Source organism: Streptomyces sp. NPDC047022 (assembly GCF_040644155.1).
Taxonomy (GTDB): domain Bacteria; phylum Actinomycetota; class Actinomycetes; order Streptomycetales; family Streptomycetaceae; genus Streptomyces.
This window is the reverse complement of sequence record NZ_JBEYVV010000033.1, coordinates 1-55,691: the sequence shown is the minus strand read 5'-3', so window position 1 is coordinate 55,691 and position 55,691 is coordinate 1. Positions and strand designations below refer to the sequence as shown.

Sequence of the window (55,691 nt, the reverse complement as noted above, 5' to 3'; positions counted from 1 at the left end):
GCATGAACCCCTCGACCGCCTCGAAGGCGCGTCGCGCCACGGCCTCGACGGTGTCGCCGCTGGCGCCCGGCGCGAGCGAGCGCAGCAGGTCCGTGACCCGGTGGGAGTCTCGCAGGAAGAAGAAGACCAGCAGCAGGGCGAGTACGGCCATGGCGATGGTCTCACCGACGACGCTGACCCCGCTGATGACATTGGAGGCGGCGGTTCCGCCGAACTTGGTGAGCAGTTCCCTGGAGTGGGAGAGCACGTCGTCGAGCGAGGTCCCGGCCGCCCCGAAGTGCCGGGCGACGGACTGGGCCGCGTGCCTCAGCGAGGCGACGATCTGGTCGCCGGTGTCCATGAGGGCGGTGACCACGATGTACACCGCCCCGCCCACCACCGCCACGACGGCCACACAGGTGACCACGGCGGCCGGCGAGCGGGGGACGCCTACCTGGACGAGCTGCCGGTACAGCGGCCCCAGCAGCGCGGTGCCGAGCAGGGCGAGCAGCACGGGCACGACCGCCGTACGAAACTCCCCGCACAGGCTGATCACGACCCAGCCGACCCCGGAGACCAGCAGCGCGACGACGCACCAGGCGGCGAGCCGGCGTACTGATTCGGGGAGGAGCTGCACCTTCCCAGGCGAACACGCCGCAGACGGACTGTCCTGCGCGGACAGCCCGCCCGGGTTACGTGGCGTCAGGCCCGGTCGGGGCGGCCATTACGGGTGTCAGGGGTCAGGGGTTGTGCTCCGGGGTGGTGTCGTACTTGTGCACCCTGGTCCCGTCCAGCGCGTACACGTCCAGCACATAGCCGTGGGCGAGGTCGACGCCTTTCCCCGCGAGGAAGGACTCCAGCGTCCTGGCGAACGCGTCGAAGTCCGCGTAGCCGTCCCGCCTGCGGGTCCACACCGTCAGCTCCAGCACGCCCTTGCTGTTCTTCGCGTGCTTGATCCCGGACACATCGGGACGGCCGCCGGTGCGGCGGTACTCCGCCGCCAGGCTGCTGTCGGCGGAAGCCGGTGATGCGCTGATGGTCGGTGGGCCGCCCGGGTCCGAAGACAGCGCGCTGCATCCGGACAGGGCGATGGCGGCGGCCAGTACGAGTGCCGGACATGCTCGTTTCATCGCTGTCGCGTCGGCCATCAAAACCCCCCGTTTCCAGCCGTTCTGGCGCACCCCTTCGCAGCAGATTGGTCTAGTCCACTTGAAGGGGAGCGGGGCCCACCGTAGGCAGGCGGGAGCTCGAGGGGCAAGGCGCGCCTGGCGCGAATACGCTTCCGCGGGCGCACCGCAAGTCTGTCCGCCCGCTGTGGACTTGCCTCGACCCCTCGATTCCGGGACATGCCGGGCCCACGAGGGATTTGACCGAAACAGATCGGCCAGGAGTCCTTTTCCGGCCGAACGCCGACGGCGGGCCGTCCGGTAGGGACGGCCCGCCCGAGCGGCGCGGAGTCAGGAGCCCTGGGGGCCCTTCTCCGTCATTCCGTGCACCGCCGGGATCGTGCCGAGGCGCCCCTTCTGGAAGTCCTCGAAAGCCTGCTGGAGCTCCTCGCGGGTGTTCATCACGAACGGCCCGTAGTGCGCCATCGGCTCGCGGATCGGCTGTCCGCCCAGCAGCAGGACCTCGAGGTCCGGCGTGTGGGAGTCCTGCCGCTCGTCCGCGCGGACGGTGATCGAGGAACCCGCTCCGAACACGGCGGTCTGGCCGAGGTGGACCGGGCGCCGCTCCGCGCCCACGCTGCCGCGGCCGGCCAGCACATAGGCGAGGCCGTTGAAGTCCTCACGCCAGGGCAGAGTGACCTCCGCGCCCGGCGCCACGGTGGCGTGGATCAGGGTGATCGGGGTGTGGGTGACACCGGGACCCTGGTGGCCGTCGAGCTCACCCGCGATGACGCGCAGCAGCGCGCCGCCGTCGGCGGTCGTCAGCAGCTGGACCTGGCCGCCGCGGATGTCCTGGTAGCGCGGGGCCATCATCTTGTCCTTGGCGGGCAGGTTGACCCACAGCTGGATGCCGTGGAACAGGCCGCCGGACACGACGAGCGACTCCGGCGGCGCCTCGATGTGCAGGAGGCCCGAGCCGGCGGTCATCCACTGGGTGTCGCCGTTGGTGATGGTGCCGCCACCACCCTGGGAGTCCTGGTGGTCGAAGATCCCGTCGATGATGTAGGTCACGGTCTCGAAGCCGCGGTGGGGGTGCCAGGGCGTGCCCTTCGGCTCGCCCGGCGCGTACTCCACCTCTCCCATCTGGTCCATCATGATGAACGGGTCGAGGTGGCGGTAGTGGATCCCGGCGAACGCTCGGCGAACCGGGAAGCCCTCGCCTTCGAAGCCGCTGGGCGCGGTGGTCACCCCGAGGACAGGACGGGCCACCGCGTCGGCGGGGGCGATCACACGAGGCAGGGTCAGCGGGTTCTCGACAGTCACTGCGGGCATTTCGGTACCTCCTTATGGTCCCACTTTAGTTGACCGTTGAACTTTCTGCCACCCCGGAACGCGAAAGGCCCGGAGGGCATTCCCTCCGGGCCTCGGCAGTACGCGGGCGCTTCGCCGCCCCTCAGCCGTACATCCGCTCTCAGCCGTACATCCGCCGCATCGCGAACTCGACCATCTGCTCGACCGCCTTCGCGTCGAAGACCATCCGGTGCTCCCCCTCCATGTCGAGGACGAACCCGTACCCGGTCGGCAGCAGGTCGATCACCTCCGATCCGGTGATCACGAAGTACTTGGACTCCTTGCCCGCGTACCGGCGCAGCTCCTTGAGCGTGGTGAACATCGGGATCACCGGCTGCTGGGTGTTGTGCAGGGCGAGGAAACCGGGATTGTCGCCACGCGGGCAGTAGACCTTGGAGGTGGCGAAGATCTGCTGGAAGTCCTCGGCGGCCATCGAGCCGGTGGTGAACGCGCGGACCGCGTCCGCGAGCGACGGCGGCGACGGCTCGGGGTAGAGCGGGGCCTGCTGCCCGTACCCGCCGGGCATCTGCCCGCCCGGCATCGACCCGGGCATCTGCTGCTGCGGCGAGGCGTACTGCGCGCCCGCGTTCTGGTAGCCGTACATGCCCCAAAGAGTAGTAGGCCACATAAGAGCCACCAGGGGTTGATTCTTATTACCGACGGGTAGCATCATCGGAGCCGCTAGTCGTTACTAGTTGGTACGTGAACCAACGCGAGGAGTCAGTGCCTCGCCGATCCCGCTACGGAGCCGTCGCCATGGGGCACTACAAGTCGAATCTCCGCGACATCGAGTTCAACCTCTTCGAGGTGCTCGGCCGCGACAAGCTGTACGGCACCGGCCCGTTCGCGGAGATGGACACGGACACCGCGAAGAGCATCCTCGAGGAGCTGACCCGCCTCGCGGAGAACGAGCTGGCCGAGTCCTTCGCCGACGCCGACCGCAACCCTCCGGTCTTCGACCCCGAGACGAACACCGCGCCGGTCCCGGCGAGCTTCAGGAAGAGCTACAAGGCCTTCATGGACTCCGAGTACTGGCGCCTGGGCCTGCCCGAGGAGATCGGCGGCACCACCGCCCCGCCGTCCCTGATCTGGGCCTACGCGGAGCTGATCCTCGGTGCCAACCCGGCGATCTGGATGTACTCCTCCGGCCCGGCGTTCGCCCGCATCCTCTTCGAGGAGGGCACCGAGGAGCAGAGGAAGCTCGCCAAGATAGCCGTCGACAAGACCTGGGGCTCCACCATGGTGCTCACCGAGCCGGACGCCGGCTCGGACGTGGGCGCCGGCCGCACCAAGGCCGTGCAGCAGGAGGACGGCTCCTGGCACATCGAGGGCGTGAAGCGCTTCATCACCTCCGGTGAGCACGACATGGAGGAGAACATCCTCCACTACGTCCTCGCCCGCCCCGAGGGTGCCGGCGCCGGCACCAAGGGCCTGTCGCTCTTCCTCGTCCCGAAGTACCTCTTCGACTTCGAGACCGGCGAGCTGGGCGAGCGCAACGGCGTGTACGCCACGAACGTCGAGCACAAGATGGGCCTGAAGGCCTCCAACACGTGCGAGATGACCTTCGGCGACCGCCACCCCGCCAAGGGCTGGCTGATCGGCGACAAGCACGACGGCATCCGCCAGATGTTCCGCATCATCGAGTTCGCCCGCATGATGGTCGGCACGAAGGCGATCTCCACGCTGTCCACCGGCTACCTGAACGCGCTGGAGTACGCCAAGGAGCGCGTCCAGGGTCCGGACCTGGCCCAGTTCATGGACAAGACCGCGCCCAAGGTCACCATCACGCACCACCCGGACGTGCGCCGCTCGCTGATGCTGCAGAAGGCGTACGCGGAGGGCATGCGAGCCCTGGTCCTGCACACCGCGGCCGTCCAGGACACGATCGCGCTCAAGGAGGCGACCGGCGAGGACGCCTCCGCCGAGAACGCCCTCAACGACCTGCTCCTGCCGATCGTGAAGGGCTACGGCTCCGAGAAGGGCTACGAGCAGCTCGCCCAGTCGCTGCAGACGTTCGGTGGCTCCGGCTTCCTGCAGGAGTACCCGATCGAGCAGTACATCCGCGACGCCAAGATCGACACCCTCTACGAGGGCACCACCGCGATCCAGGGCCAGGACTACTTCTTCCGGAAGATCGTCCGCAACCAGGGCGCCGCGCTGAACTCGCTCGCCGAGGACATCAAGAAGTTCCTCGCGGTCGGCACCGGCGGCGAGGAGCTGGCCCCGGCCCGCGAGCAGCTCGCCAAGGCGGCCGTCGAGCTGGAGGCGATCGTCGGCCTGATGCTGACGGACCTCGCCGCCACCGAGCAGGACGTCAAGAACATCTACAAGGTGGGCCTGAACACCACCCGCCTGCTGCTGGCCTCCGGTGACGTGGTCGTCGGCTACCTGCTGCTCAAGGGCGCGGCCATCGCCGCGGAGAAGCTGGAGACCGCCTCCGCCAAGGACAAGGCGTTCTACCAGGGCAAGATCGCGGCGGCCCGGTTCTTCGCGGCCAACGTCCTGCCCGGCGTGACCCTGGCCCGCAAGCTGTCCGAGGGCGTGGACCTGGACCTCATGGAGCTCGACGAGGCCGCGTTCTAGGACGTCCCCTTCCGGGGGCGCCCCTGTCCGTGGGGGCACCTCCGTCAGCCCGTGGAGGCACACCGTCGCCTGCCCGCGACACCCGATACGGGCTGACCGGTCCCTGTCCGGCCGGTCAGCCCCCAAGCCTCCACAGCTTCCCTACGAGGGCCCGATTCCCATTACCGGGAGCGGGCCCTCGTCCGCCGTTAAGGTGAACACATGAGCATCAGCGCCCGCTTCGACCGCGGTCACACCGACGACCTCATGTCCTTCCTGGCGGCGAGCCCGTCGCCGTACCACGCGGCAGCGGGCGTAGCGGAGCGGTTGGAGAAGGCCGGTTTCCGGCGGGTCGAGGAGACGGCCGAGTGGGACGGCACGAGCGGCGGCAAGTACATGCTGCGCGGGGGCGCGATCATCGCCTGGTACATCCCCGAGGGCTGCGACCCGCACACCCCCTTCCGGATCGTGGGCGCGCACACCGACTCCCCGAACCTGCGGGTCAAGCCGCGGCCCGACAGCGGAGCGCACGGCTGGCGGCAGATCGCGGTCGAGATCTACGGCGGCCCGCTGCTCAACTCCTGGCTCGACCGCGACCTCGGCATCGCGGGCCGGCTGTCGCTGCGCGACGGCTCGACACGCCTGGTGAACGTCGACAGACCGCTGCTGCGCGTACCGCAACTGTCCATCCACCTGGACCGCTCGGTCACCACCGAGGGCCTGAAGCTGGACAAGCAGCGCCACCTCCAGCCCGTCTGGGGTCTGGACGACGATGTGCGCGGCGGTGAACTGATCTCCTTCCTGGAGGCGGAACTCGGGCTGGCCGCCGGTGAGGTGACGGGCTGGGACCTGATGACCCACTCCGTCGAGGCACCGGCCTACCTGGGCCGTGACAAGGAACTCGTGGCGGGCCCCCGCATGGACAACCTGATGTCCGTGCACGCCGCCACCGCGGCGCTGGCGTCCGCGGCGACCTCCGGGGACGCCCTCTCGTACATTCCGGTGCTCGCCGCCTTCGACCACGAGGAGAACGGCTCCCAGTCCGACACGGGTGCCGAAGGCCCGCTCCTCGGATCGGCTCTGGAGCGCTCCGTGTTCGCCCGGGGCGGCACGTACGAGGACCGGGCACGCGCCTTCGCAGGCTCGGTCTGCCTGTCCTCCGACACCGGGCACGCCGTCCACCCCAACTACGCGGAACGGCACGACCCGACGCACCACCCCCGCGCCAACGGCGGCCCGATCCTCAAGGTGAACGTCAACAACCGCTACGCCACGGACGGCTCGGGCCGCGCGATCTTCGCCGCCGCGTGCGAGAAGGCGGACGTCCCCTTCCAGTCGTTCGTCTCGAACAACGCGATGCCCTGCGGCACCACCATCGGCCCCATCACGGCGGCCCGCCACGGCATCAAGACGGTCGACATCGGCGCGGCGATCCTGTCGATGCACAGCGCCCGCGAGCTGTGCGGCGCGAACGACCCGTACCTGCTGGCCAACGCCCTGGTCGCGTTCCTGGAGGGCTGAGTCCCCACGGGCCGGCCGATCCCGCCCCGGCCGACAGGCACCTGACGGGCCGACCGACCGCGCGAGGACGGACCGGCATGCCCGCCGCCCTCCCGGGTACCCGGGTCCGGGACCGGAAGGACCGGTCCCACAGGGAGGGCAGGACTCATGGGCCTGGGTGGATGCATCATCCTCATAGCCGTGGGGGCCATCCTCGCGTTCGCGACCGACTGGCACATGAACGGCGTCAATCTGCACCTGGTCGGCGTGATCTTCATGGTCGTCGGGCTGATCGGGGTCGCCACCTTCAGCAGCATCGCCCGCCGCAGGCGGGTCGTGGTGCCGCCCACTCCCGTCGTCGAGGAGGAGCGGCACCATCACCGTGACGAGTACGGCGGCTACGGGATCTAGTGCCCAGCCGGTCTACTCCGCGTCCATGCCCGCCAGCACCAGCGGAAGGCGGGTCGCACCGCCCTGCGTGAGGCGGACCGGGACGCCCCAGTCCTGCTGGTGGACGTGGCACGCCGGGTACTCGTTGGCCGGATCGTCGTCACAGGACGCGGCCATCGCCGAGACGTGCAGGACACCTTCCGATATGGAGGGGTCCAGCTCCAGCTCGCGCGTGAGGTCCGTGTCCGCGCCCTCCCCCTTGAGCAGCAGCTCGGGCGGAGTCGAAGAGACCAGCAGGCGTGTCGAGGGCCCATAGCGCGTGTCCAGCTTCTGGCCGGCCGGAGCCTGGAAGATCACGTCCAGCCGGAGCCCTCCCGGCGCCACCTCGGTGGCCGCGCGCTGGGTGCGGTGGGCGACCGAGGCGACCTGGACCGCCTCCTCGGGCAGCCGCAGCCGGGTCAGCCTGTGACGGGCCGACTCGACCACCACGATGTCCTTGCCGACGAGCACCGCGTCCGACGGCTCCCGCAGATCGGTCGCGAGTGTGGTCACCTCACCCGTCGCCGGGTCGTAGCGCCGCAGAGCGTGGTTGTAGGTGTCGCTGACCGCCACCGAGCCGTCGGGCAGGGCGGTCACGCCCAGCGGGTGCTGAAGGAGCGCCTGGCCCGCCGCGCCGTCGCGGTGCCCGAAGTCGAACAGCCCCGTACCGACCGCGGTGTGCACCGCGCCGTCCAGGTCGACCCAGCGCAGGGCGCTCGTCTCGGAGTCCGCCAGCCACAGACGCTCCCCGTCGGCCGACACGGCGAGCCCCGACGGCTGCGCGAACCATGCCTCGGAGCCCGGTCCGTCCACCAGCCCCTCGTTGGTGGTACCCGCCGTCACCCCCACCGTGCCCGCCTGCGGATCGTAGGCCCACAGCTGGTGCACGCCCGCCATCGCGATCCAGACCCGACCGCCGAAGACGGCCACGTCCCACGGCGAGGACAGGTCCACCTCCCGCGCGGGACCCGAAGCCGGCGAGCCCTGCCACCACTGCTTGCCGGTGCCCGCGAGCGTGGTGACCTCGCCCGTCGCCAGGTCCAGGCGGCGCAGCGCGTGGTTCACGGTGTCGGCGATCACCACCGTGCCCTCGTCCAGCAGTGCCAGGCCCTGCGGCTCGCTGAAGGACGCCGTGTCCGCCGGGCCGTCCGCGAAGCCCCGCACACCGGAACCGATCCGCCGCACGACCGTCTCGCCATCCGCCGCCAGCTCCACCAGCTGGTGCCGGGTGGTGTCGCTGACCAGGAAGGTCCCCGACGGCAGCAGGAGCGCCTTGCCCGGGAAGCGCAGCGTCGTGGGCTCCGGCTCCGGCGCCACATAGGGACCGTCGCCGCGACGCAGCGTTCCCTTCGCCGAGTGCTCCTCCTCCAGCTCCTCGACAAGCCGCGCTATCGCGTGCGCGTGGCCCTCGCCCGCGTGCTGCGCGACCACATATCCCTCCGGGTCGATGACCACGAGGGTCGGCCAGGCGCGCACGGCGTACTGCTTCCAGGTGGCCAGCTCGGGGTCGTCGAGGACCGGGTGCTCCACCCCGTACCGCTCGACCGCGTCCACCACCGCCTGGTGCTCCGCCTCATGGACGAACTTCGGGGAGTGCACGCCGATGATCACCACGGTGTCGCGGTGCTTCTCCTCCAGCTCGCGCAGCTCGTCCAGCACATGCAGGCAGTTGACGCAGCAGAACGTCCAGAAGTCTACGACGACGCACTTACCTCGCAGGTCGGCGAGGGTCAGCTCTTTACCTCCGGTGTTCAGCCAGCCACCCTTGCCGATCAGCTCGGGGGCGCGGACTCGGGCACGTCGGCGGGGCGCGGGGGTGGGCGCCGGGGCGGCTTCGTTCATGGCTCAAGAGTGCCATCCACGGCGGGGAACCCATGGAGCCTGTGGATAACTCGGTCACGTTGGATGCCCGGACGGCCACCGGATGCGTTCAAGCCGTCGCGGAGAGATGCTCGGAGGCGTACAGGGGGGCGACTCCAAGGGAGCAGTTCCATGCCACGAGACATCGACGACGTCGACGACGAGATCCGCCGTCCGGACCGTTCACGCGCCCACGGTGAGATCTTCGACGACGAGTCGCACGATCCCGACGCGAGCGGGTCCGACTTGCCGGAACGCGACAGAGCAGGATCCCGAGTACGCCGCGAGCACGGTGCGAGGCGCTCGTCGTGGGACGAGAAGGAGGACTGGCACGAGGGCTACCGCTGACCGGCCCTCCGTACCCTCCGCGGCCCCCGTGCGGTCCGTGAGCGAGTCCCCCGCCCTCTGGGCGGGGGACTCGTCCGTGTCCCGCGCGCTGCCCGGCCCCGCGTCCGTTCAGGTCAGCGCGTGCCCCGTCGTGGCGTCCACATGAGCCGGGATCTCCTCATGGCGGTCACCGACCGACATGGTGCCGGTCGGCTCGAACATCAGGATCGACGCACCGGCCGGGGCGGACGGCTTGTGCTCCGTGCCGCGCGGGACCGTGAAGACCGATCCCGTGGGCAGCGTGACCGTCCGCTCGCCCTCGTCGTCGCGCAGCGCGATGCGCAGTTCGCCGTCCAGCACGAGGAAGAACTCGTCGGTGTGGTCGTGTGTGTGCCAAAGGTGCTCTCCCGCCACCTTCGCGATACGGACGTCGTAGTCGTTCACGGCCGTCACCACGCGCGGGCTCCACAGCTCGGAGAACGATGCGAGAGCCGCGGCGAGGGAGACGGGTTGCGCGGCGTCCGCCTGCTGCCGGGAGTCCGCGAGTTCCTCGGGCTCCATGGCTTCTTCGGATTCCGTGGGTTCTGTGGGTTCTGTGGGTTCCACGAGTTCTTTGGGTGCCATGCCGCCATCCTGCGAATGACCGCCCTGCCGCACGAGTGCTAGAAATCGCATATGCCGCAAGGATCCTCTCAAGCGCCGATCGCGCACGGGCCGTCCACGCACCCGCCGTCCGCGCACCGCGTGGTCCTCGTCGTGGACGAGAACTCCAATCCCTTCGAGATGAGCTGCGCCATCGAGGTCTTCGGGCTGCGGCGGCCCGAACTCGGACGGGATCTGTACGACTTCAGGCTGTGCGCCGCCGCGCCCAGGACCCGGATGAGGGACAGCTTCTTCACGCTCACCGACGTCGCCGGGCTCGACGCGGCCGAGGAGGCGGACACGCTGATCGTGCCGAACCGGCCCGACACCGACACCCCGCGCTCGGCGGACGTGCTGGAGGCCGTGCGCAGTGCGTACGCGCGGGGCGCACGGCTGATCGGTTTCTGCTCCGGTGCCTTCACCATCGCTGAGGCCGGACTTCTCGACGGGCGCCGCGCGGCCTGCCACTGGATGTGGACGGAGTCGTTCCGGAAGCGGTTCCCGCAGGTCAGACTGGAGCCGGACGTACTGTTCGTGGACGACGGCGACATCCTCACCGCCTCCGGCAGCGCCTCCGCGCTCGACCTCGGGCTGCACGTCGTGCGCCGTGACCATGGGGCCGAGATCGCGGCCGCCGTCTCCCGGCGGCTGGTCTTCGCGGCGCACCGCGACGGTGGCCAGCGGCAGTTCGTGGAACGGCCGCTGCCCAAGGTGGCGGACGAGTCGCTCGCCCCGCTGCTGGCCTGGGCCCAGGAGCACCTGAGCGAACCGCTCACCGTCGCCTGCCTCGCGGCGCAGGCCTCGGTGAGCCCGGCCACCCTGCACCGCCGCTTCCGTACCCAACTCGGCACCACCCCGCTGGCTTGGCTGACCGGGGAGCGGGTGACCCTGGCATGCCGGCTGATCGAGCGCGGGGAGGAGCGGCTGGACGTGGTCGCCGCGCGCAGCGGTCTCGGTACGGCCGCCAATCTGCGGGCACGGCTGCGGCGCGAGACCGGACTCAGTCCGTCGGCCTACCGGCGGCGTTTCGGACCGGTTCGGGGGGAACCTCTCGTCGTATGAGATTCCTCGTACGCGACAGGCTCCTCGGCTTCGGCGACGACTACTGGATCGAGGACCAGGACGGCAACAAGGTGTTCCTGGTCGACGGCAAGGCGATGCGCCTGCGGGACACCTTCGAGCTGAAGGACACACAAGGGCGGGTCCTGATCAACATCCACCAGAAGATGTTCGCCCTGCGCGACACGATGATCATCGAGCGCGACGGCGACACACTCGCCACGGTCAAGCGCAAGCGTCTGTCCCTGCTGCGCAACCACTACCGCGTCTCGCTGGTGGACGGCACGGAACTCGACGTCAGCGGCAAGATCCTCGACCGTGAGTTCGCCATCGACTTCGACGGCGAACTGCTCGCGCAGATCTCCCGGCGCTGGCTGCATATCCGTGAGACGTACGGCGTCGACATCGTGCGCGACGAGGCGGATCCGGCGCTGCTGATCGCTGTGGCGGTGTGCGTGATCCATCTGGCGGACAAGGAGCGGGAGGAGGACTGAGTGCCGGGAAGAGACGCACCGGCCGAGAACGGAAGACGGAAGTGCCGAGAGCGGAAGACGGAAGAGTGACGGCTGAGGACTGAGGACCGAGCGCGGCGGCCGTGGGAGCCCGGTGGTCCGTATGTGCCCCACGGCCGCGGCCGGACTGTCCCACGGGCCGGCCGGGCGCGCCCGGTCCTGCCGCCGCGCCCGGTACGGCCATCGCTCCTGCCCGGATCCTTACCTGGTCACGGCGAACGACAGAAGGATCGCCGCCGTCAGTTCCGGGTCGCCCTCCGCCTTGATGCGGTCGGCCACGACGTCCGCCGAGACACGGCCGCAGGCGAGGCGGACGTACGTCTCCCAGTCGAGCGAGAGCGACACCCTCGGGCCCAGCGAGGGCGTGCCGTCTATCGTGGCGCGGCCCTCGGCGTCGACCCGGACCGTCCGCAGGAAGTCGACCGGCCCGTGGACGTCGAAGACCACCGCCGAACCGGCGGGAGCCTTCGCCTCCTCGGCGACGACCTTCGGCAGCGCGGCCAGCAGTTCGTCCCGCACCACGTACGCGCCGGGCGAGTCCAGGTTGCCCGGACGGCCCAGCGCGGCGCGCAGGTCCTGCTCGTGCACCCACACGTCGAACGCGCGGTAGCGCATGGCCTCCTCGAGCGTCGGTTCGGTGCCCAGCGGGCCGCGCATCCTGGTGCCGGGGTCGCGCGTCTCGTTCCGCAGCTGCCGGTTGCGGCGGATGACCGTGTACTCCAGCTCGGACGTCATCTCCGGCGCCGTGTGGTGGCGGCGCACGTCGACCTGCATCTCCATGTAGCGCTGGTGTTCGTTGGTGACGTGATACAGGTCGCGCGGGAGGGTGTGGATGGGCCGAGGGTCGCCGAGCATCTCGCAGTCCATGCCGATGACATGGGAGACCACGTCGCGCACCGACCAGCCGGGGCACGGTGTCCGCCGGTTCCACTCTCCCTCCGCGAGCGGCTGGACCAGTTCGGATATCGCTTCGATGGAGTGGGTCCAGGCGTCGGCGTAGGGCTGGAGGGTGGGATGCAGACTCACGGAACGGGACCCCTCGGGCGGTCGGTGCACGGGCGGTTGTGACGGCGGTGACGGCGGTGCTGGCGGTGAAAGCGGTGTTGATCGGGCGGCGACTGTCGGCGGGTGCCTTGGAACTCCCCCAAGCTATCGGCTTCGCTCGAACAGGGGGATCCCCAAGTTACGCTGCTGCAGGGCACCCCGGCAGTGCTTTCGTGTGACGATCGTAGGCCGGTGAAGACGACTCGAATGCCAGGACGGTGGTACTGTGCGCGCCTCCCTCATCCAATTCCGGGTGGACGATGACGAATCGGTCGAATCACGCCGTCGGCGGGCCGCCTCGCTGGTGCGGGATCAAGCCGGAGTCGACCTGGTGGTCCTGCCCGAACTGTGGACGACCGGGGCGTTCGCCTACGAGCGGTTCGAGACCGATGCGGAACCGGTCGACGGGCCGACTTGTGAGGCCATGGCCAAGGCGGCGAGCGACGCGGGCGTGTGGCTGCACGCCGGGTCGATCCCCGAGCGGTCCGGGTCCGACGGCGGCTCCACGGACGACGGCCGTCTCTACAACACGTCTCTCATCTTCTCCCCCTCCGGTGAACTGGCGGGTGTCTACCGCAAGATCCACCGCTTCGGCTTCGACCAGGGCGAGGCCGTACTGATGGGCGCGGGCAGCGAGCTGGTGACCGTGCGTCTTCCGGAGACGACCGTCGGCGTGGCCACCTGCTACGACCTCCGCTTTCCCGAGATGTTCCGCTCACTCGTGGACGCGGGGGCCGAGACTCTCGTGATCCCGGCGGGCTGGCCGGAGCGCCGCCGGCCCCACTGGACGCTGCTGGCCCGGGCGCGGGCGGTCGAGAACCAGGCGTACGTCCTCGCGTGTGGAACGGCCGGGACGCACGCCGGAGTTCCGCAGGCGGGTCACTCGATCGTGGTGGATCCGTGGGGCGAGGTCCTCGCCGAGGCCGGCGCCGGCGAAGAGGTGCTCACGGTGGAGTTCGACCCGGCGAAGGTCGCGACGACCCGTGAGCAGTTCCCGGCGCTGAAGGACCGGGTCCTGGGCCTGGAGCCTCCGCGCCACTGACGGCCTCCGCCCCTGGCCCCACGCACTGTCCCTGTCCCTGACCCCTATCCCTGTCCCTGACCCCTGTCCCTGCCCACGGCCCACGCCCTACGCCGGCACGTGCACGGTCTCCACGCGGCTGGCCACCAGCCTCTCCCGCTCCCTGCGGGCCGCCTGCCCGCGCAGCCGCAGGATCTGGCTCAGCCCCAGCGCCTGGAGCACGAACACCGCGCAGAACGCGACCGAGTAGTCGTCGCCGGTCGCGTCCAGGAGCACGCCGATCGCCAGCAGTGTCGTCATGGAGGCGATGAAACCTCCCATGTTGGTGATGCCGGAGGCCGTCCCCTGACGCTCCGGCGGGTTCGCCGGGCGCGCGAAGTCGAAGCCGATCATCGAGGCCGGGCCGCAGGCTCCGAGCACCGTGCACAGCATGACCAGCAGCCACATCGGGGCATGGGCGCCCGGGTAGGCGACCGTGGCCGCCCACGCCGCCGCAGTCGCGCCGACCGTGCCGAGCGCGAGCGGCAGCCGGGCCGCGTGGTGCCGGGCGACGACCTGTCCGTAGACCAGGCCGACGACCATGTTCGACAGCACCACCAGGGTGAGCAGTTCGCCCGCCGTCACCCGTGTCAGGCCTTGCGCCTGGACCAGGAACGGAAGCCCCCACAACAGCAGGAACACCATCGCCGGGAACTGCGTCGTGAAGTGCACCCACATGCCAAGGCGCGTCCCCGGCTCCCGCCAGGAGGCCAGGATCTGCCGCCGCACATAGGCCGATCCATGGTGCGCGAGCGGCTCGGGCTCGTACCCCTCGGGGTGGTCCTTGAGGAAGAGGAGGAGCAGCACGAGGACCACGACTCCGGCGAGCGCGCTGCCGCCGAACGCCGCCGTCCAGCCCAGCCCGCGCAGCAGCCTGGCCAGCACGAGGGTCGAGACCAGGTTGCCGGCCATGCCCACCAGGCCGGCTAGTTGCGCGACCAGCGGCCCGCGCCGGGCCGGGAACCAGCGTGTGCCGAGCCGCAGGACGCTGATGAACGTCATCGCGTCACCGCAGCCGAGCAGCGCGCGTGAGGCGAGCGCCATGGCGTACGACGAGGAGAACGCGAACCCGACCTGGCCGACGGTGAACAGGACGACACCGATGGCCAGCACCTTCTTGGTGCCGAGCCGGTCCACCAGCAGGCCGACGGGTATCTGCATCCCCGCGTACACGAGCAGTTGGAGGATGGAGAAGGTGGACAGGGCCGAGGCACCCACGTGGAAGCGCTCCGCGGCGTCGAGCCCCGCCACGCCCAGGGATGTCCGGAAGATGACGGCGACGAAGTAGACCGACACGCCGATGCCCCACACGGCGACCGCACGACGACCGCCTGGCGGGTCCCCGGGCAGGGACACGGCGCGGTGGTTCAGGGAACCGGAGCTCATCGCACCTGTCCCCGCGCAAGGTTGGAGAACCAGCTGACATGCCGGTGGACGACGGCGACGGCCGCCTCGGCGTCTCCCGACCGCAGCGCCTGAAGGATCTCCTCGTGCTCCGTCAGCGTCTTGGCGATCCGGTCGGGGTGCGAGTGCATCACCGCGACCCCCATCCGCAGCTGACGGTCGCGGAGTTGGTCGTAGAGGCGGGAGAGGATGTCATTGCCGCCACTGCGTACGATCTCGGCGTGGAAGGTGCGGTCGGTGACCGCCGCTCCGGCCAGATCGCCGGCTGCTGCCTGCTCCCTCTGCCGCTGCAGCAGTTCCTCGAGACGGGCGATCAGCCCCGGCGGCGCGGGTACGGCCTTGCGGGCAGCGTGTTCCTCGACGAGCTGACGCGTCTCCACCACATCGGCGATCTCCTGCGCGGAGACGGGCAGGACAAGGGCTCCCTTCTTCGGGTAGAGCCTGATCAGCCCTTCGACCTCCAGCCGCAGCAGCGCCTCGCGCACCGGTGTCCGCGAGACGCCGACCGCGTCGGCCAGCTCGCCCTCGGTGAGCAGTGTCCCGCCCTCATAACGGCGTTCCAGGACGCCTCGTTTGACATGCGCGTACACACGGTCGGCGGCGGGCGGCTGCTTGGCGGACGGCTTATCGGGAGCGGAGACGAGGGCTGGACCGGGACCAGGAGCAGGGGCGAGAGCGGAGGTGGCGGAGGGCAGCGAGGACATGCGCACATCATAGATACAACACGTACGCATGACGGCCGGCGTCCACGATGCGGACCGCCCCGCCCGCACCGGAATTCCTCCTCAGCAACAGCACATCCTTTTGTGCTACTCACAAGTCTGACGAGGAGGCGGCAGTGTCACCACGCCGCTTTTCAGGGGCATTTGGATGCATTCCAGCGCATCAGAGACGCAATCGGAGCGTTCGATTTGATTACCGGCATTAAGGGCGCGCGAGTTCGCAGGGCCGTAGCAGCAGCGGTCACCACCGGCGCCGTACTCACCACCGGCGCCCTCACCGCAGCGCCCGCCCAGGCCGTCACGAAGCCCTCGATCACCGCCAAGGGCGGGTTCGTGATGAACAACAGCACGGGCAAGACCCTCTTCGACAAGAGCATGGACGGCAGGCTGTCCACCGGCTCCACCACCAAGATCATGACCGCCAAGGTCGTGCTGTCGCAGCCGAACCTGAACCTCGACTCCACGGTCGTGATCCAGAAGGCGTACAGCGACTACGTCGTCGCGAACAACGCTTCCCAGGCCCACCTGATCGTGGGCGACAAGGTCAGCGTCCGGCAGCTGCTGTACGGGCTGATGCTGCCCTCCGGCTGCGACGCCGCCTACGCGCTCGCGGACAAGTTCGGCTCCGGCACTTCACGCGACGCGCGTGTGAAGTCGTTCATCGGCAAGATGAACAGCGCCGCCACGAGCCTCGGTCTGAAGAACACGCATTTCGATTCCTTCGACGGCATCGGCAAGGGCAACAACTACTCGACGCCGCGCGACCTGACGAAAATCGCCAGCAGCGCGATGAAGAACTCCACCTTCCGCACGGTCGTGAACACGCGGTCCACGCAGCAGAAGGCCACCACGAAGAGCGGCGGCTACCGCTACTACACCTGGACGAACACCAACCCGCTGCTGGGCACCTACAGCGGCGCGATGGGCGTGAAGACGGGCTCGGGCCCGGAGGCCGGGTATTGCCTGGTCTTCGCCGCGACCCGTAACGGCAAGACGATCATCGGTGCGGTCCTGGCGTCCACCTCGCCCGACAACCGCCTGGCCGACGCGAAGAAGCTGCTGAACTACGGCTTCGCCGTCTGATCCGGCGCACACACCGCGCGTGGCCTGACGCACGGCACGAAGGGGCCGGCCGCTGGAAAGCGGCCGGCCCCTTTCGCCGTGTACGGGCTCCCTGTGGTCAGGCCCAGGTGATCAGCCGCTTCGGCTGCTCCAGGATGGCCGCCACGTCCGCGAGCACCTTCGAGCCGAGCTCGCCGTCGACCAGGCGGTGGTCGAAGCTGAGCGCCAGGGTGGTGACCTGGCGGGGCTTGACCTTGCCCTTGTGGACCCACGGCTGGAGCTTGATCGCACCGACCGCGAGGATCGCCGACTCGCCCGGGTTGAGGATCGGCGTGCCGGTGTCGACGCCGAACACACCCACGTTCGTGATGGTGACCGTGCCGCCCTGCATGGCCGCCGGGGACGTGCGGCCCTCGCGGGCCGTGGCCACCAGCTCGCCGAGCGCCTCCGCCAGCTGCGGCAGCGTCTTGTCGTGCGCGTCCTTGACGTTCGGCACGATAAGACCGCGCGGAGTGGCCGCCGCGATGCCCAGGTTCACATAGTGCTTGCGCACGATCTCCTGGTTCGCCTCGTCCCACGACGCGTTGATGTCGGGGTTCCGCTTGATCGCCACCAGCAGGGCCTTGGCGATCAGGAGCAGCGGATTGACGCGCACGCCCTGAAGGTCCTTGTCCTGCTTGAGCTCCTCGACGAGCTTCATGGTGCGGGTCACGTCGACCGTCACGAACTCGGTGACATGCGGCGCGGTGAACGCCGAGCCGACCATCGCCTGCGCGGTGGCCTTGCGGACACCCTTGACGGGGATACGCGTCTCCCGTACGCCGTCGTACGTCACCACCGGCGCCGGCGCCGGGGCGGCGGCCGGCGCCCCGGCGGCAGCGGGGGCCTCGGGTGCCACAGCGGGCGCCGTCGTGGTCGCCACCGCGGCGTGGACGTCCTCACGCGTGATGATCCCGTCCGGACCCGATGGGATCACCGTCGCCAGATCGACGCCCAGGTCCTTGGCGAGCTTGCGCACCGGCGGCTTCGCGAGCGGGCGGGGCTGCTTGCCGTGCCCGTTCAGCTCGCCCTGGAGCGCGGCGCCCGCCCGGAGGGTCTCCTCAGCGGCCACGGCCGTCGCGGCCGTCTTGCGGGGGCGGCGCCGGGTGGAGGACTCGGCGACGCCGTACCCGACGAGGACCGGCTTGCGGCCCTGCTGCTTGGGCTCCTCGGCAGGCGCCGGGGCCTGCGCGACAGGCGCAGATGTCTCCTCGGCGGGCTCCTGTGCCGTCTCGGCGGGGGCGCCACCGGCCACGTCGACCGCGATGATCGCGGTGCCGACGTCCACCGTGGTGCCCTCGGGGAAGCGGAGTTCGCGGACCACACCGTCGTACGGGATGGGCAGCTCGACGGCCGCCTTGGCCGTCTCCACCTCGCAGACGACCTGGCCGTCGGTGACCGTGTCGCCCACCTGCACGTACCACTTGAGGATCTCGGCCTCGGTGAGTCCCTCGCCCACGTCGGGCATCTTGAACTCACGCACGGACGCGTCAGTCATCGTCGTCACGACCTTCTCCTCAGTACGCCAGGGCGCGGTCGACGGCGTCGAGCACCCGGTCGAGGCCCGGCAGGTACTCCTCCTCCAGCCGCGCCGGCGGATACGGGGCGTGGTAGCCGCCGACCCTCAGCACGGGGGCCTCCAGGTGGTAGAAGCACCGCTCCGTGATGCGGGCGGCGATCTCCGCGCCCGAGCCGAAGAACACCGGCGCCTCGTGCACCACGACCAGGCGGCGGGTCTTCTCCACGGATGCCTGGATGGAGTCGAAGTCCACGGGGGAGACCGAACGCAGGTCCAGCACCTCGAGGGACTTGCCCTCCTCCTCGGCCGCGGCCGCGACCTCCTGGCACAGCTTCACCATCGGGCCGTAGGCCACGAGCGTCAGGTCCGTGCCCTCGCGCACCACGCGCGCCTTGTGCAGGGGGCCGGGGAACGCCTCTGCGTCGACCTCACCCTTGTCCCAGTAGCGCCGCTTCGGCTCGAAGAAGATCACCGGGTCGTCGCTCTGGATGGCCTGCTGCATCATCCAGTAGGCGTCCGACGCGTTCGACGGGGAGACGATCTTCAGACCGGCCACGTGCGCGAACAGCGCCTCGGGGGACTCGCTGTGGTGCTCGACCGCGCCGATGCCGCCGCCGTAGGGGATACGGATGACGACCGGCAGCTTGACCTTGCCCAGCGAGCGCGCGTGCATCTTCGCCAGCTGCGTGACGATCTGGTCGTACGCCGGGAACACGAAGCCGTCGAACTGGATCTCGACCACCGGGCGGTACCCGCGCAGCGCCAGGCCGATCGCCGTGCCGACGATGCCCGACTCGGCGAGCGGGGTGTCGATGACCCGCTCCTCACCGAAGTCCTTCTGCAGTCCGTCGGTGACACGGAAGACGCCGCCCAGCTTGCCGACGTCCTCGCCCATCACCAGGACCTTGGGGTCCGACTCCAGAGCCTTGCGCAGCGACTCGTTGATCGCCTTGGCCAGTGCCATCTTCTCGGCCATGTCACTGTCCCCCTTCCGCGTCCGCGAACGACGCCTGGTAGGCGGCGAACTGGGCGCGCTCCTCGTCGACGAGCGCGTGCCCGTCCGCGTACACGTTCTCGAAGATGGCGAAGTGGTCCGGGTCCGGCATGGCACGGACCGCTTCGCGTACTCGCCTGCCCAACGCCTCGGACTCGGCTTCGAGTTCCGCGAAGAATCCCTCGTCCGCGTGGTTCGAGGCTTCCAGGTACCGGCGAAGGCGCAGGATCGGGTCCTTCGCCTCCCAGGCCTGCCGCTCCTCGTCACCGCGGTAGCGGGTGGGGTCGTCGGAGGTGGTGTGCGCACCCATGCGGTACGTGAACGCCTCGACCAGGGTCGGGCCCTCGCCGTTGCGCGCCCGCTCCAGGGCCTGCTGGGTGACCGCGAGGCAGGCCAGCACGTCGTTGCCGTCGACCCGCACGCCCGGGAAGCCGAACCCCTGCGCACGCTGGTAGAGCGGCACGCGGGTCTGCTTCTCGGTGGGCTCGGAGATCGCCCACTGGTTGTTCTGGCAGAAGAACACGACTGGCGCGTTGTAGACCGCGGCGAACGTGAACGACTCCGCCACGTCGCCCTGGCTGGAGGCACCGTCACCGAAGTACGCGATCACGGCCGAGTCCGCGCCGTCCTTGGCGACGCCCATGGCGTAGCCCGTGGCGTGCAGCGTCTGCGAGCCGATCACGATCGTGTAGAGCTGGAAGTTGTTGCTGTTGGGGTCCCAGCCGCCGTTGTTCACACCGCGGAACATGCCGAGCAGATTCGTCGGGTCGACTCCGCGGCACCAGGCGACCCCGTGCTCACGGTAGGTCGGGAAGACGTAGTCGTCGTCGCGCAGGGCGCGGCCCGAGCCGATCTGGGCGGCCTCCTGGCCGAGCAGCGAAGCCCACAGGCCCAGCTCGCCCTGGCGCTGCAGGGAAGTGGCCTCGGCATCGAAGCGGCGGGTCAGCACCATGTCCCTGTACAGACCGCGCAGCCGCTCGGGCGTGATGCCCTCGACGTACCGGTCGTACTCGGCGTTCTCGACCCGCTCGCCCTCCGGCGTCAGCAGCTGGACGAGTTCCGTCTCGGCGCCCTTCTTGGGCGTGGTGCGGCTGGTCCGCTTGGTGCCGGTGGTGCCGGCCTTGCTTCCGGCGCTGCGTCGCGGCTTGCGCGCGGCAGTGCTCTCCACGGTCACGTGTGCTCCTCCGTCGGTCCGGCCCCCGGGTTCGCCGGGTGCCTGGGGGTCCCTCGGCCCGCTGGGGGCCGTTGAGAGCGGCTCGCCTGCAGCGCACGGACGCACGGGGTGGGGTGCGATCGTTCGAGACAGACGTGACAGGTGCCCCGGCGAGCACCCTGCAAAGGGCACGTTACCCAGTGCGCCACATTTCTGTGAAACCCCTCCTGACCTGGGATTTTGCTTGGATATCCAAGTAAATCGAGTAAGTCGGGCACAGATGCTGGTCACAGCCTTGCAGGGGGCCGGAACAACGGCACGTTATCCCGCTCACCTGGAGCACGGGAAGACATGACTTTTCGGCGCAGTCCATGGCACGCAAAGTCCACGGGCGCACTAAATGTGACTGAATGCGACTGTCTGTGAAAAGACCCAGCTCACACGCATGAGGACCGACCGACGACGATCAGGAAAGGCCGTCCTGCGGCGACCTTACGAATGGGCAAACAGACAGGAACGATGCCCTGTGGCCGCCGGACGGACGGACGAACAGGCAGGAACCACGCCCTGTGACCACGGACGGACGGACTTACGGGCAGGAACCACGCCCTGCGGCCACGAACGGACGAACAGGCGGGAGCGACCGCACGGCGGCCTGCGCGAGTCCCCCGGGGTGACAGGTAGCCGGCGCGAGCCGGCGGCCGGAGTGCCCCGCCAGGGGTCAGAGCGGCCCCTGCGAGCCCCCGGGGTCGCCGACGGACAGCGACGGATCCGGGGTGCCGCCACCGTCGGGCGGCGACTGGGAGGGGTCGCCCGACGGGGTCGACTGGGAGGGCTGGCCGGTCGGCTGGTCCGGAGTCGTCGACTGAGCGGGCGACGGGTCCTCGGTGTAGCTCTGGCTCGGCGTGTACGAGGGCGTGTAGCCCGGGTCGCCGCCCGGGTCCGTGGCATCGCTCGTGGACGGGTCGGTCGTGTCGTCCGTCGGCGTATCGCTGGGCGTCGTCGCCTCGTGGGACTGCGTGGTGGCGTGCGACGGCGTGTTGTCGGTCCCGCTGCCCTTACCGCCCGTGTTGTTCAGCGCCAGGGCCACGCCTGCAGCGATGGCGATCACCGCGAGAACCGCGAGGATCCACAGCTTGCCGCGGCCGCTGCCCCGGTTGCCGTGGCCCTCGAAGCCGCCGTCGTCCCCGCCGCCGTAACCGGAGGGCAGGATCGGCTGCGGGATCTGCGCGGTGCCGAGCGTACCGGGATGCTGCATCGCCGCAGTGCCGGTGAAGCCCCCGGCCGGGGTCTGCCGCCCGCCGTGCGTCTCGACCGGGCCGGTGTTCCAGGTGCCCGTGTGACCGCCCTGGTCGTACAGCATCTGCAGGGCGTACTGGACCAGCCCGCGCATCTCCTCGGCGGTCTGGAACCGGTCGTCCGGATCCTTCGCGAGCGAGCGCATCACCAGCCCGTCCAGCTCCGGCGGCGCCACGCCCTCCGAGGTCGCCGACGGGGGCACCGGCATGTCCTGGACATGCTGGTAGACCACGGACAGCGGCGTCTCACCGACGAAGGGGGGCCGCAGCGCGAGCAGTTCGTACAGCAGACAGCCCGTCGCGTACAGGTCGGAGCGGTGGTCGACGGCCTTGCCGAGCGCCTGCTCGGGCGACAGGTACTGCGGGGTGCCCATGACCATGCCGGTCTGCGTCATCGTCGTGGACGCCCCGTGCAGGGCGCGCGCGATGCCGAAGTCCATCACCTTCACGGCGCCGTTGTTGGTGATGATGACGTTCGCCGGCTTGATGTCGCGGTGCACGATGCCGTGCTGGTGCGAGTAGGCGAGCGCCTCCAGGACGCCGGAGGTGATGATCAGGGCCTGCTCGGGACCGGGGGCCTCGGCGTTGAGCAGCAGATCGCGGATGGTACGGCCCTCGACCAGCTCCATCACGATGTACGGCACCGACTGGCCGCCCACGAAGTCCTCGCCGGAGTCGTACACGGCGACGATCGCGTGGTGGTTGAGGCCGGCCACCGACTGGGCCTCGCGCGTGAACCGGGCCTTGGAGACCGGGTCCTCGGCGAGGTCGGAGCGGAGCAGCTTGACCGCGACGGTCCGTCCCAGACGCACGTCCTCGGCCGCGAAGACCTCGGCCATGCCACCACGGCCGAGTCTGTGGGTCAGCCGGTAGCGGCCGTCGCCGACCAGCCCGCCGTTGCCCCACATCTCCGGAGCGTCCGACATCCCGCCGCCAGTCGACTCGGGGTCGGACGGGCCCTGGGCGCTCTGCGTCTGTGCCATCGGTCCTCGCCGTCGTTTCTGTCCGCGGTCCGCGCGGTGTTGTTACGGTCTCCGTCGAGCCACGCTACAGGCTCCGCGCGCGGCACCGGTCCGAGATGGAATCGAGATGGACCGGACATCAAACATCGGGCTGGGTTCCGGATGCAAATTCCGTGTACCGCCCGTACGCCCCCTGTAACGCTTGCGCGACGCTTCCTTCGCGTACGGTCACGGAACGGGCACCGAGCTTGACGTGTCACTGCCCTGGGGCAGACTTGGCTGGAACGCCCAGTCGATCACGGAGCATTCGCGTAGATCGCAGTAGACACGAATATCGATCACGGACCGCGGGAGCGCAACTAGCCGCCGCCGCAGCGCCGATGGGGGACGCAGAACATGAGCCAGGACGGCGCACAGGGCCGGTTTGCGGGGCGAGCGGTCGCCGGGGGCCGCTACCAGCTGCGCGACGTGCTCGGTGAAGGCGGCATGGCCTCGGTGTACCTCGCGTACGACGCCGTCCTCGACCGTCAGGTCGCCGTCAAGACGCTTCACACCGAACTCGGTCGCGAACAGGCATTCCGCGAGCGGTTCCGCCGCGAGGCACAGTCCGTGGCGAAACTCACGCACACGAACATCGTCTCTGTCTTCGACACCGGCGAGGACGAGCTCGACGGTCTGACGACCCCCTACATCGTCATGGAGTACATCGAGGGCCAGCCGCTCGGCTCGGTTCTCGACGCGGACATCCGGCAGTACGGCGCGATGCCCGTCGACAAGGCGCTGAAGATCACCGCGGATGTGCTGGCCGCGCTGGAGATCAGCCATGAGATGGGCCTGGTCCACCGGGACATCAAGCCGGGCAACGTGATGATGACCAAACGGAACCTGGTCAAGGTGATGGACTTCGGCATCGCCCGTGCCATGCAGTCCGGGGTCACGTCCATGACGCAGACAGGCATGGTGGTCGGCACACCGCAGTACCTGTCGCCGGAGCAGGCCCTCGGCCGGGGCGTGGACGCGCGCAGCGACCTGTACTCGGTCGGCATCATGCTGTTCCAACTGGTCACCGGACGGCTGCCGTTCGACGCGGATTCGCCGCTCGCGATCGCGTATGCGCATGTGCAGGAGGAGCCTGTCGCTCCTTCCTCGGTCAACCGTTCGCTGCCCCCCGCGGTGGACGCCCTGGTCGCCCGCGCGCTGAAGAAGAACCCCAACGAACGCTTCCCCAACGCCGAGGCTATGCGCGACGAGTGCCTGCGTGTCGCCGCGTCCGTGACGGCCGCCCCGCCGAGCATCGTGGCGGGCGCGCAGACCGCCAGCGGTGCCGGTGTGGGCTCCGCGGTCTTCCCGCCAGTCGGCCAGACGCCGGCTACGGCGAGCCCGGTGCAGACGCCGTACCAGCCGGGCCCCTACGCGAGCCCGGCCCCCGCGCCGTCGTACGGCTACCCGCAGCAGGGCGGCTACCCGGCGCCGCCGCAGACGGCCGGGTACGGGCCCCAGCCGGCGCCGACCCCGCCGCCGTACAACCTCGGCCAGCCGGCTCCCGTGCCCGCCGCGAGCGGGCGGAAGGGCAACCGGGCCGTGGTCATCGGCTCGGTGGTGGTCGCCCTGGTCGCGATCGCCGGACTGATCACGGCCCTGTCGCTGCAGAGCGGGGGCGACGACGTGCACGGCCAGGGCACCGACAGCCCGTCCCCGACGGTGGTCAGCGCCCACAAGGGCCCGGACCCGACGAAGACGATCGACACGGCGAAGTGCACCGATCCGGAGAAGTCGTACAACGACCCGAAGAAGATCGAGCTGCCGGACTTCACCTTCAAGTACATCAAGTCCGTCAAGTCGTGCTTCCAGGCCGCCGGTTGGTCGATGCAGATCAAGTACGTCGACGAGAACACGTACGGCGAGGGCACGGTCATGGACCAGTTCCCGGCCGCCGATACGGAGGTCGACCCGAAGAACATGCCGGAGATCGTGCTCAACGTGTCGACGGGCAATCCGTCGTGACCCGCGCCTGACACAACACGATGGCCCGGCACCGCGAAGGTTGCCGGGCCATCGCATGACCTGGGGTCTTCAGAGGTAAGGGCCGCCCGAGCGGCCTCCCGTGTGCGGGTCCTCCTCGCCGTCGGGCATCCCGACACCCGGAGGCAGTGCACGGCGCATCTGCTCCAACTGCGCCCGCGCCGCCATCTGCTGGGCGAACAGCGTGGTCTGGATCCCATGGAAGAGACCCTCCAGCCAGCCCACCAACTGCGCCTGAGCGATGCGCAGTTCCGCGTCGCTCGGGATCACGTCGTCCGTGAAGGGCAGGGAGAGCCGCTCGAGTTCCTCGACGAGTTCGGGCGCGAGGCCGTCCTCCAGCTCCTTCACCGAGCTGGCGTGGATCTCCTTCAGGCGCTGCCGGCTCGCCTCGTCCAGAGGAGCCGCGCGCACTTCCTCCAGCAACTGCTTGATCATGCTACCGATACGCATGACCTTCGCGGGCTGCTCCACCTGCTCCGTCACCGGGATCTCGCGGGAGTCATCGTCTCCGGCGCCACCGAGCGCCATTCCGTCCTGGCCCACGACCAGGATTCTCTGAGCGTTCTCCGACGACCTGTCGTTCCTCGGCATCTCCATGCCGCCATTCTCTCGCACCGGCACATCACACCAGCCATGTGCCCCCGGCAGTGCGTGATCCACCCTGCGGTGTCCGCCAGTCGGACCCCGCTCGGTGCTCCGTGGCCGTACGCCGAGATGCCGGACGCCGCGGTCCATGTGACGCTGAAGCCGTTGATCTTGCCGCCCGAACACGGGAGGAGGTCGTCACACACATGGTTTCAAGGCTGTGTACGCCGTCCGCGTTCCGCATACCTCGTATACCTCGCGTACTCCGCGTACTCCGCGTACTCCGCGTACTCCGCGTACTCCGCGTACTCCGCGTACTCCGCGTGGTCGTTCTGCCGCCGGTCCTCACGACGACCGCCGTCCTGGGCGCGGGCGTATCCGCCGCGTCCGTCCCCATCTCCGGCTCTCGGCCGGCATCCGACTCGCGCCTGGTGTCCGCCTCTCGGCCGGTATTCGCCTCTCGGCTGACGGAGTCTCCCTCCGCGGCATTCCTGCTTACGGCGTCCTTCAGTACGGCGCCCCCGGGACGCGCGGGTCCGCCCGCCGCCGGGCACCCCGCTGTTCCCCTCTCCTTCCTCCTCCCGGTCCGGCCCTCGCCCCACCCCTCACGCGCCGGCAGCTGGGCGGGAGAAGGGCGGTTGCGACCCGGGCGGCCCGAACCCGAGACACAGGACGAGACGGACGAGCCGACCTACACGGACCGGGACCCGTCGGCGCCGCCGGGTTCCCCGACCCGCACCCCTGACGCCAGCGGCGCCGCGTCCTCGGCAGTGGCCGACCCGGCCGCCTCCCACACCGCATCGCAGAACCCCGCAGTCACCGCCCGGGGGCCCGCTGCCTCGGAACCCGTGGTGGAGATCCTGCCCCTCGGCAGCGGCCTGGTCCTCGTCGGTACCGGCCTGGCGCTGGCGCTGCTGGCCCTGCGCCTGCGCCGGGAGTGATCCGCTCAGAGCTTGCAACTCGTCTACGGCACCACCAGCAGAAGCTTCCCGATGTGCCCGCTCTCCTCCATCACGCGGTGAGCCGTGGCCGCCTCGTTCATCGCGAGCTCGCGGTCGACGACCGGGCGGACAGCGCCGGAGGCGACCAGCGGCCAGACGTGCTCGCGCACCGCCGCCACGATCACCGCCTTCTCACTGAGCGGACGCGCCCGCAGCGAGGTCGCCGTGATCGCCGCCTGCTTGCGCAGCAGCATGTTGATGTCCAGCTCGCCCTTCGTCCCGCCCTGCATGCCGATGATCGCGAGCCGCCCCTTCACCGCGAGCGCCTGGATGTTGCGCTCCAGGTACTTCGCGCCCATGTTGTCGAGGATGACGTCGGCGCCCTCCCCGGCGGTGGCCTCGCGGATCTCCTCCACGAAGTCCTGCTCGCGGTAGTTGATCAGCACGTCCGCGCCCAGTTCCGCGCAGCGTTCCAGCTTCTCCTTGCTGCCCGCGGTGACCGCGACCCTGGCGCCCAGCGCCTTGGCCAGCTGGATCGCCATGGTGCCGATACCGCTGGTGCCGCCGTGCACGAGCAGCGTCTCATCAGGACGCAGGTGGGCGACCATGAACACGTTCGACCAGACCGTGCAGGTCACCTCGGGAAGTGCGGCCGCCTGCCGCACATCGAGTCCCTGGGGGACGGGCAGCAGCTGCCCCGCCGGGACGACCACCTTCTCGGCGTAACCACCGCCCGCGAGCAGCGCGCACACCTCATCACCGACGGCCCAGCCCGAGACACCGTCACCCAGTGCGGAGATCCGCCCCGAGCACTCAAGTCCTGGGTAGAGGGAGGCACCGGGCGGCGGGTTGTAGAAGCCCTGCCGCTGGAGGACATCAGCGCGGTTGACGGCACCGGCCACGACATCCACCAGCACCTCGCCCTCGCCGGGGACGGGATCGGGGACTTCGGCCCACACCAGCGCCTCAGGCCCACCGGGTTCAGGAATTGTGATCGCGTACATGGAGAGGACGCTACTCGTCGTGCCGCGACCGCCTCTCACCAGAGCCGACGCCACGCCCGAGAGGCCCTCCCCGACGGTCGCCGTACGGTCTCCGTCACGGCTTCGGTCTGCACCGTCTCTTCCCGAACCGGACGTTTCACGTGAAACATCGCCGGCTCCGGCCCGCCACACGCTCATCTGCCGAGTCCGGATCCGGGAGACGGGAACCTCATCCCGCCAAGGCCTCCGGCAGATGCAGCAGTTCCAGTTCCTGCCCCGGCAGGGCACCGCCCGGCGGTACGACCGCGAGGGCGTCCGCGGCGGCGATACCGCGCAGCATGGCCGGGCCGTGGTAGTGCAGCGGCACCGCATGGTCGGCATGGACCGCGACGGGGATGAGCCGGGTGTCGTCGGGGTGGCCGTGCACCGCGTCCCGCACGGGCAGCGTGCAGGACTCCGGGGCCAGACGACCCCCTAGGCCCCGCAGCAGTGGCTCGGCGAGCGTGAGCAGGCCGGAGACGGCCGCGAGCGGGTTGCCGGGCAGGCCGACGAGGTGCTGGTCCTCCCGGATGCGGGCGAGGAGCATCGGGTGGCCGGGGCGCACCTTCACACCGTCGATGAGGAGTTCGGCCCCTGCGCGGCGCAGAGCGGGATGCACATGGTCGACCGGGCCCGAGGCCGTGCCGCCGGTCGTGACGATCAGGTCGGCCGCCGAGGACGTGACCGCCTGATACAGCTCCTCGGCGTCATCCCCCAGTCCCCGGACGGCCCGCACGTCAGCGCCGAGGGCACGCAGCCATGGCGGGAGCATCGGGCCGAGGGCGTCCCGGATCATGCCGTCCCTGGGCATCCCTTCGGTGAGCAACTCATCCCCCAGTACGAGCACTTCGACCGACGGCCGGGGCCGCACGGAGAGGGTGTCGTATCCGGCGGCCGCGGCCAGCCCGAGCACCGCCGGGGTGACCTGGGCACCGGGGGGAAGCAGTTGGTCACCGGCGTGGCATTCCTGCCCGCGCGGCCGGATGTCCTGCCCGTGTACGACCCTTGGGGTCCCTCCCGCCCTGGCGGAACCGAGACTCTGAGGGAGGGCGGCGTGCAGCCGCCCCTTGTCGTCGCGCCGCCCGTGTTCGCTGCGCAGCACGGCGGTGGCGCCGGACGGGATGCGCGCACCGGTGGCGATCCGTACCGCCTCCCCGTCCCCGAGGGGCGCCGGCTCAGCGTGGCCTGCGAGGACACCGTCCTCCCGTACGTCCCAGGGGCCGGGGCCCGCGACCGCCCAGCCGTCCATGGCCGAGGTGTCGAAGGAAGGCAGGTCGGACAGGGCTTCGAGGGGCGCGGCGAGGACCAGGCCGAGGGCGGCCTCGAGGGGGACGGTGACGGGATCCCCGAGTGGCACCCCATGAGCGGCTCGTCCGGCGATGACTCGGGCCCGGGGCCACGGCGTGGCGTCGTGGCGGGCCTGATGTCGCGTCGTGGCCCCGGCGGGGGCCGCGGCATCGTCGCCCTGGTCCCCGAGGGACTCCTGGATGCCGTTGCGCGGCCCGGGGCGGGCCGCGGGTCCGGGCGTACCGCCCTCGGGTCGCCGGCCCGGCGAGTCGGGCTCGGGCGCCGGGCCGAGGCGCGACTCCGGGTCCCGGACGAGGGCGAGGGCCTCTTCCAGGTCCAGATCGTGCTGGTCCTGGGAAGGACGGGCGGGGCGGGCCTCACGCGGACGGCGCAGGCCCCCGCTGTCGTTGGCCACGGCCAATGCCTCCTCCACGTCGTGTTCCTCGATGTCCTGGCGTCCGGTGCCCAGGCTTCCGGTGTCCAGGTGTCCCTGGGCGCCTCCGCCGGTCATCCGGCGTCCGGCCCGGCTCCGGCGGCGTCCCCGGCGGCCTCCTCCGCCCAGCGCAGGGCGAGCGCTGCGGCCTTCCTGACGGCCTCGGCGACCTCCTCGGGCCCGCCGCCGGTCTGCGCGGCGGCGTAGCCGACGAGGAACGTCGTCAGCGGCGCCGCGGGGCGGGCGACTCCGTGGGCGGCGTCACGGGCGAGGTCGAGGAGGGCGGCGGTGTCGACGTCGAGGTCGATGCCCAGTTCGTCCTTGACTGCGGAAATCCATTCATCCAGCACATGCCCATGCTCCCTGATGCGTGAGCGGGCGGCGGCGATGTCGTCCCAGGTGTCGCAGTCGAAGGACGCGACGGGGTCGGGGACACGGGTGAGGTCGAGCCCTGCGACCAGGTGCCGCAGCGGAAGGCCGGTCAGACCGGCGTGTGCGCGGGCCAGCCGCGCCAGTTCGCGGCGCAGGGCCGCGCTCCGGTAGGCGGCGACGAGGGGCTGGTCGCGGCCGTCGGTGTCGGTGAGCACCGCTCCCTCGGCGCCGCGTTCTCCGAGGCCGCCCAGCAGCCGTCGTACCGTCGCCGTCTCCAGGAACGGCAGATCGGCGGAGAGCACGACGACATGCGCGGCCGTGGTCCGCCTCAGGCCCGCGTCGAGAGCGGCGACCGGTCCGGCGCCGGACGGGTCCTCGCGTGTCCAGACCACGGGGCGCGCGGTGGGTCTGGGGTCGGCGACGACCACCGTGGTGGCCGCGCCGGAGCAGGCGGCCAGCACGCGGTCGAGCAGTGCGCGTCCGCCGACACGCACACCGGGTTTGTCGGCCCCGTCGAGCCGGCGTGCGGCACCCCCGGCGAGCACGACGGCGTCGTACTCGCCGGCGCCGGGGCCGCCGGGCGTCTCGTACTCGGTCATGCCCCGAGTATGGGCGCCGCGCCGGCCACTGCCGTCTCCGGCCGGCTCCGCGCTCGTCGGTCGCGCGCGGAGCCGTTGTGCCGTCGCTACGGGTGGCCGGTCGCGTGCCGGGTCAGAGGGTGCGCAGCATCACCGCGGGCTGCTCGACGCAGTCCGCCACATAGCGCAGGAAGCCGCCCGCCGTGCCGCCGTCGCACACCCTGTGGTCGAAGGTGAGCGAGAGCTGCACGACCTGCCGCACCGCCAGCTCGCCCTCGTGCACCCAGGGCTTGGGGACGATACGGCCTACGCCGAGCATGGCCGCCTCGGGGTGGTTGATGATCGGCGTGGAACCGTCGACGCCGAACACTCCGTAGTTGTTCAGTGTGAAGGTCCCGCCGGTGAGGTCCCCGGGGGTGAGCGTTCCGGTCCGCGCGGACTCGGTCAGCCGGGCGAACTCCGCGGTCAGCGCCTCCGCGTCCCGCATGTGCGCGTCCTTGACGACGGGAACGACGAGTCCCCGTTCGGTCTGGGCGGCGAACCCGAGGTGCACCTGGTCCAGCCGGACGATCTCCCGGGCCTGAGTGTCGACGGTGGAGTTGAGCTCGGGGAACCGGGCGAGCGCCGCCGTGCAGATCCGGGCCAGCAGCGCGAGCAGGGAGATCTTCGGTCCCCCGGCCGCGTTCATGGCCGCACGGGCGCGCATGAGTTCCGTGGCGTCGGCGTCCACCCAGCAGGTGGCGTCGGGGATCTCGCTCCGGCTGCGGGAGAGCTTGTCGGCCACGGCGCCGCGCACGCCCTTGAGGGGGATGCGGGTGCCGCCGGATCCGGCCGCGCCTCGTTGGGGGGCCGGTGTTCCGGCCGCCGAAACCGTGAGGGGAGCCGCCTGGGCGAGGGCGACCGCCGTGGCACCGTTCGCGTCGGCCAGGATGCCCGCGGTGGCGCCCGGAGCCCCCGCACCGGCCGCCACGGCCCTGAGAGCGTCCTCCACGTCCGCCCGGAGGATCAGCCCGTCCGGGCCGGAACCCGCCAACTGCCGCAGGTCCACGCCGTTCTCGCGGGCGAGCCTGCGCACTAGCGGGGAGATCACCGGGACAGGGCCGTCGGGGCGCTCCAGGACGGCGTCATGGTGCTGTGTGCGGCCGACGGCCGCTTCGGAGGGCAGGGCGCCCCGGACCGCAGGGGCCGGGCCGGCGCCGTGCCGGGCCGGGCGTGCGACTCCGTCCGCGGGCCGCGCGCCCGGCTGGGGCGGGCGCACCCGGCCGCGCCGCGCGGGAGCCGCCGACGTGCCGTATCCGACCAGGACGTTGCCCGAGGACTCCGCCGCCGGTTCCTCCGGGCCGCCGACGGCGACCGTCAGCAGCGGTGCGCCGACGGGCAGTTCCGTGCCTTCGTCGCCGAACCGGGCCGTGACCACGCCTCCGTAGGGGCAGGGCACCTCGACCATCGCCTTGGCCGTCTCCACCTCTACGACCGGCTGGTCGACGGCGACGACATCGCCCACCTGGACCAGCCAGCGGACGATCTCCGCCTCGGTCAGCCCCTCCCCGAGGTCGGGCAGCCTGAACTCCAGCACCTGGGCCATCAGCTCTCCGCCTCCCACTGCAGACGCCCCACGGCGTCCAGGATCCGGTCGACGCCGGGCAGATGGTGCCGCTCCAGCATCGGCGGCGGATACGGGGTGTCGAACCCGGCCACCCGAAGCACCGGCGCCTCCAGGTGGTGGAAGCAGCGCTCGGTCACCCGCGCGGCGATCTCCCCGCCCGGGCCGCCGAACCCGGTCGACTCATGCACCACGACCGCCCGGCCCGTGCGGCGCACGGACGCGGTCACCGTCTCGTCGTCGAAGGGCACCAGGGAGCGCAGGTCGACGACTTCGAGGTCCCAGCCCTCGGCGCGCGCGGCCTCGGCCGCCTCCAGGCACACGGGCACCGACGGGCCGTAGGTGAGAAGCGTGGCGGTGCGGCCCGAACGGCGTACGACCGCACGGCCTATGGGCTCGACGGTCTCGGGCTCCTGCGGGTTCCAGGTGTCCTTCGACCAGTACAGCCGCTTGGGCTCCAGGAAGACGACCGGGTCGTCGGAGGCGATGGAGGCGCGCAGCAGCCCGTACGCGTCGGCGACCGTCGCGGGCGTGACGACATGGAGCCCCGGAGTCGCCATGTAGTACGCCTCGGAGGAGTCGCTGTGGTGCTCCACCCCGCCGATGCCACCCCCGTACGGGACACGGATGGTGATCGGCAGGGGCATCGTGCCGCGCGTGCGGTTGCGCATCCGCGACACATGGCTGATCAGCTGCTCGAACGCGGGATAGGCGAACGCGTCGAACTGCATCTCCACCACCGGCCTGAGGCCGTACATCGCCATGCCGACCGCCGCGCCGAGAATGCCCGCCTCGGCGAGCGGGGTGTCCGTGCAGCGGTCGTCGCCGAACTCCTTGGCGAGCCCGTCGGTGACACGGAAGACGCCCCCGAGCGTGCCGACGTCCTCGCCCAGGACGTGCACGGACGGGTCGGCCGCCATGGCGTCGCGCAGGGCTCGCGTGAGGGCCTGCGCCATGGTGGCCGGCTTGAGGGCAACGGTCGTCATCGGCCGGCTCCTTCCGGTCCGGCCGCCTCGGCGTCCAGTTCCGCCTGCAGGTGGAACTCCTGCTCGAGCAGCTGGGTGGTGGGCCGGTCGTACACGTGGGCGAAGAGGTCCATCGGGTCCAGTTCGGGGTCCTGGTTCATGCGCGCGCGCAGATCGGCCGCCATCGTCTCGGCGTCATCGCGCACCGCGCGTATCCCGTCCTCGTCCAGCAACCCCCGCTCCGTCAGCTCGCGCTCCAGCAGCAGGACCGGGTCGTGGTCGCGCCAGGCCTCGACCTCGGTGTCGCCGCGGTAGCGGGTCGCGTCGTCGGCGTTCGTGTGGGCGTCGATGCGGTACGTCACCGCCTCGATCAGCGTGGGGCCGCCGCCCGCGCGCGCGTGCCGCACGGCGTCGGCGAGGACCTCGTGCACGGCCGCGGCGTCATTGCCGTCGACCAGCCTGCCCGGCATGCCGTAGCCGACGGCCTTGTGGGCGAGGGAGGGCGCCGCGGTCTGCTTGTCGAGCGGTACGGAGATCGCGAAGCCGTTGTTCTGGATGAGGAAGACGACCGGCGCCTGCCAGACGGCGGCGAAGTTCATGGCCTCGTGGAAGTCGCCCTCGCTGGTGCCTCCGTCCCCGACCAGGGCAAGCACGACCACGTCATCGCCCTTCAGGCGCGCCGCGTGGGCGAGGCCCACGGCGTGCGGGAGCTGGGTGGCGAGCGGAGTGCACAGGGGGGCCACGCGGTGCGCGTACGGGTCGTAGCCGGTGTGCCAGTCGCCCCGCAGCAGGGTGAGGGCCTCGACGGGGTCGACACCCCGGGCGATGGTGGCGAGAGTGTCGCGGTAGCTGGGGAAGAGCCAGTCGCGCTCTTCGAGTACGAGCGCGGCGGCGACCTGGCAGGCCTCCTGCCCGGTGCTGGACGGGTAGACGGCCAGACGTCCCTGCTTGGTGAGCGCTGTCGCCTGCGCGTTGTACCGGCGGCCACGCACCACCTGCGCGTACAGCCGCCGCAGCAGTTCCGGGTCGGCCTTGGCGGCGGCCTCGGTGCCGAGCACGCGGTACGGCAGTGCGTCGGGCAGCAGCGGAGCGGGGTCGGTACGGGGCTGCCAGGCGGGCGGCGGTGTGGGCCGGTAGGCGCCCCGCTGCTCCATGACCGTCATGACGGCACCTCCTCGTGGGAGCGGCTTCAGGCGCGCCACGGGAGTGATGCGCCTCACCTACCGATTGTTCGGTCGTCGGCACATTTTGGCTACAGGCGCCTCGAGGCTGTGGACAAACGGTTCTCCACAACCTGAGATATACGCAGTACGTCCATGGTAGGGAGGCGGGGGCGCATGGCACCTGAACAAATGGCCGAGCCACCGGGGCACAGCCCGGCGGCGCCGCCGCCACGCCGCCTCGACGCCATAGACCGCGACATCCTGCAGATCCTCCAGTCGGACGGCCGCGCCTCCATACGGGCGGTCGCCGAGCGTGTCCACGTCTCGCGCGCCAACGCCTACGCCCGCATCAACCGGCTCGTCGAGGACGGCGTGATCCGCGGCTTCGGGGCCCGGGTGAACCACGAACGCGCCGGTCAGAGCACATCCGCGTACGTCACCCTGAAGATCGTGCAGAACTCCTGGCGCACGGTCCGCGAACAGCTGCGCGTGCTCCCCGGCGCCTCCCACATCGCGCTCGTGGGCGGGGACTTCGACGTGCTGCTGCTCGTGCACACGCCGGACAACAGGGCGCTGCGCGAACTGGTCCTCACCAGGCTCCAGGCGATCCCCGAAGTGCTCAGCACACGCACACTGCTGGTGTTCGAGGAGGAGGATCTGGAGCCGGACGGGTGACGGGGCGCTGCTGACAGGGCCGGTCCGGACGGGCCGATGCCGGACGGCCGGGTGCCGACCGGCGGCGCCGCCCGCAGGTCCTCGGCCCGGCCCGAGGTTTTTTTCGGTCCCGGGTCTGGTCCTCAGCAGTCCTCGCGCAGACCCGAGAAGGCCACCCGTACGACCGCGTCGGCGACCTCCGGCGCACCCGCGCCGCGCCCGTCCGGCCGGTACCACTCCACGATCGAGTTGATCATTCCGAAGACGAGACGCGTCGCGAGCCGCACCTCCACGTCCTGACGCACGTCGCCCTCGGCCGCCGCGGCCTTGAGGAGTCCGGCGACCCGGTGGTCGAAGTCCCGGCGCCGCTCCAGCGCCCACCGCTCGGTGCCGGTGTTGCCGCGCACCCGCAGCAGCAGCGTGACGTACGGCAGTTCCGAGATCAGCACCTCGACCATGCGCCGTACGACGTGTTCCAGCCGTTCCACGGCGCGCCCCTCGCGGGCGCGCTCCTCGTCGAGAATGCCGAAGAGACGGTCCAGTGCCCGGCTTACGGCGCGGTGCAGCAGTTCCTCCTTGCCCGCGACATGGTGGTAGATCGACGACTTGGAGATGCCGGCCGCCTTGGAGAGGTGCTCCATGGAGGTTCCGTCGTAACCGCGCTCGTTGAAGACCTGCACGGCGACGGAGAGCAGGCTCTCCGGCGTGTACGTGTCGCGCTTTGCCGTGGTCATGAGGTGCCCTCCCGCTTCTCGGACGCGTACGCGTGGCGGTAGAGCGCAAGGGAAGGCGCGTAGCGTCCGGAGGGGTCGCGCAGGTGCAGGTCGTCCAGGAGGTCGTAGGCCCAGCTGCGGCCCAGCTTGCGGCTCCACTCGAAGGGGCCGAGGGGGTAGTTGACACCGAGGCGCATCGCGGTGTCGATGTCCTCCTCGGTGGCCACACCCTTGGCGACCGCGTCGTGCGCCAGATCGACGATCCGGGCCACCGTGCGGGCGACGACCATGCCCGGCACGTCGCCGATGACGCTGACGTCCTTGCCGAGCGCCTGGAAGAGCCCGACGGCCTCTTCGAGCGTCTTGGACGAGATGTCCTGGGAGGCGGACAGGGCGATGCGGGTCGCCTTGCGGTAGTCGAGCGCCAGGTCGAAGTAGACGACGTCGCGCAGCTCGACGGCCGTCTGCCCGTCGGTGAGGGCCAGCTGGCCGCCGCCGGGCAGCACCAGCCGTGTGCCGTGGTCCTCCTCGTCCTCGCGGACGGTGATGCCCGCCTCGCGGATCAGCGCGAGCAGTTCGGACGCGGGCCCCAGATCGCCCTCGGCGACGACGTACGCGGGGGGCTGCGCCTTCTCCGCGGTATGCGGCTCGGCCCGCTCGGCGCCCTCCGCGTAGTCGTACCAGCCCTGTCCGCTCTTGCGCCCGAGCCGGCCCGACTCGACCAGTCGCCGCTGGGCGAGCGAGGGCGTGAAGCGCACATCGCGGAAGAAGGACTCCCACACGGAATGGGTGACGGACTCGTTGACGTCCTGCCCGATGAGGTCGGTGAGTTCGAAGGCGCCCATCCGGAATCCGCCGGACTCGCGCAGGATCGCGTCGATGGTGGCCGGGTCGGCGGCCTGCGCCTCGTAGACGGCCAGCGCCTCCGCGTAGAAGGGCCGAGCGATGCGGTTGACGATGAAGCCGGGGGTGTCCGCGCAGGCGACCGGGGTCTTGCCCCAGGAGCGGGCCGTCTCGTACGCGCGCGTGGCCGACGTGACGTCGGTGGCGAACCCCGACACGACCTCCACGAGCGGCATCAGCGGTGCCGGGTTGAAGAAGTGCAGGCCGACGAAGCGGCCCGCGTTGCGCAGGGCACCGCCGATGGCGGTCACGGACAGGGAGGAGGTGTTGGTGGCGAGCAGGCAGTCGTCGTCGACCAGCTCTTCGAGTTCCCGGAAGAGCTGCTGCTTGACGTCCAGGCGCTCCAGGACCGCCTCTGCGACCAGCGCGCAGTCCGCCAGCTCGGCCAGGTCCTCGGCGGGCAGCAGCCGGGACCGGGCGGCGTCGCGCTCGGCTCCGTCGAGCCGGCCCTTCTCGACGAGCCGGTCGAGCCGGGTCAGGATCGCGTCGGCGGCCTCCCGGGCGCGCCCGGGCGCGGCGTCGTACAGCCGCACGGGGTGGCCCGCCACCAGCGCGACCTGGGCGATGCCCTGGCCCATGGTGCCGGTGCCCACGACGGCCACGGGGCTGCTGAGGTCGAGTGCTGTCATGTGCGCGATCCTCCCGCACGAGGTTTTCCACAGATCCGGCAGGCCCCCTTGTCCCGACCGATCGTTCGGTTACTCTAACCCTGTCCGCCTGTTCCTGCCCAGGTCATGAGTTCAACGAAGAGCTCGAGAGACGAGGAGTTGGTCCCGCATGGCCGCCGAACTCACCGCGCACCAGCTGATCGCCCAGCACCGGCCCACCCTCGACCAGGCGCTGGAAGCGATCCGCACGCGCGCTTACTGGTCCCCGCACCCCGAGCACCCCAAGGCATACGGAGACAACGGAAGCCTGGACGCGGCGGCGGGCAAGGCCGCCTTCGACGCCCTTCTCGGCACCCGCCTCGACCTCGGCCAGCCCGGCACGGACGGGTGGACGGGCGGCGAAACCTCGCCGTACGGCCTTGAGCTGGGGGTCACCTATCCCCACGCCGACCTCGACGTGCTGCTGCCCGCCATGCGTGCGGGCCAGAAGGCGTGGCGCGACGCGGGCGCCGAGATGCGCGCCGTGGTGTGCGTGGAGATCCTCAAGCGCATCAGCGACCGGACGCATGAATTCGCGCACGCCGTCATGCACACCAGCGGCCAGGCGTTCATGATGGCGTTCCAGGCCGGTGGCCCGCACGCGCAGGACCGCGGCCTGGAGGCGGTGGCGTACGCGTACGTGGAGCAGGTCCGCACGCCGGACACCGCGGAGTGGACCAAGCCCCAGGGCAAGCGCGACCCGCTGGCGCTCACCAAGGCGTTCAAGCCCGTCCCGCGGGGCATCGCGCTTGTCATCGGCTGCAACACGTTCCCGACGTGGAACGGATATCCGGGCCTGTTCGCGTCCCTGGCCACCGGCAACGCCGTCCTGGTCAAGCCCCACCCGCGCGCGGTGCTGCCGCTCGCGCTCACTGTGCAGGTGGCCCGGCAGGTCCTCGCCGAGGCGGGCTTCGACCCGAACCTGGTGACGCTGGCCGCCGAGCGCCCCGGCGAGGGCATCGCCAAGACGCTCGCGGTGCGCCCGGAGATCCGGATCATCGACTACACGGGCTCGACGGCGTTCGGCGACTGGCTGGAGGCCAACGCCCGCCAGGCTCAGGTCTACACCGAGAAGGCCGGCGTCAACACGGTGCTCGTGGAGTCGACGGACGACTACAAGGGGATGCTCTCGAACCTGGCCTTCTCGCTGTCGCTGTACAGCGGCCAGATGTGCACCACCCCGCAGAACCTGCTGATCCCGCGGGACGGCATCACCACCGACGAGGGCCCGAAGTCGTACGACGAGGTGGTCGCCGATCTCGCGCGTTCGGTCGACGGACTGCTCGGCGACGACGCCCGCGCGAACGCGCTGCTGGGCGCGATCGTGAACCCGGACGTCAAGGCCCGTCTGGAGGCCGCAGCCGGGCTCGGCGAGGTTGCCCTGGCCTCCAGGGAGATCTCCAACCCCGACTTCCCGGGCGCGACCGTCCGTACGCCGGTGATCGTCAAGCTCGACGACGCCAAGCCGGACGCGGAAGCCGCCTACATGAGCGAGTGCTTCGGCCCGGTCTCCTTCGCGGTCGCGGTCGACTCGGCCTCCGACGCGGTGGAGCTGCTGCGCCGGACCATCAGGGACAAGGGCGCCATGACCGTCGGCGCGTACACCACCAGCGAAGAGGTCGAGCAGGCGGTCGAGGAGGCCTGCCTGGAGGAGTGCGCCCAGCTCTCGCTCAACCTGACGGGCGGGGTGTACGTCAACCAGACGGCCGCCTTCTCCGACTTCCACGGCTCGGGCGGCAACGCGGCGGCCAACGCGGCCCTGTGCGACGGGGCGTTCGTGGCGAACCGCTTCCGCGTGGTCGAGGTGCGCCGGGAGGCGTAGGTCCGACCAGTGCTGCGGCAGGCAACGTCTGCCCGATAAGGAGCGGCGTCCGGTGCGGCGAGAGCATGTGCCGGGCGTCGCGACGGGGCGGACGTTGCCTGTCGCGGCACTAGGCAGGTGCGCCCCCGGTGGCGCTCCAGTGGTACAGCGTCATGGCCACACTGGTCGCGAGGTTGTAGCTGGAGACCTGGGGGCGCATCGGCAGGGACACCAGGTGGTCCACGCGGGCGCGCAGCTCCGCGGACAGTCCGGTGCGCTCGGAGCCGAACGCGAGCACGGCTTCGTCAGGGAGCTTCAGCCCGCGGATGTCGTCGCCCTCCGGGTCCAGCGCGAACAGCGGGCCCGGGGGCAGTTCGGCCACGGACAGCCGCTCAACCGCGGTCGCGAAGTGCAGCCCAGCCCCGCCGCGGACCACGGTGGGGTGCCAGGGGTCGAGCGTGCCCGTCGTGACCACACCGATCGCGCCGAAGCCGGCCGCCAGCCGGATCACCGCGCCCGCGTTGCCCAGGTTGCGCGGGTTGTCGAGGACGATCACGGGAGCAGCGCGGGGGGTGCGCCGCAGGGTCTCCAGGTTGGCCTCGCGCGAGGGGCGTTCGGCGAGCGCGGCGACGGCGGTGGGGTGCGGGCGCGGCACGAGAGACCGGTAGGTGCCCTCGGAGACCTCTGTCAGGAGCCCGTCCAAGGCGTTCCGCACATCGGGGGCGAGTTCGCCGGCCAGGGCGAGCACCGCTTGTCGGCTGGTCGTGACGGCCACCGGCACACGGGCGTGGAAACGCACCGCGTGCTTGAGCGCGTGGAATCCGTCGAGCAGGACACAGGTGTCGGCGCGTGTGTGCCAGATGCTCAGCGGGTCGGCGGCACTGGCGGGCGGTTCCGTCATGCGGTGCAGCCTACGTGCGGCGCGGGCCGGGCGGACCGTCCGCCAGTCGTGGGCGGCGCGATCGCAAGCCCAGGCCAGGGGGCCCGTGCGCCCTTACGCCGCCGGGCTCGCGGACGTGGGCGCAGCCGTTTCCCCTTCCCCGGCGGGTGCCGGTTCCCCGCGCGGTCCGGGCAGCGCGGCACGGGCACCTCCGGGAACCAGCCGCCCGCCCGCGCGTGCCGCCCATCCGCCCATCCGGCGCAGGAAGGACACCGGCAGGAACACGGAGTCGGCGGCGATCATCGCGAGCGAGAAGAACGGCAGCCCGAGGACCACGGCGATCACCGCGTGCTCGGTCATCATGATCGCGAGCAGGACGTTCTTCGCACGCCGGTTGAGGAGCGTGAACGGGAACGCGACCTGCACCATGACCGTCCCGTAGGTCACCAGCAGCACCATCACGCCATGCGAGGACAGCAGGTCGGACAGGGCGGGCCAGGGCGAGAAGTCGTCCAGGTGAAGCGGGTAGTAGACCGCGGTGCCGTCCTGCCAGGCGGATCCCTGGATCTTGTACCAGCCGGCGGTCGAGTAGATCAGGCATGCCTCGGCCATGATCACGAGCAGGGCCGCGTTGTGGACCAGATTGGCGATCACGTCCAGCAGGATGCGGAACTCCGAGCGCGGGGCGCGCCTGCCCACGCACCACCACAGCCCCTGCACCGCCCACAGCGCCCAGAACACGACCAGCCAGCCGACGGCCAGCCATCCAGCGCCCGTCGCCACAGCGAGCACCAGGCCGAGCACGGTCCACAGGGCGGGTCCCGCCCGGTCGGCCGCCGGGCTCTCGCCGCGTGCCCGAGCGGCACGCGCACGGCGAGCGCGCCGCTCGTCCAGCGACCAGACCCGCCCGCACCGCGTGAACACCAGGTAGATCGCCATCAGGTGGATGACGTTGTCCCCGCCGTCGCCGACGAAGACGCTGCGGTTCTGCAGCGAGAGCACTCCGACCATGAACAGCACGGACATGGTGCGGGTCCGCCAGCCCAGCAGCAGCAGGGCGCTGGAGAGCACCGCGAAGGCGTACACGGCCTCGAACCACGACTGGCTGTCGGACCACATCAGGACCGTGAAGGCGTGGTTGTCCGCGATGAGCCGCCGGGCCAGGTCCCAGCTCCATGGCCCGTCGGGTCCGTACAGCTCCTGGCGGTGGGGGAACTCACGCAGCAGGAACAGCAGCCATGTGGCGGCGAAACCGATGCGGACCACCGCGGTCTGGTACGGCCCGAGGGCGGCCTCGGTGACGCGGCCGACGGCGCGTGAGACGCCAAGGGCGAACCTGCTCATCACGCGCCCGCCCCCTTCGCTTCTCCGTCCGGCAGCGGCCACCACGGCAGCGCGTGGTAGACGGGCGTGGTGGTGGCCTTCTGGCCGCTCCATCTGGGGGGCGGCACATTGGTGGTGCGGGAGCGGACCTGGACGCGTTCGAGGGTTTCGCCCCGGACGGCCGCGTGCTCGCGGCCGAGGCGCAGTGTGACCAGGCGGCGCAGATAGTCCTCGGAGAGGGCAGCGCGCGGGCCCGTCGGACGGTTCTGGCCGTCGTGCGAGACGGTGTAGAAGTCCCAGGCGCGGCGCAGCTCGTTCTGCTGGGTGTGGCTGGGCAGCGGGTTGCCGTCGATGGCGGCGCCGTCCAGGGCGGAGAGGTCGTACCAGCCGGTGGTCCGCTCACCGCCGTCCGCCGTGCTTACCTCGGCGCGGACCTCGACATCTATGTTCTGCTGCAGCGGGTTGGGCGCGAACAGCTTCCAGTTCTGTTCGAACTCGGGGTAGATCCAGTCGTCGATCACCGCGGCGTGCTCCCTGGTGACCGTGTTCGCCGGGGCGACGTGCAGGAACACCATCACGAGATGCACACTCGCGGCGACGGCGACCACCGCGAGGGCGAGCGCGGCGCCGATCTGGTAGCGGAGCGACAGAGCGCCCACGCCGGCGCGCGGAGCACCCGCCTGCGGGCCGTCGCCGACTCCGGCGGGGGACGACGGGGACGGGGGCGGCTCGTCCACCGCCTCCGGGGCGCCCAGGAGCGGGTGCGATGCCGGGGCGTCCTCGGGCAGGCGTGACGCCGGATCTCCCTCGTGCGGGTCCGGCACCCGGTCTCCGTCGGACGGACGCGACGCCGGTTCGCCCCCGGGCAGGCGCGACGCCGGGTCGCCGGAACCGCCCGGCTGTTCACGCCGCGCCTCCGGCCCCTTGTCGTACGTGTCCATCCAGCCCCGTCTCCCGAGCTTCGCGCGATACGGCGCCGTCCCATGCCTCCGCACCGGGTCGGCGCCTGCCGTCTGCGCCGTGAGCGCATCACCCGTTCGCAGCACGACACGGCATGTGCACCGGAACGGTACTCAGGCCCGCCCGTACCGCACAGCCCCTCTGGCCTCAGCGGCCCGGCGGAGGTCCGGAGGTTATCCACAGCGGTTGACACCCTACGGCGCCTCGTCACACCATTGAATCGGCCGAACCGAACGATCGGTCGGGAGACAAGGATCGAGGGGGACCGCATGGCGACAGCAGCAGCGCACCGGACGGCCCGCGCGGACGGGACGGCACCAGCGGACACGGCGGCGCACGAGGCCCTGTTCGACGCCACCGTCGCCGCCGACGAGCGCATCGAACCGCGCGACTGGATGCCCGACGCCTACCGCGCGTCCCTGGTCCGGCAGATCGCCCAGCACGCGCACTCCGAGATCATCGGCATGCAGCCGGAAGCCAACTGGATCACGCGCGCGCCCTCACTGCGCCGCAAGGCGATCCTGATGGCCAAGGTCCAGGACGAAGCCGGCCACGGGCTGTATCTGTACAGCGCGGCCGAAACGCTCGGCACAAGCCGCGACGAACTGCTCGACAAGCTTCACACGGGCCGCCAGAAGTATTCGTCGATCTTCAACTACCCCACGTTGACCTGGGCGGATGTCGGCGCCATCGGCTGGCTGGTGGACGGCGCCGCGATCACAAACCAGGTCCCCCTGTGCCGCTGCTCATACGGCCCCTACGCCCGTGCGATGGTCCGCATCTGCAAGGAGGAGTCCTTCCACCAGCGCCAGGGATACGAGCTGCTGCTCGCCCTCAGCAAGGGCACCCCGGAGCAGCACGCGATGGCGCAGGATGCCGTGGACCGGTGGTGGTGGCCGTCCCTGATGATGTTCGGCCCGCCCGACGACGAGTCGGCGCACTCCGCGCAGTCGATGGCCTGGAAGATCAAGCGGCACTCCAACGACGAACTGCGCCAGCGTTTCGTGGACATCTGCGTCCCTCAGGCCGAGTCGCTGGGCCTGACCCTCCCCGACCCGCAGCTGCGGTGGAACGAGGAGCGAGGACAGCACGACTTCGGCCCCATCGACTGGACGGAGTTCTGGGGGGTCCTCAAGGGCAACGGCCCTTGCAACGAACAGCGGATCACGCAGCGCAGACGGGCGCACGACGAGGGCGCCTGGGTACGGGATGCCGCCGCGGCCCACGCGGCGAAGCACAGCGGAACGGGAGCGACACCAGCATGACGAACACCGACTGGCCCCTGTGGGAGGTCTTCGTGCGCTCCCGCCGCGGCCTCTCGCACACCCACGCCGGCAGCCTGCACGCTCCGGACGCCGAGTTCGCCCTGCGCAACGCGCGCGATCTGTACACCCGCCGCGGCGAGGGCGTCTCGATCTGGGTTGTGCCGTCCGCGGCGATCACCGCGTCCTCGCCCGACGAGAAGGACCCGTTCTTCGAACCGGCCGCCGACAAGCCCTACCGGCACCCGACGTTCTACGAGATCCCGGAGGGGGTGCAGCACCTGTGACCGTCACCACGCACACCGCGGCAGCCCTGGCCCTCGGCGACGACGCCCTGGTGCTCTCGCACCGGCTCGGGGAGTGGGCCGGCCACGCGCCGGTGCTCGAGGAAGAGGTCGCCCTCGCCAACATCGCCCTCGACCTGCTCGGCCAGGCCCGGGTCCTGCTGTCCATGGCGGGCGACGAGGACGAGCTCGCCTACCTGCGGGAGGAACGCGCCTTCCGCAATCTGCAGCTGGTGGAACAGTCCAACGGCGACTTCGCGCACACCATCGCCCGCCAGCTGTACTTCTCCACCTACCAGCGGCTCCTGTACACCCAGCTGGCGGCCGGTGAGAGCGGGTTCGCCCCTCTCGCGGCCAAGGCGGTCAAGGAGGTCGCCTACCACCAGGACCACGCCGAGCAGTGGACCCTGAGGCTCGGCGACGGCACGGACGTCAGCCATGAACGGATGCGGCGCGCGTGCGAGGCGCTGTGGCGGTTCACAGATGAGATGTTCCAGCCGGTCGAGGGCCTGGACGTCGACTGGACCGCGATGAACGAAACCTGGCTCGAATCGGTGAGCGCCGTCCTGCGGCGGGCCACCCTGGACGTCCCCGAGGGACCGCGGTCCGGTGCGTGGACCGCCGGCGCCGGGCGGCAGGGCCTGCACACCGAATCCTTCGGGCGGATGCTCGCCGAGATGCAGCATCTGCACCGCAGCCACCCGGGGGCGTCATGGTGACCACCACGGACCGGGCCACGGCCCTCGAAGAGGAACTGCGCAGGCTCGCCGGTTCCGTCCTCGACCCGGAGCTGCCCGTACTCACCCTGGAGGAACTGGGCGTCCTGCGCGCGGTCCATGTGCGCGGAACGAACGCCGTCGAGGTCGAGCTGACCCCGACCTACACGGGCTGCCCCGCGATCGAGGCGATGTCCATGGACATCGAGCGGGTGCTGCATGAACACGGCATACGGGATGTCGTCGTGCGCACCGTGCTCAGCCCCGCCTGGTCCACGGACGACATCTCCGAGGAGGGGCGCCGCAAACTGCGGGAGTTCGGGATAGCACCCCCGCGGGCACAGCACCGGCAATCCGGCCCCGTCTCCGTGGAGCTGGGCCCGACCCGCACCGCTGCCGGTTCTCCCGAGCCGGAGGGCCCGGTGCACTGCCCGTTCTGCGGGTCGGCCGAGACCGAACTGCTGAGCCGCTTCTCGTCCACCGCGTGCAAGGCGCTGCGCCGCTGCCTGGCCTGCCGTGAGCCGTTCGACCACTTCAAGGAGCTGTGATGGCCCGTTTCCACCCGCTCCAGGTGGCCGCGGTCGACCGGCTCACCGACGACTCCGTGGCCCTCACCTTCGCCGTGCCCCCAGCGCTGCGCGAGGACTACCGGCACTCGCCCGGCCAGCACCTGGCTCTGCGCCGCACCGTCGACGGCACGGAGGTCAGGCGCACCTACTCCATCTGCTCCGCCGCACCCGCACCGGACGGGGAAGGCCCGGACACCCTGCGCGTCGGAGTGCGGCTGGTCGAGGGCGGGGCGTTCTCCGCCTACGCGCTCAAGGAGATCGCGGTCGGAGACGAGCTGGACGTCATGACACCGGCGGGCCGCTTCACCCTGGAGCCCGCGGCCGGGCTGTACGCGGCCGTCGTCGGCGGAAGCGGTATCACTCCCGTGCTGTCGATCGCGGCGACGCTGCTCGCGCGGGAACCCCAGGCCCGGTTCTGCCTCGTCCGCAGCGACCGGACGACCGCCTCGACGATGTTCCTGGAAGAGGTCGCCGACCTCAAGGACCGCTTCCCCGAGCGGTTCCAGCTGGTCACGGTGCTCTCCCGGGAGGAACAGCAGGCGGGGCTGCCCTCCGGGCGCCTGGATGAGGAGCGGCTGTCAGCTCTCCTGCCGGCGCTGCTGCCGGTGCAGAGCGTGGCGGGCTGGTTCCTGTGCGGACCGTTCGGGCTGGTGCAGTCCGCAGAGCGGACACTGCGTGGCCTCGGAGTGCCGCGGGCTCGCATCCACGAGGAGATCTTCCATGTGGACGACGGGACCACGGCGGGGCCGTCCATACCGGCCCCCGTGCACAGCACGGTGACCGCGCGGCTCGACGGACGCGGCGGCACCTGGCCCGTCCAGGACGGCGAGTCACTGCTGGAGACGGTGCTGCGCAACCGTGCGGACGCGCCTTATGCCTGCAAGGGCGGGGTGTGCGGTACCTGCAGGGCGTTCCTGGTCTCCGGCGAGGTGCGCATGGACCGCAACTTCGCGCTGGAACCGGAGGAGACGGACGCGGGATATGTGCTGGCCTGCCAGTCGCATCCGGTGACGGAGACGGTGGAGCTGGACTTCGACCGGTGAGCGGGGTGGCTGACGACGGATGACACGGGTTCGTCGGGGTGCGGGGACGGCCCTTTGCCGACGCGCACACCGCCCGGCCGTTCCCTTCTCCCAGAACCTGTTCTATCTTGACGCTCCGTCAGATCAGCGGATCCGCCAGGAGGACAGGCCGTGGACTTCACCTTCAGCGAGGAGCAGCAGGCGGCGCTCGAAGCGGCGAAGGCCGTGTTCGCCGGGACCGCACCGGACGCGGTGCCCAGCCCCGCCCTGACCACGGGCGCCGTCGCCGACGACTTCGACCGCCCGCTGTGGACGCGGCTCGCGCACGCCGACCTGCTGAGCCTGCTCCTGGACGAGCGGTACGGCGGCGCGGGCCTCGACGCCATCGCCCTCTGCCTGGTGCTGCGGGAGTCGGCGAAGACACTCGCCCGCGTACCCCTGCTGGAGAACACCGCCGCGGCGGCGGCCGTACAGACCTATGGCAGCCCTGAACTGAAGGAGGAACTGCTCGCCCGGTCGGGCCGCGGGGAACACGTCCTGACGGTCGCGGCGCACGGTCGCAGCGGACACGACCCGGCCGAACTCGCTGTGGCCGCACGACGGAACGCGGACGGCACATGGGCGCTGGACGGGACACAGACCTCAGTGCCCTGGGCCCACACCGCCGACACCATCCTCGTACCCGCACACGCCGACGACACAGGACTCCCCCTCCTCGCGCTGGTACCCCGCACGCACAAGGGCGTCGCCCTGGCCGAACAGTTCTCCACCACCGGAGAGCGGCTCGCCGACATAAGCCTTGAATCCGCGCATATCGCTCCGCGATACGTGATCCAGGCCGAGGGAGCCTGGGAATGGCTGCGCCTTCTGCTCACCACCGGGACCTGCGCGCTCGCACTCGGTCTCGGCGAAGCCGTCCTGCGCATGACGAGCGAGTACACCGGCAAGCGGGAACAGTTCGGCCACCCCATCGCCACCTTCCAGGCGGTGGCCGTGCAGGCCGCCGACCGGTACATCGACCTGCGGGCCATGGAGGCCACACTCTGGCAGGCCGCGTGGCGGATCAGCTCCCGCACCGCGGGTGCACTGCCCGCGGCCGGCGACGTGGCCGTGGCGAAGATCTGGGCGTCGGAGGGCGTACGCCGCGTGGTGCAGACCGCGCAGCACCTGCACGGGGGTTTCGGCGCCGACACCGACTACTCGCTGCACCGGTACCACGCCTGGGCCAAGCACCTGGAGCTCTCGCTCGGCCCGGCAGCCGCACACGAGGAAGCGCTGGGCGACCTGCTCGCCGCGCACCCCCTGGGGTGAGCGGACGGCACCCGCCGCCCGGAAGGCGGCCGCCGGACTACAGCACGAAGCCGGGCTCGCCCCTGTCGTCCACGACAGGGCGGCCCGCGGCGGCCCAGACCTGCATGCCACCGTCGACATTCACCGCGTCGATGCCCTGCTGGACCAGATACATCGCCACCTGGGCCGAACGGCCACCGGAGCGGCAGATCACATGGACCCTGCCGTCCTGCGGCGCCGCCTCGGTGAACTCCCCGTACCGTGACACGAAATCACTGAGGGGGATGTGCAGCGCCTTCGCAGCGTGACCGGCCTGCCACTCGTCGTCCTCGCGGACGTCCAGCAGGAAGTCGTCGTCCTTGAGGTCCGTGACCTCCACCGTGGGCACACCAGCTCCGAAATGCATACCCCGACGCTACCTGACGACCGCCCGAACGTGCCCCGGCCCCGGCTCCGGCCCCGGGGGGGCGGGACCGCGCGCATCACGACCGGCTCAGCCGCGCAGCTGCTCCAGTTCGGATTCCTTCTCCGAGACCTGCGCCAGCAGCTGTTCCGCGATCTCGTCGAGAAGGCCGTCGGGGTCGTCGGACGCGAGCCGCAGCATGGAGCCGATGGCGCTCTCCTCCAGCTCCCGCGCCAGAAGCGTGAGCATCTCCTTGCGCTGGGCAAGCCACTCGAGCCGGGCGTAGAGCTCCTCGGCGCGGCTCGGCCCACGCTCCTCGGGCACGGGGCCCGCGGCCCACTCCGCGGACAGCTCCCTCAGCAGCGCCTCGTCACCACGGGCGTAGGCGGCGTTGACACGCGTGATGAACTCCTCACGGCGGACGCGCTCTCCCTCGTCCTGAGCGAGGTCCGGGTGCGCCTTGCGGGCGAGCTCACGGTAGAGCTTGCGGGCCTCATCGCTGGGGCGGACCCGCTGCGGGGACCGCACGGGCCGGTCCGTCAGCATCGCCTCGGCCTCCGGGAACAGTCCTTCCTCGGAGTCCATCCAGCCGTGGAACAGCTCATCGACGCCCGGCATCGGCATGACCCGGGCACGCGCCTCGTGCGCGCGGCGGATGTCGTCGGGGTCCCCGGTGCGGGCGGCCCGCACCTCGGCGATCTCCGCCTCCAGCTCGTCGAGGCGCGTGTACATCGGCCCCAGCTTCTGGTGGTGCAGCCGGGAGAAGTTCTCCACCTCGACGCGGAACGTCTCCACGGCGATCTCGTACTCGATCAGCGCCTGCTCGGCGGCCCGCACGGCTCGCTCCAGCCGCTCCTCGGGGCGCGCCCCGGCCGTGGCACCGTCCGCACCCGCGCCGGACCCGGCGGCGGCCGACTCCTCGGCACCGGTGTCCGCACCTTCATGGGACCCGGCACCCCGGGCGACCGGTTCCTCGGCAGCGGACTGGGACTCGCTCTGCTCGGCTTCGGGCGTCACCGCACCAGGGTAAGTCACGTCCGCGGCGCCATTCCCGCGACGGCACCTTGCATGAATCACGCCCGACGAGCTCCAGCCTGTCCCGCCCCGTCCTCAGACCCCCATCTCCCCCGCAACGCGCCCGGTCCGCACGGCTGACACCAGATGGGCGTGGTCTGCCTCTGTGCGGTCCGCGTAGGACATGGCGAAGGCGGCCATGGCTTCGTCCAGTTCCTCGTTCTTGCCGCAGTAGCCGGAGATCAGGCGCGGGTCGACGCTGTGGGAGTGCGCCCGGGCCAGCAGCGCGCCCGTCATCCGGGCGTAGTCGTCTATCTGGTCGGCGGCCAGCGCGGCGGGGTCGACGCTGCCCTTGCGGTTGCGGAACTGCCGTACCTGGTAAGGACGCCCGTCCACGGATGTCCAGCCCAGCAGGATGTCGCTGACGACCTGCATGCGCTTCTGGCCGAGGACGACCCGGCGGCCCTCGTGTTCCACTTCCGGCACCTGGCGGCCGATGGTGGCAAGGTGGGGGAGCAGGGCGGACGGACGTGCCTCCTTGACCTGGAGGATCAGCGGCTCGCCACGGTGGTCGAGGAGCAGCACCACATAGGAGCGCGTGCCCACGCTTCCCGTGCCGACCACGCGGAACGCCACGTCGTGCACGGCGTACCGGGCCAGGAGCGGGAGGCGGTCCTCGGACAGCGTCGTCAGATAGTGCTCCAGTGATGCCGCGACGGCCGCCGCCTCGGCGTCCGGTATGCGGCGCAGCACCGGATGTGCTTCCACGAAGCGGCGGCCGCCGTCCTCGTGTGGTTCCGTGGATTTCGCCGCGAACCGTCCGCTCGTGTTGTTCCGTGCCTTCTCCGAGACTCTCTCCAGTGTGCCGAGCAGGTCGTGAGCGTCCGTGTGGGAGACGAGTTCCTCGTCGGCGATCGCGTTCCATGCGTCCAGAACGGGGAGCTTGGCCAGCAGGCGCATCGTCCGCCGGTACGCGCCCACCGTGTCGTAGGCCGCCTGCCGGCACGTGTCCTCGTCGGCGCCCGCTTCACGGCCGGCGAGCACCAGGGATGTGGCCAGACGCTTGAGGTCCCACTCCCAGGGGCCGGGCACCGTCTCGTCGAAGTCGTTCAGGTCGATGACCAGGCCGCCCCGTGCGTCCGCGTACAGACCGAAGTTGGCCGCGTGGGCGTCGCCGCAGATCTGGGCGTCGATGCCTGTCATCGGGGTGCGTGCGAGGTCGTACGCCATGAGGCCCGCCGAGCCGCGCAGGAACGCGAAGGGGGTCGCGGCCATCCGGCCGACGCGTATGGGGGTGAGCTCGGGGATCCGGTCTCGGCTGGACTCCTCGACCGCGGTGACCGCGTCCGGGCGGTCGGCGTCGAGGGCCAGTTCGGCGTGGGCCCGGCGTCGCACCCGTGCGCGAATCGCCTTGCCCTCTTCTTTGGGGGAGCCCTGAACCGGCCATCGGGCGAAGCCCCGTACCCCGGACATCCTGGCCGCCTGCCGCGGCACCGTCACTTCGGTCTCTGCACCGGTTTCGGTCATGGCGACCGCCTCCCCCGTTGTTCACGCCGTCGTTACGAACATCGACCGCGGACGACCGTACAGGTGGGAGGCCGGGGGGCGTCAGCCCCTGTGGACAAGGTGCTTGTGGACAACCCGCGGGCGACGGTTCGCGGTCGGCGCGGTGTGTGGGTGACCGCAACGGTTCACATGGTGACGCTCCGCTGGTTCTACCGGTCGCCCGCCCGGATTACCAAACAAGCCTGTCTGATTGACGAGAGCTTCAAACCCCAGCCCGTCGAGCACATTTACGAACAACCACCAGCAAGGACAGGGGGTCGCCTCCGCACGAAGATCAAGTAAAGGAAACCTCGGTCTCAGGGGTCGCCAAAAACAGGCATGGTTGTATGATTCATGCCGCCGCGCGGGCCCGGAGCACTCACGCGCCCGCATGCAAGCCACGTGCCGTGGAAGAGAAACCCATAGGGACGATAAGGCCTCTGCAGAGCCGTAGACAGCCGCAGAGAGTCAGCCGTACGACGAGAAGGCAGGTGCGAACCGATGCAGGCACGGTCCGAGCAGACCCGGCAAGCACTCGTCCGTGCCACCGCCGAACTCATAGCGGACGGCTGGCTGTCGGACGCGGGGCTGGTCAACATCTGCCGACGGGCCGGGGTCAGCCGCGGGGCGCTCTACCACCACTTCCCCTCGACCTCCGCTCTCACGGCGGCCGTGTACGAGCAGGCCCGTCTGCGGGTCCAGGCACTCACCGAGGAGGCGTTCGCGGGACCGGAGGCGGACGCGCCCGAGCGGTTCCTCGTCGCCTTCGGCGAGGCCCTTCGCACCGAGACGGTCGTCCGCGCGGGGATGCAGCTGGCGGCCGACGGGTCGGCCGGGCCTCCACGCCTGCGCGACGACCTGCTGGCGCTCGTCCGCAGGCGCGTCGCCGACACACAGAAGAAGGGCGCCGGACCTGCGGGAGACCTGGCGGACCTGTCCGTGGTGGTGGCCGCCGGCATCGAGTCCCTGGGCCACTCCGATCCGGGCTGGTGGGCCGGAGAGACCTCACACCGGCTGTGGGATCTGATGCGGCCTCTGTTCGGCCAGGACGACACCGATGACAGCGCCGGGAACCGCGAGAACGCCGGGAACCCGGAGAGCGCCGGGAACACTGGGCACGCCGAGAAGGCCCGGAGCGCCGGCTGAGAAGGACCGGCGGCCGGCACGCGCCGCGCTCCGGGCACAGCGCGTCAGCCCGGCGGGAGCGTCGTACGCAGTCGGCTGATCAGGCCCGGGGTGGCCAGACCCGGGAGGAAGAACTTCCAGAAGACGCTTACGCGTTCGGGCAGATCCTCGCGGTTCGTATACACCTGGGACATGATCTGCAGGCCGGTGAAGGAGCCCACGATCGTCGCCGTGGCCTCGCGCACGTCCACGCCCGGCAGTATCTCGTCCCGCTTCTCGGCCTCCTGAAGCAGCTTCAGGATGGTCTCGTTGGACTGCTCGTAGGCGGCCTGCGGCGGATAGGCGAAGGAGGTCTGCTCGATGCTCAGGCGCACGCTCGCGCGCAGCACCGGGTCGTGCTGCAGGCGCCGGGCGAACTCCAGCGTCAGGTCGATCACGGACTGGACCCTCACCGGGTGTTCCGGCGCCTCCAGGGCTTCGGCGTGGGCCTCGACGAGGGCCAGAGCGATGGCTTCCTTGGACGGGAAGTGGTGGTAGAGGGAGCCTCGGGTGAGGCCGGTGCGCGCGAGGATCTCGTTGGTGCTGGCGGCGTCGTAGCCCCGCTCGTCGAAGACCTGGGCGGCGGCCTCCAGGATCGACCGTCGTGAGCGTTTGCCGCGTTCCTGCTGAGCCATGCCAGTTCTTACCCCGCCCATAGAATTCAACAGACTTGTCTGTACCGTAACGTCAGGTTGGGTGCGTTGTCACAACCGGACGGGGCGGGGACAGGACAGGCGAGGGGCGGAGACGGACCGGCGGGCGCATCGGACACGCGGGGGAGGCGAACAGGTACCGCCGGGGTGCCCGAGCTCAGGGGTGCCCGAGCCGGAAGCCGATGCCCCGGACGGTGATGATCCAGTCGCCGGAGCCGAGCTTGCTGCGCAGGGTGCCGACATGCGTGTCGACCGTGCGGCCGCGCGGCGACCACGCGTCGTCCCACACCTGGGCCATGATCTGGCGCCTCGGGATGACGGTGCCGGGCTGCGAGGCCAGCAGATAAAGCAGGTCGAACTCCTTGCGGGTCAGATCCAGCGGCTGCCCTTCCAGGGTGGCCACGCGGGCGCCCGCGTCGATGACCAGGGCCCCGTGGGTGATGACCCGGGCGACGGCCGGCTGTGAGCGCACCCGCCGCATCACCGCTTCCATCCGTGCCAGCAGTTCGCGGAAGCCGTACGGCTTGACCAGATAGTCGTCGGAACCCGCCTGGAGGCCGAGCACGCGGTCGAGTTCCGAGCTGCGCGCGGTGACCGTGATGATCGGCGTGTCGGCCACCGCGCGGATGCCGCGGCACACCTCCAGGCCGTCCAGATCGGGCAGGTCGAGGTCGAGCAGTATCAGATCGACGTCGCGGTGACAGCGCAGCGCCTGGGCGCCGGTGGCGACACTGCGGGTGGTGTAGCCCTGCCGGGCCAGGCCCTGCAGAAGCGTGTCCGCGGCCCGCTGGTCGTTCTCGACGACCAGGACGTTGAGCGCTCCCTCCGGGGGCGCGCCCGGCGAGGCGGCGGCATTCCTCGCCGCAGCTGCCGGGGCGTGTGGGAGTCGGCGCCCCGGCGAGGTTTCGAGGAGTTCTGCGCTGTGCCGGTTCATTCGCTCCCCCTGATACACATCCAGGCCATCACGGACTGTTGAAGGCTCGCGACCCGGACGGTATCAAACAGACTTGTCTGATTGTCAATGGATTGCGAGACCTGACACATCACGGCAACCAGCCGGTCACGTCCGTGTCAGGCAATTTCTTCATGGACTTTCCAGTCTTTTGACCGATTCGTTCCCCCTGAGTGCTGCCTCAGAGGCATCCAGGGCAGGGCCGTCGATCCGGGCGGAACCATACATGCCCGTCGGCTTCTCCTCCGAGGATGCGAACAAAAAGGGCAAGTCGCCTCGGCCGGGCTGGATGGCATCACGAGGGCATATCGGCCTCGGCCGACCGATCGTGATCCGGCCGACGGCACACTTCCATCTACCCAATCCTGGACAACCCGTACGCTCACAGGGGAGCGTGCGTCCGGCGGCATACGGACAGGAAGCGGAGAAGAAGCAGTCAGGAACATGCGCGTGTCGCACTTGACCTCGCCCCCGCACACCGGAAGCGGAGCCGATCGCGGCGACACATCGAAGCCACCGCGCAAATCACCATCGCCAACTCCGCCTTCCCCGACCACGCCCTACGGATCCGGGGCACGTCCGCACAACCTGCACAGACGCCGAGCAGGCACGACATGGGCACCCGCCGTCACGACACTCTTGCAGCCCGGGCGCAAACAACGCGCCCGCATCCATCGAGTCGGACACCCGTACGACACCGCGAGGCGAACCGAAGCCGGTGAATCTAGGTGGTCACAGCATCTAGTCCGGGTCACACAAACTTAACTTGAAAAAGCGAACCGACCTGTCTGTAGGTTGTTGCGGAGTAGATCGTCGGTCGCGGGGGGCGGGATGGCGACACCAGGTCTGCTACCCCCTGCCCCCTGCCCGGAAACAGACAGGAGCGCGCATATGCCGCATCTCACCGACCGGGCACCTTCTCCGAAAGCACTGCGTCCTGGGCTGTCGACTGGACTGACCACCACGGTTCCGCGTGAATACGTGCACCGCGCGGCAGTCTCGGAAGTCCTCCTCACCGGCTGGGAACAGGCTGGACCCACCGGCCGGCATGGAACCGGACCCACCCCCGCCGGCGGTGACGAGCTGCCCGGATTCGTGGTCCGGGCCCAATGGCCGCGCAGCCATGCGCTGTTCGTCCCCGACTACGGCTACCAGGACCCGATGCTGCTGATCGAGTCCGTCCGCCAGATCGGCTCCCTGCTGGCCCATGCCGAGTTCGATGTCCCCTTCGGCCACCAGTTCCTGATGTCGGACATGTCCTTCGACGCCGAGCCGGCCGTGCTCGTCGCGGACACCGTCCCCACCGAGGTCGAGATGCACACGGTCTGCCGGGACATCGTCCGGCGGGGCCGCACCCTCCAGGAAATGCGCTACGACGTCACCGTGCTGCGTGAGGGCGGGGCCCGCGCGACGGCGACGGCCGCGTTCCGCTGTATGCGACCCGATGTGTACCGACGGCTGCGCGGCGAACGCCCCACCACCACCGACCGCACCCCGCCCCCGGCCCTCGACCCGTCCGTCGTGCGCTGCGGCAGCACCCGGCATGTCGTCCTCGGCGCACCGGAGCCGGGCAGGCGCAACCTCTGGGAGCTACGGGTCGACGTCGCCCATCCCACCTACTTCGACCACCCCGTCGACCACATACCCGGCATGGTGCTGATAGAGGCGGCGCGGCAAGCCGCCCATGCCGCGACCGGGTTGCCCGGTGCGCTGCTGCTCAGCCTGTCGAGCGACTTCGCGCGCTACGCCGAATTCGACGCCCCGTGCTGGATCGAGGCGGAGACCGCACCGCACGGCCCCGGCGGCGAACTTCAGGTGCGGGTGCGCGGCACCCAGCGCGGGGAGACCGTCTTCACCTCCGAACTCGTCCTGCGTCCCGGCGTCCACTGAGCCGGCCGCCCGCCCTTGGGGAGTGTGCCGATGCCCACCATCCTGATCACCGGCGCGTCCGGGTTCATCGGAGGACATGTCGTCCGCGAGGCCGCCCGGACGGGGGCCGAGCTCAGCCTCATGACACATGTGCGGCGCCCTCCGTCCGTCTCCGTCCCCGGCGCCCGTCACATCCGGGCCGACCTGGCCGAGCCCGGCACCCTGCACGGGGTGTGCGACGGTGCCGACGTACTGATCCACTGCGCGGCGCGGATCGGCGGCAGCGCCGAAGCCAACGAGGCCGTCAACGCCCGCGGCACACAGGCCCTGGTCGCCGAGGCCGGACGTGCCGGAGTGCGCCGCATCGTCCAGCTCAGCACCGCCTCCGTGTACGGGCGCGGTACCTTCCGCGGCAGCCTGCCCGCGGAACTCGAACGCAATCCCGGTTCCGTCACCTCCCGCACCCGCGCCGTCGCCGAGAACGCCGTCCTCTCGGCCGGCGGTGTGGTCCTGCGGCCCCATCTGGTCTACGGGGAAGGCGACTGCTGGGTGGGAGCGGGCCTCGCCCGGATCCTGCGTGTCCTGCCGGGCACGGTGGCGGGGTGGACCTCACTGATGTCGATGATCTCCGCGCCGGATCTGGCTCGGCTGCTGGTGTCGGTCGCGCTCGCCCCCGGCTCCGCTCTGTCGGCATCGGTGTACCACGCCACTCACCCGGAGCCCGTCGGCACGGTCAGCGCCCTGCGTGCCGTCGCCGACTGCGCGGGGATCCCCTGGCCGAGCGAGGATCTCACCGTCGAACGGGCCCGCGAGATCCTGACGGAGAACGGGATGCCCGCGTCCGGGCTCGACCTGCTGACGACGGATCACGTCTTCGATGGCACCGCCCTGTGGTCCGACCTTGGCCAGTCACCGGGCGACGGATTCCACTCCGGTTTCCGGCGGGCCGCCCACTGGTACCGCACGACCCTGCCGTCGGTCTGACGGCCGCACGGACTGGCGAGCAGGCAAACAGGCGACCGGGTGGCCGGGTCACCGGTCAACGGGGTCGCCGGTCAGCCGGGTCGCCGATTGGCCCGAATCCGTCGGCCCGCACCCCGTTCGGCACGGCTCCGGGTCCGGTGGCCCGCCACCGGACCCGGATCCCGACCGGAAGTCTGACGGATTCCGCCCTCTTGCCGGACCCCCTCCCGACGTCCCACTCGACACTCTTCGGCGCCCTCCCGCGCTCTCCCGTCCGATTACTTGACATTCTCCTGACCGCCTACTTGACGTTTTCCTGACCTCCCGCTTTCCGGTTCCGGAAACCGTTTGATTCCGACTGCCGATCCGGACCCAGTCCTGCACCGGTGTGTATTGCTGGAGCCACTCGCGGTCGAACACGCTTATGACTCCAAGCGGAATCGGGAGTGAATCATCGTGCGCAAGGTGTTGATCGCCAACCGTGGCGAAATCGCTGTCCGTGTCGCCCGGGCCTGCCGTGACGCCGGGATCGCGAGCGTGGCCGTGTACG

52 protein-coding genes (1 of these 52 running past the window's edge) are annotated in these 55,691 nt (G+C 70.6%); 22 read left to right on the top strand and 30 right to left on the bottom strand.

Annotated elements, in window-relative coordinates; all coding sequences use genetic code 11:
- The 4 genes from ABZ845_RS26510 to ABZ845_RS26495 all read right to left on the bottom strand — a co-directional run.
- Positions 1-616 carry the 5' portion of an AI-2E family transporter gene (locus ABZ845_RS26510; protein WP_360984005.1) on the bottom strand. It extends 473 nt beyond the left edge of the window, so 616 of the gene's 1,089 nt are visible here — the first part of the coding sequence; the start codon lies at positions 614-616; the stop codon falls past the left edge of the window.
- A gap of 103 nt (positions 617-719) precedes the next feature.
- Positions 720-1,109: a hypothetical protein gene (locus tag ABZ845_RS26505; RefSeq protein ID WP_360984002.1), complete on the bottom strand. Its 390-nt coding sequence runs from the start codon at positions 1,107-1,109 to the stop codon at positions 720-722.
- Between the two features lie 327 nt (positions 1,110-1,436).
- A complete protein-coding gene (locus ABZ845_RS26500; protein ID WP_360983999.1) occupies positions 1,437-2,417 on the bottom strand; it encodes a pirin family protein in 981 nt (326 codons plus the stop codon).
- A gap of 139 nt (positions 2,418-2,556) precedes the next feature.
- Positions 2,557-3,039, bottom strand: a complete 483-nt coding sequence (locus tag ABZ845_RS26495) for an SseB family protein (protein WP_360983996.1) — start codon at positions 3,037-3,039, stop codon at positions 2,557-2,559.
- Positions 3,040-3,191: 152 nt separating this feature from the next.
- Here ABZ845_RS26495 and ABZ845_RS26490 point away from each other — a divergent pair, with 152 nt between their 5' ends.
- The 3 genes from ABZ845_RS26490 (at position 3,192) to ABZ845_RS26480 (ending at position 6,908) form a co-directional block, all read left to right on the top strand.
- Complete coding sequence (locus ABZ845_RS26490; RefSeq protein WP_360984069.1) at positions 3,192-5,018, top strand: acyl-CoA dehydrogenase; 1,827 nt, start codon at positions 3,192-3,194, stop codon at positions 5,016-5,018.
- Positions 5,019-5,219: 201 nt separating this feature from the next.
- Positions 5,220-6,518 carry a M18 family aminopeptidase gene (locus ABZ845_RS26485; protein ID WP_360983993.1) on the top strand — a complete coding sequence of 433 codons (1,299 nt, stop codon included), beginning with the start codon at positions 5,220-5,222 and terminating at the stop codon, positions 6,516-6,518.
- Between the two features lie 147 nt (positions 6,519-6,665).
- On the top strand, positions 6,666-6,908 hold the full coding sequence (locus ABZ845_RS26480; RefSeq protein ID WP_360983990.1) for a DUF6458 family protein: 243 nt from the start codon (positions 6,666-6,668) through the stop codon (positions 6,906-6,908).
- A 12-nt stretch (positions 6,909-6,920) separates the two neighbouring features.
- Here the strand turns inward: ABZ845_RS26480 and ABZ845_RS26475 are convergent, their stop codons facing one another.
- A complete protein-coding gene (locus tag ABZ845_RS26475) occupies positions 6,921-8,768 on the bottom strand; it encodes an NHL domain-containing thioredoxin family protein (protein ID WP_360983987.1) in 1,848 nt (615 codons plus the stop codon).
- 150 nt (positions 8,769-8,918) lie between these two features.
- Between ABZ845_RS26475 and ABZ845_RS26470 the strand changes: the two genes are divergently transcribed.
- Positions 8,919-9,134, top strand: a complete 216-nt coding sequence (locus tag ABZ845_RS26470; protein ID WP_360983984.1) for a hypothetical protein — start codon at positions 8,919-8,921, stop codon at positions 9,132-9,134.
- A 108-nt stretch (positions 9,135-9,242) separates the two neighbouring features.
- Here ABZ845_RS26470 and ABZ845_RS26465 read toward each other — a convergent pair whose 3' ends face one another.
- Positions 9,243-9,674, bottom strand: coding sequence for a cupin domain-containing protein (locus ABZ845_RS26465; protein WP_360984066.1), 432 nt, complete (start codon positions 9,672-9,674; stop codon positions 9,243-9,245).
- A 114-nt stretch (positions 9,675-9,788) separates the two neighbouring features.
- On the opposite strand from ABZ845_RS26465, the gene ABZ845_RS26460 reads away from it, so the two are divergent.
- Both ABZ845_RS26460 and ABZ845_RS26455 read left to right on the top strand, forming a co-directional pair.
- Positions 9,789-10,817, top strand: coding sequence for a helix-turn-helix domain-containing protein (locus ABZ845_RS26460; protein WP_360983982.1), 1,029 nt, complete (start codon positions 9,789-9,791; stop codon positions 10,815-10,817).
- Positions 10,814-11,308, top strand: coding sequence for an LURP-one-related family protein (locus tag ABZ845_RS26455; protein WP_360983980.1), 495 nt, complete (start codon positions 10,814-10,816; stop codon positions 11,306-11,308). The genes ABZ845_RS26460 and ABZ845_RS26455 overlap by 4 nt, the downstream gene beginning before the upstream one ends.
- Positions 11,309-11,527: 219 nt before the next feature.
- Here ABZ845_RS26455 and ABZ845_RS26450 read toward each other — a convergent pair whose 3' ends face one another.
- Positions 11,528-12,352 carry a maleylpyruvate isomerase family mycothiol-dependent enzyme gene (locus tag ABZ845_RS26450; protein ID WP_360983977.1) on the bottom strand — a complete coding sequence of 275 codons (825 nt, stop codon included), beginning with the start codon at positions 12,350-12,352 and terminating at the stop codon, positions 11,528-11,530.
- 244 nt (positions 12,353-12,596) lie between these two features.
- Between ABZ845_RS26450 and ABZ845_RS26445 the strand changes: the two genes are divergently transcribed.
- Positions 12,597-13,412, top strand: coding sequence for a carbon-nitrogen family hydrolase (locus ABZ845_RS26445; RefSeq protein WP_360983974.1), 816 nt, complete (start codon positions 12,597-12,599; stop codon positions 13,410-13,412).
- 87 nt (positions 13,413-13,499) lie between these two features.
- On the opposite strand, the gene ABZ845_RS26440 is transcribed toward ABZ845_RS26445, so the two are convergent.
- The gene (locus ABZ845_RS26440) at positions 13,500-14,816 is read right to left on the bottom strand and encodes an MFS transporter (protein ID WP_360983971.1); all 1,317 of its coding nucleotides are present in this window, start codon (positions 14,814-14,816) and stop codon (positions 13,500-13,502) included.
- A complete protein-coding gene (locus ABZ845_RS26435) occupies positions 14,813-15,538 on the bottom strand; it encodes a GntR family transcriptional regulator (protein ID WP_360983968.1) in 726 nt (241 codons plus the stop codon). The genes ABZ845_RS26440 and ABZ845_RS26435 overlap by 4 nt, the downstream gene beginning before the upstream one ends.
- Before the next feature lie 207 nt (positions 15,539-15,745).
- Here ABZ845_RS26435 and ABZ845_RS26430 point away from each other — a divergent pair, with 207 nt between their 5' ends.
- On the top strand, positions 15,746-16,639 hold the full coding sequence (locus ABZ845_RS26430) for a D-alanyl-D-alanine carboxypeptidase (protein WP_360983965.1): 894 nt from the start codon (positions 15,746-15,748) through the stop codon (positions 16,637-16,639).
- A gap of 97 nt (positions 16,640-16,736) precedes the next feature.
- On the opposite strand, the gene ABZ845_RS26425 is transcribed toward ABZ845_RS26430, so the two are convergent.
- The 4 genes from ABZ845_RS26425 to ABZ845_RS26410 form a co-directional block, all read right to left on the bottom strand.
- On the bottom strand, positions 16,737-18,164 hold the full coding sequence (locus tag ABZ845_RS26425) for a dihydrolipoamide acetyltransferase family protein (protein WP_360983962.1): 1,428 nt from the start codon (positions 18,162-18,164) through the stop codon (positions 16,737-16,739).
- 10 nt (positions 18,165-18,174) lie between these two features.
- Positions 18,175-19,152, bottom strand: a complete 978-nt coding sequence (locus ABZ845_RS26420; RefSeq protein ID WP_360983959.1) for an alpha-ketoacid dehydrogenase subunit beta — start codon at positions 19,150-19,152, stop codon at positions 18,175-18,177.
- A 1-nt stretch (position 19,153) separates the two neighbouring features.
- Entirely contained in the window at positions 19,154-20,344 is a 1,191-nt protein-coding gene (pdhA, locus tag ABZ845_RS26415; protein WP_360983956.1) for a pyruvate dehydrogenase (acetyl-transferring) E1 component subunit alpha, read from the bottom strand.
- A 700-nt stretch (positions 20,345-21,044) separates the two neighbouring features.
- Positions 21,045-22,604, bottom strand: coding sequence for a protein kinase (locus ABZ845_RS26410; protein ID WP_360983953.1), 1,560 nt, complete (start codon positions 22,602-22,604; stop codon positions 21,045-21,047).
- Between the two features lie 375 nt (positions 22,605-22,979).
- On the opposite strand from ABZ845_RS26410, the gene ABZ845_RS26405 reads away from it, so the two are divergent.
- Entirely contained in the window at positions 22,980-24,587 is a 1,608-nt protein-coding gene (locus tag ABZ845_RS26405) for a protein kinase (protein ID WP_360983950.1), read from the top strand.
- Between the two features lie 69 nt (positions 24,588-24,656).
- Here ABZ845_RS26405 and ABZ845_RS26400 read toward each other — a convergent pair whose 3' ends face one another.
- A complete protein-coding gene (locus tag ABZ845_RS26400; RefSeq protein ID WP_360983947.1) occupies positions 24,657-25,202 on the bottom strand; it encodes a bacterial proteasome activator family protein in 546 nt (181 codons plus the stop codon).
- Between the two features lie 626 nt (positions 25,203-25,828).
- Here ABZ845_RS26400 and ABZ845_RS26395 point away from each other — a divergent pair.
- The gene (locus tag ABZ845_RS26395) at positions 25,829-26,131 is read left to right on the top strand and encodes a hypothetical protein (RefSeq protein ID WP_360983944.1); all 303 of its coding nucleotides are present in this window, start codon (positions 25,829-25,831) and stop codon (positions 26,129-26,131) included.
- Positions 26,132-26,154: 23 nt separating this feature from the next.
- On the opposite strand, the gene ABZ845_RS26390 is transcribed toward ABZ845_RS26395, so the two are convergent.
- The 6 genes from ABZ845_RS26390 to pdhA (ABZ845_RS26365) all read right to left on the bottom strand — a co-directional run bounded on the left by ABZ845_RS26390 (position 26,155) and on the right by pdhA (ABZ845_RS26365) (position 33,554).
- Complete coding sequence (locus ABZ845_RS26390; RefSeq protein WP_360983941.1) at positions 26,155-27,135, bottom strand: NAD(P)H-quinone oxidoreductase; 981 nt, start codon at positions 27,133-27,135, stop codon at positions 26,155-26,157.
- 208 nt (positions 27,136-27,343) lie between these two features.
- A complete protein-coding gene (locus ABZ845_RS26385) occupies positions 27,344-28,951 on the bottom strand; it encodes a molybdopterin molybdotransferase MoeA (protein WP_360983938.1) in 1,608 nt (535 codons plus the stop codon).
- Positions 28,948-29,844 (bottom strand): NTP transferase domain-containing protein, encoded by an 897-nt coding sequence (locus tag ABZ845_RS26380; RefSeq protein WP_360983935.1) that lies wholly within the window; start codon positions 29,842-29,844, stop codon positions 28,948-28,950. The genes ABZ845_RS26385 and ABZ845_RS26380 overlap by 4 nt, the downstream gene beginning before the upstream one ends.
- A 112-nt stretch (positions 29,845-29,956) precedes the next feature.
- Positions 29,957-31,408, bottom strand: a complete 1,452-nt coding sequence (locus tag ABZ845_RS26375) for a dihydrolipoamide acetyltransferase family protein (protein ID WP_360983932.1) — start codon at positions 31,406-31,408, stop codon at positions 29,957-29,959.
- Positions 31,408-32,412, bottom strand: coding sequence for an alpha-ketoacid dehydrogenase subunit beta (locus ABZ845_RS26370; protein WP_360983929.1), 1,005 nt, complete (start codon positions 32,410-32,412; stop codon positions 31,408-31,410). Before ABZ845_RS26370 ends, ABZ845_RS26375 begins: the two co-directional genes overlap by 1 nt.
- The gene (gene pdhA, locus ABZ845_RS26365; RefSeq protein ID WP_360983926.1) at positions 32,409-33,554 is read right to left on the bottom strand and encodes a pyruvate dehydrogenase (acetyl-transferring) E1 component subunit alpha; all 1,146 of its coding nucleotides are present in this window, start codon (positions 33,552-33,554) and stop codon (positions 32,409-32,411) included. Before pdhA (ABZ845_RS26365) ends, ABZ845_RS26370 begins: the two co-directional genes overlap by 4 nt.
- Before the next feature lie 189 nt (positions 33,555-33,743).
- Here pdhA (ABZ845_RS26365) and ABZ845_RS26360 point away from each other — a divergent pair, with 189 nt between their 5' ends.
- A complete protein-coding gene (locus ABZ845_RS26360; RefSeq protein WP_360984063.1) occupies positions 33,744-34,229 on the top strand; it encodes an Lrp/AsnC family transcriptional regulator in 486 nt (161 codons plus the stop codon).
- A 122-nt stretch (positions 34,230-34,351) separates the two neighbouring features.
- On the opposite strand, the gene ABZ845_RS26355 is transcribed toward ABZ845_RS26360, so the two are convergent.
- Both ABZ845_RS26355 and ABZ845_RS26350 read right to left on the bottom strand, forming a co-directional pair.
- Entirely contained in the window at positions 34,352-34,942 is a 591-nt protein-coding gene (locus ABZ845_RS26355; RefSeq protein ID WP_360983924.1) for a TetR/AcrR family transcriptional regulator, read from the bottom strand.
- Positions 34,939-36,453 (bottom strand): 3-hydroxyacyl-CoA dehydrogenase, encoded by a 1,515-nt coding sequence (locus ABZ845_RS26350; protein WP_360983921.1) that lies wholly within the window; start codon positions 36,451-36,453, stop codon positions 34,939-34,941. Before ABZ845_RS26350 ends, ABZ845_RS26355 begins: the two co-directional genes overlap by 4 nt.
- Positions 36,454-36,601: 148 nt before the next feature.
- Here ABZ845_RS26350 and paaN point away from each other — a divergent pair, with 148 nt between their 5' ends.
- Positions 36,602-38,293 (top strand): phenylacetic acid degradation protein PaaN, encoded by a 1,692-nt coding sequence (paaN, locus tag ABZ845_RS26345; RefSeq protein WP_360983918.1) that lies wholly within the window; start codon positions 36,602-36,604, stop codon positions 38,291-38,293.
- Between the two features lie 109 nt (positions 38,294-38,402).
- Here paaN and ABZ845_RS26340 read toward each other — a convergent pair whose 3' ends face one another.
- From ABZ845_RS26340 to ABZ845_RS26330, 3 genes are all read right to left on the bottom strand, one after another.
- Positions 38,403-39,173 carry a TrmH family RNA methyltransferase gene (locus tag ABZ845_RS26340; RefSeq protein ID WP_360983915.1) on the bottom strand — a complete coding sequence of 257 codons (771 nt, stop codon included), beginning with the start codon at positions 39,171-39,173 and terminating at the stop codon, positions 38,403-38,405.
- Between the two features lie 93 nt (positions 39,174-39,266).
- Entirely contained in the window at positions 39,267-40,496 is a 1,230-nt protein-coding gene (locus tag ABZ845_RS26335; protein WP_360983912.1) for an HTTM domain-containing protein, read from the bottom strand.
- Positions 40,496-41,416, bottom strand: coding sequence for a DUF5819 family protein (locus tag ABZ845_RS26330; RefSeq protein WP_360983909.1), 921 nt, complete (start codon positions 41,414-41,416; stop codon positions 40,496-40,498). Before ABZ845_RS26330 ends, ABZ845_RS26335 begins: the two co-directional genes overlap by 1 nt.
- A 288-nt stretch (positions 41,417-41,704) precedes the next feature.
- On the opposite strand from ABZ845_RS26330, the gene paaA reads away from it, so the two are divergent.
- The 6 genes from paaA (at position 41,705) to ABZ845_RS26300 (ending at position 46,599) form a co-directional block, all read left to right on the top strand.
- Entirely contained in the window at positions 41,705-42,700 is a 996-nt protein-coding gene (paaA, locus tag ABZ845_RS26325; RefSeq protein ID WP_360983906.1) for a 1,2-phenylacetyl-CoA epoxidase subunit PaaA, read from the top strand.
- Positions 42,697-42,984 carry a 1,2-phenylacetyl-CoA epoxidase subunit PaaB gene (paaB, locus tag ABZ845_RS26320; RefSeq protein WP_030583433.1) on the top strand — a complete coding sequence of 96 codons (288 nt, stop codon included), beginning with the start codon at positions 42,697-42,699 and terminating at the stop codon, positions 42,982-42,984. Before paaA ends, paaB begins: the two co-directional genes overlap by 4 nt.
- Positions 42,981-43,700, top strand: a complete 720-nt coding sequence (gene paaC / locus ABZ845_RS26315) for a 1,2-phenylacetyl-CoA epoxidase subunit PaaC (protein ID WP_360983902.1) — start codon at positions 42,981-42,983, stop codon at positions 43,698-43,700. The genes paaB and paaC overlap by 4 nt, the downstream gene beginning before the upstream one ends.
- Positions 43,694-44,245 carry a 1,2-phenylacetyl-CoA epoxidase subunit PaaD gene (paaD, locus tag ABZ845_RS26310; RefSeq protein WP_360983899.1) on the top strand — a complete coding sequence of 184 codons (552 nt, stop codon included), beginning with the start codon at positions 43,694-43,696 and terminating at the stop codon, positions 44,243-44,245. Before paaC ends, paaD begins: the two co-directional genes overlap by 7 nt.
- A complete protein-coding gene (gene paaE, locus ABZ845_RS26305) occupies positions 44,245-45,309 on the top strand; it encodes a 1,2-phenylacetyl-CoA epoxidase subunit PaaE (protein ID WP_360983896.1) in 1,065 nt (354 codons plus the stop codon). The genes paaD and paaE overlap by 1 nt, the downstream gene beginning before the upstream one ends.
- 150 nt (positions 45,310-45,459) lie before the next feature.
- Positions 45,460-46,599, top strand: a complete 1,140-nt coding sequence (locus ABZ845_RS26300; protein WP_360983893.1) for an acyl-CoA dehydrogenase family protein — start codon at positions 45,460-45,462, stop codon at positions 46,597-46,599.
- A 37-nt stretch (positions 46,600-46,636) separates the two neighbouring features.
- On the opposite strand, the gene ABZ845_RS26295 is transcribed toward ABZ845_RS26300, so the two are convergent.
- The 3 genes from ABZ845_RS26295 to ABZ845_RS26285 all read right to left on the bottom strand — a co-directional run bounded on the left by ABZ845_RS26295 (position 46,637) and on the right by ABZ845_RS26285 (position 49,522).
- The gene (locus tag ABZ845_RS26295) at positions 46,637-46,966 is read right to left on the bottom strand and encodes a rhodanese-like domain-containing protein (protein ID WP_360984060.1); all 330 of its coding nucleotides are present in this window, start codon (positions 46,964-46,966) and stop codon (positions 46,637-46,639) included.
- A 105-nt stretch (positions 46,967-47,071) separates the two neighbouring features.
- Positions 47,072-47,830 carry a hypothetical protein gene (locus tag ABZ845_RS26290; protein ID WP_360984056.1) on the bottom strand — a complete coding sequence of 253 codons (759 nt, stop codon included), beginning with the start codon at positions 47,828-47,830 and terminating at the stop codon, positions 47,072-47,074.
- A gap of 261 nt (positions 47,831-48,091) precedes the next feature.
- Positions 48,092-49,522, bottom strand: a complete 1,431-nt coding sequence (locus tag ABZ845_RS26285; RefSeq protein WP_360983890.1) for a DUF2252 domain-containing protein — start codon at positions 49,520-49,522, stop codon at positions 48,092-48,094.
- 519 nt (positions 49,523-50,041) lie between these two features.
- On the opposite strand from ABZ845_RS26285, the gene ABZ845_RS26280 reads away from it, so the two are divergent.
- On the top strand, positions 50,042-50,686 hold the full coding sequence (locus tag ABZ845_RS26280; RefSeq protein ID WP_360983887.1) for a TetR/AcrR family transcriptional regulator: 645 nt from the start codon (positions 50,042-50,044) through the stop codon (positions 50,684-50,686).
- Between the two features lie 44 nt (positions 50,687-50,730).
- Here ABZ845_RS26280 and ABZ845_RS26275 read toward each other — a convergent pair whose 3' ends face one another.
- Together ABZ845_RS26275 and ABZ845_RS26270 are read right to left on the bottom strand one after the other, a co-directional pair.
- Positions 50,731-51,339: a ScbR family autoregulator-binding transcription factor gene (locus tag ABZ845_RS26275; protein ID WP_360983884.1), complete on the bottom strand. Its 609-nt coding sequence runs from the start codon at positions 51,337-51,339 to the stop codon at positions 50,731-50,733.
- Between the two features lie 175 nt (positions 51,340-51,514).
- Positions 51,515-52,291 carry a response regulator transcription factor gene (locus ABZ845_RS26270; RefSeq protein ID WP_360983881.1) on the bottom strand — a complete coding sequence of 259 codons (777 nt, stop codon included), beginning with the start codon at positions 52,289-52,291 and terminating at the stop codon, positions 51,515-51,517.
- Positions 52,292-53,200: 909 nt separating this feature from the next.
- On the opposite strand from ABZ845_RS26270, the gene ABZ845_RS26265 reads away from it, so the two are divergent.
- The 3 genes from ABZ845_RS26265 to ABZ845_RS26255 all read left to right on the top strand — a co-directional run.
- On the top strand, positions 53,201-54,199 hold the full coding sequence (locus ABZ845_RS26265) for a ScbA/BarX family gamma-butyrolactone biosynthesis protein (protein ID WP_360983878.1): 999 nt from the start codon (positions 53,201-53,203) through the stop codon (positions 54,197-54,199).
- Positions 54,200-54,229: 30 nt separating this feature from the next.
- Entirely contained in the window at positions 54,230-55,162 is a 933-nt protein-coding gene (locus ABZ845_RS26260) for an NAD-dependent epimerase/dehydratase family protein (protein ID WP_360983875.1), read from the top strand.
- Between the two features lie 435 nt (positions 55,163-55,597).
- Positions 55,598-55,691 (top strand): biotin carboxylase N-terminal domain-containing protein (locus tag ABZ845_RS26255; protein ID WP_280842533.1); only part of this gene is annotated, 94 nt, incomplete at its 3' end.

What these genes read in the sequence shown, in the direction of transcription:
- ABZ845_RS26470 (WP_360983984.1), top strand. Translation starts at nt 8,919, where the DNA reads ATGCCACGAGACATCGACGACGTCGACGACGAGATCCGCCGTCCGGAC.
- ABZ845_RS26280 (WP_360983887.1), top strand. Translation starts at nt 50,042, where the DNA reads ATGCAGGCACGGTCCGAGCAGACCCGGCAAGCACTCGTCCGTGCCACC.
- ABZ845_RS26475 (WP_360983987.1), bottom strand. Translation starts at nt 8,768, where the DNA reads ATGAACGAAGCCGCCCCGGCGCCCACCCCCGCGCCCCGCCGACGTGCC.
- ABZ845_RS26265 (WP_360983878.1), top strand. Translation starts at nt 53,201, where the DNA reads ATGCCGCATCTCACCGACCGGGCACCTTCTCCGAAAGCACTGCGTCCT.
- ABZ845_RS26490 (WP_360984069.1), top strand. Translation starts at nt 3,192, where the DNA reads ATGGGGCACTACAAGTCGAATCTCCGCGACATCGAGTTCAACCTCTTC.
- ABZ845_RS26440 (WP_360983971.1), bottom strand. Translation starts at nt 14,816, where the DNA reads ATGAGCTCCGGTTCCCTGAACCACCGCGCCGTGTCCCTGCCCGGGGAC.
- ABZ845_RS26370 (WP_360983929.1), bottom strand. Translation starts at nt 32,412, where the DNA reads ATGACGACCGTTGCCCTCAAGCCGGCCACCATGGCGCAGGCCCTCACG.
- ABZ845_RS26485 (WP_360983993.1), top strand. Translation starts at nt 5,220, where the DNA reads ATGAGCATCAGCGCCCGCTTCGACCGCGGTCACACCGACGACCTCATG.
- ABZ845_RS26500 (WP_360983999.1), bottom strand. Translation starts at nt 2,417, where the DNA reads ATGCCCGCAGTGACTGTCGAGAACCCGCTGACCCTGCCTCGTGTGATC.
- paaA (WP_360983906.1), top strand. Translation starts at nt 41,705, where the DNA reads ATGGCGACAGCAGCAGCGCACCGGACGGCCCGCGCGGACGGGACGGCA.
- ABZ845_RS26270 (WP_360983881.1), bottom strand. Translation starts at nt 52,291, where the DNA reads ATGAACCGGCACAGCGCAGAACTCCTCGAAACCTCGCCGGGGCGCCGA.
- ABZ845_RS26435 (WP_360983968.1), bottom strand. Translation starts at nt 15,538, where the DNA reads ATGTCCTCGCTGCCCTCCGCCACCTCCGCTCTCGCCCCTGCTCCTGGT.
- ABZ845_RS26420 (WP_360983959.1), bottom strand. Translation starts at nt 19,152, where the DNA reads ATGGCCGAGAAGATGGCACTGGCCAAGGCGATCAACGAGTCGCTGCGC.
- paaB (WP_030583433.1), top strand. Translation starts at nt 42,697, where the DNA reads ATGACGAACACCGACTGGCCCCTGTGGGAGGTCTTCGTGCGCTCCCGC.
- ABZ845_RS26480 (WP_360983990.1), top strand. Translation starts at nt 6,666, where the DNA reads ATGGGCCTGGGTGGATGCATCATCCTCATAGCCGTGGGGGCCATCCTC.
- pdhA (WP_360983926.1), bottom strand. Translation starts at nt 33,554, where the DNA reads ATGACGGTCATGGAGCAGCGGGGCGCCTACCGGCCCACACCGCCGCCC.
- ABZ845_RS26390 (WP_360983941.1), bottom strand. Translation starts at nt 27,135, where the DNA reads ATGTACGCGATCACAATTCCTGAACCCGGTGGGCCTGAGGCGCTGGTG.
- paaE (WP_360983896.1), top strand. Translation starts at nt 44,245, where the DNA reads ATGGCCCGTTTCCACCCGCTCCAGGTGGCCGCGGTCGACCGGCTCACC.
- ABZ845_RS26405 (WP_360983950.1), top strand. Translation starts at nt 22,980, where the DNA reads ATGAGCCAGGACGGCGCACAGGGCCGGTTTGCGGGGCGAGCGGTCGCC.
- ABZ845_RS26455 (WP_360983980.1), top strand. Translation starts at nt 10,814, where the DNA reads ATGAGATTCCTCGTACGCGACAGGCTCCTCGGCTTCGGCGACGACTAC.
- ABZ845_RS26350 (WP_360983921.1), bottom strand. Translation starts at nt 36,453, where the DNA reads ATGACAGCACTCGACCTCAGCAGCCCCGTGGCCGTCGTGGGCACCGGC.
- ABZ845_RS26275 (WP_360983884.1), bottom strand. Translation starts at nt 51,339, where the DNA reads ATGGCTCAGCAGGAACGCGGCAAACGCTCACGACGGTCGATCCTGGAG.
- ABZ845_RS26400 (WP_360983947.1), bottom strand. Translation starts at nt 25,202, where the DNA reads ATGGAGATGCCGAGGAACGACAGGTCGTCGGAGAACGCTCAGAGAATC.
- paaD (WP_360983899.1), top strand. Translation starts at nt 43,694, where the DNA reads ATGGTGACCACCACGGACCGGGCCACGGCCCTCGAAGAGGAACTGCGC.
- ABZ845_RS26340 (WP_360983915.1), bottom strand. Translation starts at nt 39,173, where the DNA reads ATGACGGAACCGCCCGCCAGTGCCGCCGACCCGCTGAGCATCTGGCAC.
- ABZ845_RS26285 (WP_360983890.1), bottom strand. Translation starts at nt 49,522, where the DNA reads ATGACCGAAACCGGTGCAGAGACCGAAGTGACGGTGCCGCGGCAGGCG.
- ABZ845_RS26460 (WP_360983982.1), top strand. Translation starts at nt 9,789, where the DNA reads ATGCCGCAAGGATCCTCTCAAGCGCCGATCGCGCACGGGCCGTCCACG.
- ABZ845_RS26360 (WP_360984063.1), top strand. Translation starts at nt 33,744, where the DNA reads ATGGCCGAGCCACCGGGGCACAGCCCGGCGGCGCCGCCGCCACGCCGC.
- ABZ845_RS26380 (WP_360983935.1), bottom strand. Translation starts at nt 29,844, where the DNA reads ATGACCGAGTACGAGACGCCCGGCGGCCCCGGCGCCGGCGAGTACGAC.
- ABZ845_RS26375 (WP_360983932.1), bottom strand. Translation starts at nt 31,408, where the DNA reads ATGGCCCAGGTGCTGGAGTTCAGGCTGCCCGACCTCGGGGAGGGGCTG.
- ABZ845_RS26260 (WP_360983875.1), top strand. Translation starts at nt 54,230, where the DNA reads ATGCCCACCATCCTGATCACCGGCGCGTCCGGGTTCATCGGAGGACAT.
- ABZ845_RS26410 (WP_360983953.1), bottom strand. Translation starts at nt 22,604, where the DNA reads ATGGCACAGACGCAGAGCGCCCAGGGCCCGTCCGACCCCGAGTCGACT.
- ABZ845_RS26495 (WP_360983996.1), bottom strand. Translation starts at nt 3,039, where the DNA reads ATGTACGGCTACCAGAACGCGGGCGCGCAGTACGCCTCGCCGCAGCAG.
- paaN (WP_360983918.1), top strand. Translation starts at nt 36,602, where the DNA reads ATGGCCGCCGAACTCACCGCGCACCAGCTGATCGCCCAGCACCGGCCC.
- ABZ845_RS26355 (WP_360983924.1), bottom strand. Translation starts at nt 34,942, where the DNA reads ATGACCACGGCAAAGCGCGACACGTACACGCCGGAGAGCCTGCTCTCC.
- ABZ845_RS26335 (WP_360983912.1), bottom strand. Translation starts at nt 40,496, where the DNA reads ATGAGCAGGTTCGCCCTTGGCGTCTCACGCGCCGTCGGCCGCGTCACC.
- ABZ845_RS26330 (WP_360983909.1), bottom strand. Translation starts at nt 41,416, where the DNA reads ATGGACACGTACGACAAGGGGCCGGAGGCGCGGCGTGAACAGCCGGGC.
- ABZ845_RS26465 (WP_360984066.1), bottom strand. Translation starts at nt 9,674, where the DNA reads ATGGAGCCCGAGGAACTCGCGGACTCCCGGCAGCAGGCGGACGCCGCG.
- ABZ845_RS26505 (WP_360984002.1), bottom strand. Translation starts at nt 1,109, where the DNA reads ATGAAACGAGCATGTCCGGCACTCGTACTGGCCGCCGCCATCGCCCTG.
- ABZ845_RS26385 (WP_360983938.1), bottom strand. Translation starts at nt 28,951, where the DNA reads ATGACCGGCGGAGGCGCCCAGGGACACCTGGACACCGGAAGCCTGGGC.